The sequence below is a fragment of the Plantactinospora alkalitolerans genome, assembly GCF_015690345.1.
Taxonomy (GTDB): Bacteria; Actinomycetota; Actinomycetes; order Mycobacteriales; family Micromonosporaceae; genus Plantactinospora; species Plantactinospora alkalitolerans.
Genome location: NZ_JADPUN010000345.1, coordinates 1 through 43,232 on the forward strand (window position 1 = coordinate 1; position 43,232 = coordinate 43,232).

Annotated in this window: 37 protein-coding genes and 2 pseudogenes; 14 read left to right on the top strand and 25 right to left on the bottom strand. The window is 71.0% G+C overall.

From position 1 onward, the window contains the following. Positions 1–48: 48 nt before the first annotated feature. Positions 49–744: a YdcF family protein gene (locus tag I0C86_RS36765; RefSeq protein ID WP_407676390.1), complete on the top strand. Its 696-nt coding sequence runs from the start codon at positions 49–51 to the stop codon at positions 742–744. A 164-nt stretch (positions 745–908) separates the two neighbouring features. On the opposite strand, the gene I0C86_RS36770 is transcribed toward I0C86_RS36765, so the two are convergent. The 4 genes from I0C86_RS36770 to I0C86_RS36785 form a co-directional block, all read right to left on the bottom strand. Further along, entirely contained in the window at positions 909–1,064 is a 156-nt protein-coding gene (locus I0C86_RS36770; RefSeq protein ID WP_196205923.1) for a hypothetical protein, read from the bottom strand. Positions 1,065–1,159: 95 nt separating this feature from the next. Continuing rightward, on the bottom strand, positions 1,160–1,480 hold the full coding sequence (locus I0C86_RS36775; protein ID WP_196205924.1) for a hypothetical protein: 321 nt from the start codon (positions 1,478–1,480) through the stop codon (positions 1,160–1,162). 617 nt (positions 1,481–2,097) lie between these two features. Then, positions 2,098–2,394 (bottom strand): antibiotic biosynthesis monooxygenase, encoded by a 297-nt coding sequence (locus I0C86_RS44670; RefSeq protein ID WP_196205925.1) that lies wholly within the window; start codon positions 2,392–2,394, stop codon positions 2,098–2,100. Positions 2,395–2,601: 207 nt separating this feature from the next. Continuing rightward, positions 2,602–3,240, bottom strand: coding sequence for a TetR/AcrR family transcriptional regulator C-terminal domain-containing protein (locus tag I0C86_RS36785; protein WP_196205926.1), 639 nt, complete (start codon positions 3,238–3,240; stop codon positions 2,602–2,604). A 187-nt stretch (positions 3,241–3,427) separates the two neighbouring features. On the opposite strand from I0C86_RS36785, the gene fabG reads away from it, so the two are divergent. Genes fabG through I0C86_RS36800 form a run of 3 tightly spaced genes read left to right on the top strand, consistent with a single transcriptional unit; the run spans position 3,428 to position 5,868 of the window. Beyond that, positions 3,428–4,192: a 3-oxoacyl-ACP reductase FabG gene (gene fabG / locus I0C86_RS36790; RefSeq protein WP_230395410.1), complete on the top strand. Its 765-nt coding sequence runs from the start codon at positions 3,428–3,430 to the stop codon at positions 4,190–4,192. A gap of 15 nt (positions 4,193–4,207) precedes the next feature. Beyond that, entirely contained in the window at positions 4,208–5,380 is a 1,173-nt protein-coding gene (locus tag I0C86_RS36795; protein ID WP_196205928.1) for an acyl-CoA dehydrogenase family protein, read from the top strand. Further along, a complete protein-coding gene (locus tag I0C86_RS36800; RefSeq protein ID WP_196205929.1) occupies positions 5,377–5,868 on the top strand; it encodes a MaoC family dehydratase in 492 nt (163 codons plus the stop codon). The genes I0C86_RS36795 and I0C86_RS36800 overlap by 4 nt, the downstream gene beginning before the upstream one ends. 86 nt (positions 5,869–5,954) lie before the next feature. Here I0C86_RS36800 and I0C86_RS36805 read toward each other — a convergent pair whose 3' ends face one another. After that, on the bottom strand, positions 5,955–7,199 hold the full coding sequence (locus I0C86_RS36805; RefSeq protein ID WP_196205930.1) for an MFS transporter: 1,245 nt from the start codon (positions 7,197–7,199) through the stop codon (positions 5,955–5,957). Between the two features lie 72 nt (positions 7,200–7,271). Here I0C86_RS36805 and I0C86_RS36810 point away from each other — a divergent pair, with 72 nt between their 5' ends. Then, positions 7,272–8,114 carry a LysR family transcriptional regulator gene (locus I0C86_RS36810; RefSeq protein WP_196205931.1) on the top strand — a complete coding sequence of 281 codons (843 nt, stop codon included), beginning with the start codon at positions 7,272–7,274 and terminating at the stop codon, positions 8,112–8,114. A 53-nt stretch (positions 8,115–8,167) separates the two neighbouring features. Here I0C86_RS36810 and I0C86_RS36815 read toward each other — a convergent pair whose 3' ends face one another. The 4 genes from I0C86_RS36815 to I0C86_RS36830 form a co-directional block, all read right to left on the bottom strand. Next, positions 8,168–9,856, bottom strand: a complete 1,689-nt coding sequence (locus tag I0C86_RS36815; protein WP_196205932.1) for an FAD-dependent monooxygenase — start codon at positions 9,854–9,856, stop codon at positions 8,168–8,170. Between the two features lie 86 nt (positions 9,857–9,942). Further along, positions 9,943–11,559, bottom strand: coding sequence for a solute symporter family protein (locus I0C86_RS36820; RefSeq protein WP_196205933.1), 1,617 nt, complete (start codon positions 11,557–11,559; stop codon positions 9,943–9,945). Next, entirely contained in the window at positions 11,556–11,876 is a 321-nt protein-coding gene (locus I0C86_RS36825; RefSeq protein ID WP_196205934.1) for a DUF485 domain-containing protein, read from the bottom strand. Before I0C86_RS36825 ends, I0C86_RS36820 begins: the two co-directional genes overlap by 4 nt. Next, positions 11,842–13,152 carry an aspartate kinase gene (locus I0C86_RS36830; RefSeq protein WP_323374074.1) on the bottom strand — a complete coding sequence of 437 codons (1,311 nt, stop codon included), beginning with the start codon at positions 13,150–13,152 and terminating at the stop codon, positions 11,842–11,844. The genes I0C86_RS36825 and I0C86_RS36830 overlap by 35 nt, the downstream gene beginning before the upstream one ends. A 191-nt stretch (positions 13,153–13,343) precedes the next feature. Between I0C86_RS36830 and I0C86_RS36835 the strand changes: the two are divergent. The 4 genes and pseudogenes from I0C86_RS36835 to I0C86_RS36845 all read left to right on the top strand — a co-directional run. Continuing rightward, positions 13,344–15,344 (top strand): annotated as a pseudogene (locus I0C86_RS36835) (anthranilate synthase family protein); the annotation flags it as partial. A 78-nt stretch (positions 15,345–15,422) separates the two neighbouring features. Beyond that, entirely contained in the window at positions 15,423–15,884 is a 462-nt protein-coding gene (locus tag I0C86_RS45650) for a class I SAM-dependent methyltransferase (RefSeq protein WP_407676391.1), read from the top strand. Then, positions 15,881–16,567, top strand: coding sequence for a DUF6081 family protein (locus tag I0C86_RS36840; protein ID WP_196205936.1), 687 nt, complete (start codon positions 15,881–15,883; stop codon positions 16,565–16,567). The genes I0C86_RS45650 and I0C86_RS36840 overlap by 4 nt, the downstream gene beginning before the upstream one ends. Before the next feature lie 113 nt (positions 16,568–16,680). After that, positions 16,681–18,951: pseudogene (locus I0C86_RS36845) on the top strand (MFS transporter); the annotation flags it as partial. A gap of 385 nt (positions 18,952–19,336) precedes the next feature. Here I0C86_RS36845 and I0C86_RS44110 read toward each other — a convergent pair. Both I0C86_RS44110 and I0C86_RS36850 read right to left on the bottom strand, forming a co-directional pair. Then, the gene (locus I0C86_RS44110) at positions 19,337–20,881 is read right to left on the bottom strand and encodes an MFS transporter (RefSeq protein ID WP_456319978.1); all 1,545 of its coding nucleotides are present in this window, start codon (positions 20,879–20,881) and stop codon (positions 19,337–19,339) included. Positions 20,882–20,910: 29 nt separating this feature from the next. Beyond that, positions 20,911–21,924 carry a methyltransferase gene (locus tag I0C86_RS36850; RefSeq protein WP_196205938.1) on the bottom strand — a complete coding sequence of 338 codons (1,014 nt, stop codon included), beginning with the start codon at positions 21,922–21,924 and terminating at the stop codon, positions 20,911–20,913. A 110-nt stretch (positions 21,925–22,034) separates the two neighbouring features. Between I0C86_RS36850 and I0C86_RS36855 the strand changes: the two genes are divergently transcribed. Further along, positions 22,035–23,312 (top strand): NAD(P)/FAD-dependent oxidoreductase, encoded by a 1,278-nt coding sequence (locus tag I0C86_RS36855; protein ID WP_196205939.1) that lies wholly within the window; start codon positions 22,035–22,037, stop codon positions 23,310–23,312. After that, positions 23,309–24,610: a metallophosphoesterase gene (locus I0C86_RS36860; RefSeq protein WP_196205940.1), complete on the top strand. Its 1,302-nt coding sequence runs from the start codon at positions 23,309–23,311 to the stop codon at positions 24,608–24,610. Before I0C86_RS36855 ends, I0C86_RS36860 begins: the two co-directional genes overlap by 4 nt. A gap of 73 nt (positions 24,611–24,683) precedes the next feature. Here I0C86_RS36860 and I0C86_RS36865 read toward each other — a convergent pair whose 3' ends face one another. The 6 genes from I0C86_RS36865 to I0C86_RS36890 form a co-directional block, all read right to left on the bottom strand. Further along, on the bottom strand, positions 24,684–26,117 hold the full coding sequence (locus tag I0C86_RS36865; RefSeq protein ID WP_196205941.1) for a cation:proton antiporter: 1,434 nt from the start codon (positions 26,115–26,117) through the stop codon (positions 24,684–24,686). Positions 26,118–26,121: 4 nt separating this feature from the next. After that, complete coding sequence (locus I0C86_RS36870) at positions 26,122–26,823, bottom strand: isochorismatase family protein (protein ID WP_196205942.1); 702 nt, start codon at positions 26,821–26,823, stop codon at positions 26,122–26,124. A gap of 36 nt (positions 26,824–26,859) precedes the next feature. Next, entirely contained in the window at positions 26,860–27,636 is a 777-nt protein-coding gene (locus I0C86_RS36875) for a 2,3-dihydro-2,3-dihydroxybenzoate dehydrogenase (RefSeq protein WP_196205943.1), read from the bottom strand. 119 nt (positions 27,637–27,755) lie between these two features. Next, on the bottom strand, positions 27,756–29,069 hold the full coding sequence (locus I0C86_RS36880; RefSeq protein ID WP_196205944.1) for a phenylacetate--CoA ligase family protein: 1,314 nt from the start codon (positions 29,067–29,069) through the stop codon (positions 27,756–27,758). Then, positions 29,066–29,827: an amidohydrolase family protein gene (locus tag I0C86_RS36885; RefSeq protein ID WP_196205945.1), complete on the bottom strand. Its 762-nt coding sequence runs from the start codon at positions 29,825–29,827 to the stop codon at positions 29,066–29,068. The genes I0C86_RS36880 and I0C86_RS36885 overlap by 4 nt, the downstream gene beginning before the upstream one ends. After that, positions 29,824–30,627: a 2-amino-3,7-dideoxy-D-threo-hept-6-ulosonate synthase gene (locus I0C86_RS36890; protein ID WP_323374075.1), complete on the bottom strand. Its 804-nt coding sequence runs from the start codon at positions 30,625–30,627 to the stop codon at positions 29,824–29,826. The genes I0C86_RS36885 and I0C86_RS36890 overlap by 4 nt, the downstream gene beginning before the upstream one ends. Positions 30,628–30,917: 290 nt before the next feature. On the opposite strand from I0C86_RS36890, the gene I0C86_RS36895 reads away from it, so the two are divergent. Both I0C86_RS36895 and I0C86_RS36900 read left to right on the top strand, forming a co-directional pair. Continuing rightward, positions 30,918–31,349: a DoxX family protein gene (locus I0C86_RS36895; protein ID WP_196205946.1), complete on the top strand. Its 432-nt coding sequence runs from the start codon at positions 30,918–30,920 to the stop codon at positions 31,347–31,349. 4 nt (positions 31,350–31,353) lie between these two features. Then, entirely contained in the window at positions 31,354–32,055 is a 702-nt protein-coding gene (locus tag I0C86_RS36900) for an SDR family oxidoreductase (RefSeq protein ID WP_196205947.1), read from the top strand. A gap of 72 nt (positions 32,056–32,127) precedes the next feature. Here the strand turns inward: I0C86_RS36900 and I0C86_RS36905 are convergent, their stop codons facing one another. From I0C86_RS36905 to I0C86_RS44115, 4 genes are all read right to left on the bottom strand, one after another. Further along, complete coding sequence (locus tag I0C86_RS36905) at positions 32,128–33,300, bottom strand: FAD-dependent monooxygenase (RefSeq protein WP_323374076.1); 1,173 nt, start codon at positions 33,298–33,300, stop codon at positions 32,128–32,130. A gap of 3 nt (positions 33,301–33,303) precedes the next feature. After that, positions 33,304–34,407, bottom strand: a complete 1,104-nt coding sequence (locus tag I0C86_RS36910) for a 3-dehydroquinate synthase II (RefSeq protein WP_196205948.1) — start codon at positions 34,405–34,407, stop codon at positions 33,304–33,306. Positions 34,408–34,438: 31 nt separating this feature from the next. Then, positions 34,439–37,174 carry a helix-turn-helix transcriptional regulator gene (locus tag I0C86_RS36915; protein WP_323374077.1) on the bottom strand — a complete coding sequence of 912 codons (2,736 nt, stop codon included), beginning with the start codon at positions 37,172–37,174 and terminating at the stop codon, positions 34,439–34,441. 538 nt (positions 37,175–37,712) lie between these two features. Next, entirely contained in the window at positions 37,713–38,099 is a 387-nt protein-coding gene (locus tag I0C86_RS44115) for a VOC family protein (RefSeq protein ID WP_196205950.1), read from the bottom strand. A 133-nt stretch (positions 38,100–38,232) separates the two neighbouring features. Between I0C86_RS44115 and I0C86_RS36925 the strand changes: the two genes are divergently transcribed. Further along, positions 38,233–38,838: a TetR/AcrR family transcriptional regulator gene (locus I0C86_RS36925; RefSeq protein WP_196205951.1), complete on the top strand. Its 606-nt coding sequence runs from the start codon at positions 38,233–38,235 to the stop codon at positions 38,836–38,838. Between the two features lie 116 nt (positions 38,839–38,954). On the opposite strand, the gene I0C86_RS36930 is transcribed toward I0C86_RS36925, so the two are convergent. The 4 genes from I0C86_RS36930 to I0C86_RS36945 all read right to left on the bottom strand — a co-directional run bounded on the left by I0C86_RS36930 (position 38,955) and on the right by I0C86_RS36945 (position 43,092). Then, positions 38,955–39,314 (bottom strand): MmcQ/YjbR family DNA-binding protein, encoded by a 360-nt coding sequence (locus tag I0C86_RS36930; RefSeq protein WP_196205952.1) that lies wholly within the window; start codon positions 39,312–39,314, stop codon positions 38,955–38,957. Positions 39,315–39,425: 111 nt separating this feature from the next. Next, positions 39,426–41,654 carry a xanthine dehydrogenase family protein molybdopterin-binding subunit gene (locus I0C86_RS36935; protein WP_196205958.1) on the bottom strand — a complete coding sequence of 743 codons (2,229 nt, stop codon included), beginning with the start codon at positions 41,652–41,654 and terminating at the stop codon, positions 39,426–39,428. Between the two features lie 2 nt (positions 41,655–41,656). Further along, on the bottom strand, positions 41,657–42,634 hold the full coding sequence (locus I0C86_RS36940) for an FAD binding domain-containing protein (protein WP_196205953.1): 978 nt from the start codon (positions 42,632–42,634) through the stop codon (positions 41,657–41,659). Further along, complete coding sequence (locus I0C86_RS36945; RefSeq protein ID WP_323374081.1) at positions 42,631–43,092, bottom strand: (2Fe-2S)-binding protein; 462 nt, start codon at positions 43,090–43,092, stop codon at positions 42,631–42,633. Before I0C86_RS36945 ends, I0C86_RS36940 begins: the two co-directional genes overlap by 4 nt. Positions 43,093–43,232: the final 140 nt, after the last annotated feature.

Consider the following 43,232-nt stretch of genomic DNA (forward strand, 5'->3'; position numbering starts at 1 on the left):
CCCCCCGCCCCACCCCCGTCGAACTGGATTACGAGAGTGGAACATTCGGTGAATCCCAACATAACGACCCCTCGGATTGTGAGGGATGAGGACCTGGACGGCTTCGCGGCCGGTCAACTCCTAGACGTGATGAAAGCACTCACAATGATCCTGGCTCTGCCTCAGTCGGCCGCCGCGCACGTCGATGCCATCGCTATTGCGAGCGGCCAGGGAGAAGAGTGGCGTTTCACCCATGGAATTCGGAACTGGGAGTCAAACCTCCACCACCGTTACCTGTTGGTGGCGAACGGGAACCCAGCCGAAAAAACCTACGTCGAGATCACGCTCGACTACCTGCGCAGCCTCGGCCTCCATCGCACCGAAGGAGTTCACCTCCAGCCCGAGCCAGCACCCAACACCGGCCTGCAAGCCGCGTGGATTGTCGAACAGGTTCAGGGTCGCGGCATCACAAGCATCGCGCTCACCGTTTCCCCCTACCACCTGCCCCGTGCCTATCTCACCGTCCTCAAAGAACTAGACAGGAGCGGGATCCGCATACCCGTCATCCCAGTTCCCGTGGCCGTCGCCCCGCATGCATCTATTCCAGAAACCGGAGCTACGGCCTACGACCTGGTTCCCGGCGAAGTGAAGCGCATCCTCGCCTACATGAACAAGGACTGGGTCGCCACACCCCAGGATCTGGAGCGATACCTGCACTGGCTATGGAATAACCATGAGCCTCTTTTGGTCGGGACCCCTGAATGAGCCACGGATTGTCATTTCGTTGGTCCAACGCGCCGTCGCGATTGCGCCACGCCTCACCCTGGACGTCGTGGCGTGCCCTGCCCGCACCCGGCCGCCGAGGGAGCGGAAGGTCGCCCGGTGCCGCACGTCGAGCGATCGATGACGCACAGATGGACGCTGGCGTTTTATCGCCGGACCAGAGGCTCCGGCAGGCGGGGCTGCTCGGGCGCGTCGCTCCTCGCGTCGATGATGTTGATTTGCCATTCGACGACGGTGGGAGCCGCAAGCCGGCCGACATGCCAGCCGAAAATTCCGAAAGCGATGACGAGCGAGATGGCCATCAGACTGAAAGGCCATCTCAGTAAGCATGCCCGACGATCGATGGGATGGGGGCGTGGCAGCGCTTGGGCGCCAAGTGGCAACGGGGGAGGAAGCATCATAGGTGCGACAGCACCTCCTGAGTGACGGTGGTGGCGGACTCGACGATGGATGCGTCGGTGACCCCGACAGCTTCGTACACCACGTAGGTGAGATAGGTGCCAAGGCAGGCGGTGAAGTGGATGACTCGGCCGGTGTCTGGGTCGCCCTCGATGAAATAGACAGCAGCATCGCCGAGCGCAACCCGGTGGTTCGTACGGTTCAGGGCCGTAAGAAGCGCCCCCTCAGCCTCGACGCACTCTGGACCCTCGCCATCGTGCCGTCCGAAGCGAACCAAGGCCATCCACAGCGTTGCGCGCACGCCATGCACACTGGACACGCTCTCGACCTGGCAGGCAGTCGAACGGCGACCAGGCTCCGTTTCCTCCCCCTCATCCTGCACCGGTCCGCGCCGAGGTACGAGAAGGTCCAATACCTCCGGCCGGATAAGTCGACAGACCGAGGGCGCCGCAGGAGGGTCGACTGTCGCACTCCGCCAGCCCGTCCCCACGCCGACCCCCAGGGCGACCAGGACGCAGCCGCCCAGCACTGCCCACCGAATCCAGCGATTCGAACGCATCCTGTCATTGTGCGCGAGGTATACAAGAGGCCGGCGCCGCCTCAGCTGGACCGGCGAATGACCGCGCCAGCGGGCAAGGCCGCCGGATGCCAGGCCTTCCAGCCACCGTCTAATAGCGAACCCGAGCTGCCGTACCGGCTGGGTCCGTACTCAGTCTGCTGAGCTTCGGCGTGCCAGGTTACAGACGGCCGGCTGTAGCCTGACAGCGCGGCGGCTGCCCCTCGACGATCTCCTTGGTCCACACAAGCGAGGTGATCTGCTACCGGGGAGCCACCGTTACCCGTAGTGACACCCGTGTTCTCGGCTACAGTGAACTTCAAGGGTTCTGAATAGCGCTCCTGGCCCCTACACCCCGGACCACGTGGCGGGAGTGCCTTTCAGACCGCCTCCTCGACCGCGGTGCCCTCCTCGGAGCTGACGATCTCGCCGATCAGCTCGAAGAAGGCCCGGATGCCGGGCCGGTTGCCACCCTTGGCCCGGGACGCGGCGAGGTCCGCCGACGACCGCCAGGAGACGATGTCCAGCCACTCGTCGTCGGCCAGCCGGACCAGCCGGGCGTCGAGAAACCCGTCACGATCGGCCCGGAAGTCGCGCAGCATCGCCGAGCGTGCCGCCAGCAGCGCCTCACTCAGGCCGGGCGACACCCGGAAGCGCGTGAGTTCGACAGTGATCACCGGACCACCTCCTCCGCTGGTCGCATCGTGCTGATCGTGGGTTGGGCGGTCGTGGGTTGGGCGGTCGACAGGCGACACAGGCAGACTATCGACACAATGCCAAGTAAATCCGGAAGAACCAGGCGATCGGCATTCGACGGCTACGGCTGACGGCCCACGGCCCACGGCCCACGGCCCACGGTTACGGCTGCGGCCCACGGCTGACGGCTACGGCAGCGAGCCGACGACCCTTTCGTAGGTCTGCTCCAGACCGGCGATGAGTGCGTCCAGACCGAGCGCGAACGCCCCCTCGTCGACGCTCTGCTGGTGCTCCGCGAGCCGGTGCGCCTGGCTCAGGTGGGGATAGTGTGCGGCGTAGAGCTGCGGGTCCTCGACGAAGCCCCGGGCGAACGATCCGAGCGCCGAACCGGCGACGAAATAGCGCATCAGCGCGCCGATGTGGGTGGCCCGGGCCGGCGGCCAACCGGCTTTGACCAGCCCGCCGTAGACCGCGTCCGCCATCGCCAGCGCCGCCGGCCGGCGGCCCGGCCCCTGCGCGAGGTACGGCACGATGTTGGCGTGGGTCACGAGGGCCTGCCGGTACGACCGTCCCCACAGCCGCAGGGCGTCCCGCCAGTCGTGGGTGGCGAAGAACGATACGTCGACCTTCGAGGTGATGGCGTCCGCCACTGCGTCCAGGATCTCGTCCTTGTTCGCGAAGTGGTTGTAGAGCGACGGTCCGCGTACCCCGAGTTCCGTCGCCAGTCGACGGGTGGAGAGTGCGTCCAGCCCTTCGGCGTCGATGAGCGCGGCGGCGGCGTCGATAATGCGCTGCCGGGTCAACAGGGCCTGGCGGGGTCGGGCCATGCGTGCTCGCCTTCCGCTCGGGATCTTGGTGGGCCAGGACTGGCGCCAGAAAACTTCCAGCGCTAGTTTAGCGGGCAGTGACCTGGTTCCACGGCTGGTGGCCCGAGTCCCGTCCGGGGTGTTAGGCGGGGGCCCTTCTTCTACAAAAAGCGATAAGAAGGGGCCCTTCCTTACAAAGAGCGAGGAGATGCACGTGGCTAGATTCATCGACCGGATCGCCGTCGTCACCGGCGCGGCCCAGGGGATCGGTGCGGCCACCGCACGGCGGTTGGCTGCGGAGGGCGCGACTGTGGCGGTGGTCGACCTGGACGCCGGGCGCGCTCGGCAGACGGCCGACGAGATCACGGCGGAGGGGGGCCGGGCGAGCGGGTTCGGCTGCGACGTCACCGACGGTACGGCGGTGTCCGCGATGATCGACCAGGTCGTCGAGGCGTACGGGAAGCTCGACGTGCTGGTGAACAACGCCGGGATCACCCGGGACAACCTGCTGTTCAAGATGCCGGCCGCCGAGTGGGACGCGGTGATCACCACGAACCTGACCAGCATGTTCCACTGCTGCCAGGCGGCGCAGCGGCACATGGTGGCGGCCCGGTACGGCAAGATCGTCAACCTCAGCAGCCGCTCCGCGCTGGGCAACCGGGGTCAGGTCAACTATGCGGCGGCGAAGGCCGGGGTGCAGGGCCTGACCGCCACCCTCGCGATCGAACTCGGCCCCTTCAACGTCAACGTCAACGCCGTCGCGCCCGGCTACATCGCCACCGCGATGACCGCGGCAACCGCCGAGCGGATGGGTGCCAGCCCCGCCGACCACCAGAAGTACGCCGCCGAGCAGACGCCACTGCGCCGGGTCGGCCAGCCCGAGGAGATCGCCTCGGTCGTCGCGTTCCTGGCCAGTGACGACGCGTCGTACGTCAGCGGTCAGACGCTCTATGTCAACGGTGGTGCGCGCTAGCGGGAAGGAAAGACGATGGACTTCTCGATCAGCGAGGAGGAGCGGGCGATCCGGGACACCGCCCGCGCCTTCATCCGCAACGAGGTCATGACGCTGGAGTCGGAGGTGCTGCGCCGGGAGCGGGCCCACGAGCCGGGGCTGCGCCACGACGAGCTGCGGGAGTTGCAGCTCAAGGCGAAGGCGTTCGGCTTCTGGGGCCTGGACACCCCGGAGGAGTACGGCGGAATGGACCTGCCCGCCGTCACGCAGTCGTTGATCTGGACCGAGATCGGCCGCAGCTTCGTGCCGTTCCGGTTCGGCGGCGAGGCGGACAACATCCTGTTCCACGCCGACGAGGCGCAGCGGAAGGAGTTTCTCCTTCCGACCATCGCGGGCGACCGGATCTCCTGCTTCGCCCTCACCGAGCCCGGCGCCGGATCGGACGTGGCCAACATCAGGTTGCGGGCCCGGCGCGACGGGGACGACTGGGTACTCAACGGCGAGAAGACGTTCATCACCAACGGCAACGACGCGGATTTCGCCATCGTCGTCGCGATCACCGACCCGGAGCGGAAGGTGCACGACGGCGGCGCCACCGCGTTCCTGGTCGACCGCTCGATGGGCTGGCGGTCGGAGCCGATCCAGACGATGGGGGAGGGCGGGCCGGCGGCGCTGGTCTTCTCCGACGTACGGGTGCCGAGCCGCAACATCCTCGGCGAACTCGGTCAGGGTTTCACCCTCGGGATGAAGTGGATCGGCAAGGGGCGCTACCTGATCCCGTCGCATGCGCTGGGCATCGCGGAACGGGCCCTGGGGATGGCGATCGAGTACGCGAACACCCGGGAGACGTTCGGCAAGCCGATCGGCACCAACCAGGCGATCCAGTGGATGATCGCCGACTCCGAAACCGAGCTGGAGGCCGCCCGCTGGCTCGTGCTCCGGGCGGCGTGGACGGTCGACGCCGGGCTCGATCCCCGGCACGCCTCCTCGATGGCCAAACTGTACGGCGCGGGAATGATCAACCGGGTCGTCGACCGGGTGCTGCAGATCCACGGAGGCATGGGCTACACCCGGGAACTGCCGATCGAACGCTGGTACCGGCAGGTCCGGCTGCTGCGCATCTTCGAGGGCACCGACGAGATGCAACGACTCATCATCTCGCGGGATCTGCTCCGCGGTTACACGAAGCTCGGAGGGCACCTGGAATGACGCTCGGAGGGGCACCTGGAGGGCGGACGTTCGCCTCCATCGCCGAACTGGCCGGAGCGGTCGGCGAGGTCATCGGGCCCGGCCCGTGGCACCGGGTCGAACAGGACCGGGTCAACGCCTTCGCCGACGCGACCGGTGACCACCAGTGGATCCACACCGACCCCGAGCGCGCGGCCACCGGCCCGTACGGGACCACTGTGGCGCACGGTTACCTGACGCTCTCCCTGCTTCCGGCCCTGATGCGGGATCTCTACCAGGTCGGTGGCGTACGGATGGCCGTCAACTACGGGCTGAACCGGGTCCGGTTTCCCGCGCCGCTGCGTACCGGCGACGCGGTCCGGATCAGCGCGGAACTCGTCGGAGTCGAGCCGGTTGCCGGCGGGGTGCAACTCGTCACCCGGGTCACCGTCGAGCCGGACCGGGGTGGCAAGCCCTGCTGCGTGGCCGAGACCGTCAGCCGGCTCTACGCCGAGGCGGAGTCGGGCTGAGGCGGGCCGGGTGCACCGAACCCCGGCCCTCGGCCGTACGGGGTTCGCCGCCGGAGCAGCCCGGCCGTAGGTGGAGGGCTGGTACCTCATGCGCCAAGCTGGGCGCCGGTCCCGGACGGCTCGGGATCCGGTGCCCCGGCGCGGTCGTGACCGGGCAGCGGTGACCGCGTCCGGGTGGGCGAGCGGCGGGACAGCAGGCGGCCGGTCAGCGCGGCGGCGAGTCCGGCGAGTCCGGCTGCCGCGAAACCGCCCGCCGGCACGGAGACGTCGATCGCCACCCCGACGATCGAGGACCCGAGCGCGAAACCCGCGCTGTGCGCCGAGGATTGCAGACCTGTCGCCTCACCCCGGACGCTGGCCGGCGCCAGCTGGCTCACCGCGTCGGCCACCGTGGTCAGGGTCGGCGCGGTGAGAAGCCCGGCGCCGACGACGGCCACGCACAACCAGGGCCAGTCGCGGGCGAGCCCGGCGGCGATCGTCACGAGCCCGAGCGAGCCGAGCAGCAGCCAGGTGGGCAGCGGTCGGGGCAGCGCGCCGTAGATCAGCCCGCCGGCGACGGAGGCCGCGCCGAACACGGACACGACCACGGCGGCCCAGGACAGCTGACCTGCTTCCTTGAGCGTGGCGACGATGGCGAGGTCGATGCCGCTGAGCAGCGTCGTGGTACCGAACGCCATCGTCAGGACGGCAATCATGCCGGCGCCCAGCCACTGCCGGCGCGGAGGGCGTCCCGCCACGCCGGCATCCGTCTCGTCCCTGGCCCGCAGTGGCGGGTTGAGCAGGGCGATCCCGGCTCCGCCAGCCACGATCGCGGCACCGACTCCCCACGCCACCACGTCGGGCGACATCTTCGCCGCACAGAGGATCACCACTGCCGGGCCTACCACGTACGACAGTTCGCCCTGCACCGATTCCAGCGCGAACGCCGTCCGGCGCTGTCCGGACGTCGTCATCGCGGCGATCGCCTGCCTGGTCACCGCCTGAGCCGGGACCATCAGCAGGCCCGCCGCGAAGGCGGCACCGAGCAGGATCCCGTACGGCAGGATCGGCACGCTCAGCCAGAACGCGACCTGCACCACGACGGTTGCCAGCAGCACGGTACGCGCGCCCCGCGAGTCGATCATGCGGCCTAGCAGCGGCCCGCCCAGCGCCACTCCGGCGGTCAGGGCCGCGGCGACGCCGCCCGCCGCCGCGTAGTTCATCTCCAGGCCCAGCACGACATACATCGTCAGCGCCATCATGTCAGCCGTGATCGCGGTACGGGCGAGGAATGAAACGCCCAGCAGCGGTGCCATCCCGGGCACGGCGAGCACTTGCCGGTAGCTGGTCATCCACCTGACGCTAGATCGCCCGACGGTTCATAGGAAGTGCCTAGTTTTGTGGAGCTGGCATAATGGATACTTATGGCTGCGGATCTTGAGACTGCGTTGCTGCGGTCGTTCGTCACGGCCGTACGGGCGGGCAGCATCAGCCGCGCCGCGACCGCGCTCGGACACACCCAACCCGCGCTCAGCCAGCAGTTGCGCAGGCTCGAGAGGGTCGTCGGCCGTCCGCTGCTCTACCGGTCGCCGTCCGGCGTCTCGCCAACCCGGGCGGGCGAGGAACTCCTGCCGTACGCCGAACGCATCCTCTCGCTCTCCGCGCAGGCGCTCACCGAAACCGGACGCGCGCTCACCGGCCACTGCGGCGTCGGGCTGCTCGAAGACCTCGCCGCGTCCCAGCTTCCGCAGGCCCTCGCCGACCTCGCCCGGCTGCACCCCGGCGCGACGCTGGAGGTGCTCTGCTGTTCCACCGCCGAGATGCGGGAGGCCTACGACGCTGGCCGCGTACAACTCGTGCTCGACGTGGTGTCGGACCTTCCCGGACCGCCGCGCTGGACGGTACGCCGCCCGCTGGCCTGGGCGGTCGGCCAGGGCGTGGACGTGGCTGCCGATCCACTGCCGGTGGTGCTGTTCTCGAACCCGTGCGCCTGGCGTACCTCGGTGCTGGAAACGCTGGAACGCACCGATCGTCCCTGGCGGGTGGCGTTCGAAAGCAACAGCCTGATGGGTGTGCTCGCCGCCGTACGGGCCGGGCTCGGCGTCGCGGCGCTGATGCCGGCGAACCTCGAACCGGCGATGGCCTGCCACGACGCGGACGCCCTGCCCACCCTGCCGGACGTCGAACTCGGTCTCGCACGGTGGCCACGGACCGAGGGTGATCCGCTGGTCGACGCCGTGGAGACCGCCCTACGGCGGATGATCTGAGGTTGCCGTGCTGGCGGCGCGGCCGGATGCCGCCCGGCCGCCCCCGCCGCTGGTCACCGCGGTGGGACCGCCGCCGGCCGGCTCGACCCGGAACCCGAAGGAGCGGGGAGCGCCTCCTCGGCCTGACCCCGGTGACCGCTCACCCGTCGGATGACCGAGTCGGGGTGTCGGGGTGGGTGCGATCCCCGCCATGCCACGTGCTGGTCCGGACGGAGCAGCACGAGATCGCGTTCCCAGAGCCGGCGGGCCCGCCGGTCGCGGACCACCGTGTGCCGCACCGGCATCCCGAGCCGCCCGGCGGCTTCGAGCAGCGGCCCGGCCCGGCCGTCGCCGGCGAAGTCCACAAGCGTGAAGTCGGGGCCGAACCGGTCGTAGATCGCCTCGGCCCCGTCCGCGTCGGCGTCGTCCAACAGCAGGCTTGGCGGCCGTCCACCGGGCCAGGTGGTCGGGATGTACCGCTGCGGCGTCCAGTCGGGTTCCGGGCCGGGCTCGGCACAGATCACCGGTGATCCGGCGTACCGGTAGCCCAACTCGATCCCGGCGTACTCGTTCTCGCCCCGTTCGGCCTGAAGGTACTCGGCGATCTCGGGCAGCGGGCGGCCGTCCCGCAGCATCGAACCCGCCGTGAGGTGCACGCCGAGGTGCCGGTACGACGTGCGCATGTTCCGGAGGCCGACCGGCCGCCGCTCGGCCTCGTAACTGTCCAGCAGCGCCGGGCCACCGTAGCCGTGCACCACGGCCGCCAGCTTCCAACCGATGTCCACGGCGTCGGCGACACCCGTGTTCATCCCGTAGCCGCCGGTCGGGAACATCTGGTGCACGGCGTCCCCGGCGAGCAGGACCCGCCCGTTGCGGTACCGGTCGGCGATCAGGAACTGTGGACGCCACAACGACGTCACCAGCACCCGGTCGACGGAGACCGGCGTACCGAGCATGGACCGCAGTAGGCCGACCGGGTCGGGTGGGGCCGGGTCGAAGTCGTCCGGCCCGGTCGCGTGGGCGTGGAACGTCCAGGTGTCGGCCTCGTCCTGCGCCAGGATGACGTAGCGGAACGCGAAGTAGTGCCAGAACGGGCCGTGCCGGTGCAGGCTGCGCAGGTCGCGGCTCTTGAAGTGCACCTGATAGGCGGCGGGAAGGTCGGGAACCTCGCCGCCGCTGGCCAATCCGATCCCGACGGCCCGGCGTACCGTGCTGGCCGCGCCGTCGCAGCCGACGGCGTACTCGGCGCGGATGAACCGCTGCTCTCCGGTACCGGCCCGGGACAGGTGTGCCGTGACCCCCTCGTCGTCCTGGGTCAGTTCCACACAGCGCCACCCCCACGCGGTGTCGATCAGTTTGTCCGCATCGCATCTGGCCCGGAGCAACGGTTCCAGCACCACCTGCGACAGCCGCTGTGCCGGCTGTGCCGGTTGGCTGCCGTCGTTGCGCTCACGGATCTGCCGCCATGCCTCGTCGACCGACGGCAGCCGCCAGACGGTGACGACCTCGCCGTCCAGACCCGTCGACCAGATGACGTCGGCCGGGTGGCCGGGCCCGACACCCACCGCGCGGATGTCGTCGGCCAGACCCCACCGGTGCAGCAGTTCCATGCTTCGACTGCTGGTCACGTCCATCTTGGGATGGCTGGTCGGCTGGACGTCCTGCTCCACCAGTACACAGGGGACGTCGTGGTGGGCCAGTTCCAACGCCGCGACCATGCCGACGGGACCGCCGCCGACAACGAGGACCGGATAGTGCCGCATGATGCTCCTTCCCGTACACGGGTGTCTGCTCGTGGGCCGCCGGTGGCACCCGGAGGGAGCGGGTCGCTCCCCCCGGGTACCGCGGGTCAACGCACCGCCGCGGTTTCGCGCGGTCGAGCCTCGACCGCCGGCTGGGCGCCAGCTCCGGTCAGGATCCGAGCCTCGAGTACGTCGAAGCGCGCGTCGTCGTGCTCCCGGCTGAACACGGTGCCGAGGTAGCCGAGCAGGAACGCGGCGGGAATGGAGACCAGCCCGACGTACTTCCAGGGGAACCAGGCGAAGTCGGCACCCGGGATCATCGCCATCGGATTGCCGGAAACCGCCGGGGAGAAGGCGACGAGCACGACGGTGAGCGCCAGCCCGCCGTAGAGGCTCCACAGCGCGCCAGAGGTGTTGAACCGACGCCAGAAGATCGCGAACACCAGCACCGGCAGGATCGTCGAGGCGACCACCGTGACATCCAGCGACAGCATGAACGCGATGTTCTGCCGCATGAAGACCAGACCGCCGAGGATCGACAACACCCCCAACGCCAGCACGACCCGCCGGGCGACCCGCAGCTCGCCGGCCGCGTCCACCCGCCCCCGCTTCAGCACGCTGGCGTAGATGTCGTGGCTGAACGAGGCTGCCGCACTGATCGTCAACCCGGCCGTGACGGCGACGACGGTCAGCAGCACCACGGCACCGACGAAGGCCAGCAACGGCGTGCCGCCGAGTTCGCCGGCCACCAGCATCGCGGCCGAGTTGCGCTGGCCCGGCGCGGCCATGATTGCCTTGGCCCCGAACAACGCGGCGGCGCCGAACCCGATCACGATGACCGCGAGGTAGAACGGGGTGACGAGCCAGGTGGCGAAGGCCACCGAGCGGCGTGCCTCCCGGGCGCTGGGCACCGTGTTGTGCCGCAGGAAGAGATACGGCAGTGCGGCGTGCCCGAGAACCACGGTTACCAGTTGGGAGACGAACTCCCACCTGTGTGTTCCGACGCCGAACTTCTGTCCCGGGCTGAGCCACTGCCCGGCATCCGGGCCGGACCGGGCCGCGGCGTCGCCGAGCAGCGCGGACAGGTTGCCGCCCCAGCGCACCAGGACCAGCATGGCGAGGATCGCCACCGCGAGGATCAGAAGCACCGCCTTGAAGATCTGCACGGCGGTCGTCGCGTGCATCCCGCCGACGAAGACGTAGACGGTGGTCAGTACGCCGATCACCACGACCACGGCCGCCTGCGCCGACGGTTGGGACATGCCCAGCAGGGGCGCCGCGAGTCCGGCCGCACCCACCATCTGCACCATCGTGTAGAAGAAGAAGACCACCAGGGTCACCACCGCGGTGGCCAGGCGCACCGGACGCTCCCGCAGCCGTACGCTGAAGAGGTCTCCGATGGTGTACCTGCTGCCGTTGCGGACCGGTTCGGCGACCAGCAGCAGGGCGACCACGAACGACACCACGAACCCGACCGCGAAGAGGACACCGTCGTAGCCACGGATCGCGATCTCGCCGGTCATGGTGAGGAACGACGTGAACATCAGGAAGTTGCCGAACAGGGCGAGCCCGTTCTGCGGAGCCGGGACGGTGCGACCGGCGACGTAGAAGTCCGACAGCGAGTTCGTCCGGGCACGTGCCCGCGCCGTGAGATAGAGGGTCACGCCGGCGAAGAGCAGGAACAGTGCGATGGTCGGCAGCGGCCGGCCGAGTTCGGGGATCATCCGAGGCCACCTTCCGGCTGGACACGGCCGGTGCCGCCGCCGGCCCGGAGCTGTTCGGCGACCGGATCGACCCGGGTACGGGCGAACCGCAGGTAGAGCTGCGTGACGGCGAGCGCCGACACCAGTTGCGCCAGTGCCAGCACGAGACCGACGTTGACGTTGCCGATGAAGGGCTCCGCGAGCAGGTCCGGCGCCCAGCCGGCCAGCGCGATCAGCAGCACCCACCACGCGATCACCGACGTGGTGCCCAGCGCGACGAAGCGCCGTACCCGTCGGCGCAGCTCACCGTAGCGCGGATCGTAGGGATGGTCCGTCATCAGTCTCACCTTCCTGTCCGTGGTATGCGTGTGCGCCGTGGAGGCTCTCCAGGGCGAACGCCCGGTGCAGCACCCGGACGGCCCGTCCCTGCTGGTGCCGGGGTACCAGCACGGACATCCGGGTCTGCGAGGTGGACATCCACCCGACCGTGATGCCGGCTCCGGCCAGCGCCGCGGTCAGCAGCGCCGCGTACTCGGGGCGGTTGAGCAGTCCCATGCCGATCAGGGACACCTTCGCCACGTCGTCCCGGACCCGTAGCTCGCCGTCATGCGTCGCGACCAGAGCGTCCAGGGCTGCCCGTACCTCCGCGAGGTCGGACCGGGACACGGTCAGCCCCACCCGGCAGCCATCCCGGTCGTCGGCCGAGCGCGCCACCTGGTCGACCGGAACCGAGCATCCGGCCAGGGCGGCGAAGATCTCGGCAGCAAGGTCGGATCCGTCGCGGCCGGCGGCACCGGCGCCGCAGCTGGCCTGAAGCCAGGCAACGTCCGGGTCGTGCGCCACGGCGACGACGGCACCCACACTCTCCAGCACCGGGGCATCACTTCTCTCCACGATCACCGTTCCTGGGCCGCACGTCAGCGAGCCGCTGACGCGCAGTTGGATCCGGCGCAGCGCGGCCAGTTCGACCGCGCGGGAGTGCACCACCTTCGCGCCGGCGAACGCCATCTCGGCCATCACCGCCACGTCGACCACGGGGAGGATCCGGGCCGTCTCGACGAGCCGGGGATCGGCGGTGCACACGCCGCGTACATCGGTGTAGATCTCACAGCTGGCGGCACGCAGCGCCGCGCTGACCGCGACCGCGGTGGTGTCCGAGCCGCCGCGGCCGAGAGTGACGGTGTCGCCGCGGACGTTGCTGCCCTGGAACCCGGCTACCACCACCACCTTGCCCTCGTCGAGCCGGCGACGTACGGGATCGGGTTCGATCGACGTGATCATGCCGGCCCCGTGCCGCCCGGTCACCCGGATGCCGGCCTGCGCACCCGTCAACGACACCGCGTCGACGCCGAGGCGGCGCAGAGCCAACGCCAGCAGCGCGGCCGAGGCACACTCCCCGGTGGCCAGGAGCTGGTCGATCTCCCGCCCCGAGCCGGCGTCGCCGACCTGGGCGGCGAGCGCGAGCAGTCTGTCGGTCTCGGCGCCCCGGGCCGAGACGACGACGACCAACGACCTTCCACGGCCGTACGTCAACGCCGTCGACCGGGCGACCTGTTGGATCTGGTCCATCGTCGCCAGGGACGTGCCACCGTACTTGTGCACCAGGATCTCCACGCCTTGCAGCGTGCGGGGCCGGTGCCCGCCAGGCATCGCCCATTCACGGGATTCTCCCGCTGACCCTCGCCCGAGCGCCTGTCCGGTACGACGCCCCGGCCAGATGGCGGGATCGCGCGATGCGTCAGTGGCCGGCGGGGCGCCATCTTCAAATCCGGACGGATAGCCGAGCGGCGGTGGAGGACGAGCAGATGGGCGTTGCCGAGGCGGTATTCGATCGGGTGTTGGCAGGCAGGGCGCCCGGCTTCGCCCTCCTGCACCGCCCCCGGTCCTCGACCGGGCCGCACGCGGTGGAGGTCATCGTCGGGCAGCCGACCACGATGCTCCGGTTGGCCGAGTTGCCGGTGCCGGTCGGTTCCACCGACCCGTGCCCCGGACGGATCGAGGCGGATGGCGGGGGCGGGGCCGCCGTGCTGGCGGCCATCCCCTACCGGCAGATCGTGGAGCGGGGCTATGCCTGCCGGGACGACCACGAACCGATCCGCGCCATCCCCGTCGAGGAACACAGCACGGTCCCGGTGGCGGAGGCGCTTCGCCGGCTGCCCGACACACCCGTCGAGTTCGACCGGGCCGGGTTCGACGTCGACGACCGGGCCTACGCCGAACTGACCCGGCGCGTTCTCGCCGAGGAGATCGGCCAGGGCGAGGGCGCCAACTTCGTCATCAAACGCGCGTTCACCGCGACCATCGCCGACTACTCCACCGACGCCGCGCTGGCGATCTTCCGTCGGCTGCTCACCGCCGAGACCGGCGCCTACTGGACGTTCGTGATGTGCACCGGTGACCGCACCCTCGTCGGTGCCACCCCGGAGCGGCACGCGACCCTCGCGGACGAGACCGTGGTGATGAACCCGATCAGCGGCACCTACCGGTACCCCGCCTCCGGCCCACGCCTCGACGAGGTGATGACCTTCCTCGCCGACCGCAAGGAGGCCGACGAGCTCTTCATGGTCGTCGACGAGGAACTCAAGATGATGGCGCGGGTCTGCCACGACGGGGGCCGCGTCGTCGGTCCGTACCTGCGCGAGATGGCGCGGCTGGCGCACACCGAGTACCTCATCGAGGGGCACAGCGAACTGGACGCGCGGGACATTCTGCGCGCGACCATGTTCGCGCCGACGGTGACCGGAAGCCCGATCGAGAACGCCTGCCGGGTGATCGCCCGCCACGAGCCGGACGGACGCGGCTACTACAGCGGGGTACTGGCCCTGCTGGGCCGGGACGGCGCCGGCCGGCAGGCGATGGACTCGGCCATCCTGATCCGCGCCGCCGACATCACGGCCCGGGGCCGACTCAGCATCGGTGTCGGGGCCACGCTGGTGCGGCTCTCGGATCCCGACTCAGAGGTGGCCGAAACGCGGGCCAAGGCCGCGAGCATGCTGGCGGCGCTGGGCCTGACGGACGGGGTGGCGGTGCCGTCCCGGGAGGTCGAGTCGATCGCCGGTCACCCGGCCGTCCGTACCGCCCTGCGGGAACGCAACCGGAGGCTGTCCCGATTCTGGCTGCAGCCCGCCTCGGCGCGGCAGCGGGCGGTGCCGCACCTGGCCGGGCGCCGGGTACTGGTGCTCGACGCCGAGGACACCTTCACGGCGATGCTGGAGCAGCAACTCGGCACCCTGGGCCTGGAGGTCGTCGTCCGGCCGTACCGGCAGGTGCCCGACCCACGCGACTTCGGCCTCGTCATCCTCGGACCCGGGCCGGGGGATCCCACCGACGGGGGCGATCCCAAGATAGCCGAACTGCGACGTCTCACCCGTGGCCTGCTGCGACAGGGCATCCCCCTGCTCGCCGTCTGTCTCGGTCACCAGGTCCTCGCCGACCAGTTGGGCCTGGAACTGGTCCGTCGGGACATGCCGAACCAGGGCGTGCAACTCGACGTCGACCTCTTCGGCCGGCACGAGCGAGTCGGGTTCTACAACACCTTCGCGGCGCGGTGCGACCACACGGTCTTCGCCGACCCGTACGGATCCGGCACGGTCCGGGTCAGCCGGGAGCCGGCCCATGGTGAGGTCCACGCGCTGCGCGGCGCCCGGTTCGCCTCGGTGCAGTTCCACCCGGAGTCGCTGCTCACCCAGAACGGTCCCGCGATCCTGCGTGAACTGGTCGAGCCGCTGCTCGACCCGGAGCCGGCGCTTCCGCATCCGGGGTTACCGGTGTTCCTGCGGGAATTCCTCCGCCATCCGGCCCGGACCGGTGCGGTGGCGCCGAGTTCGCGATGGCTCGCCCGCCGGGCGGTGTGCACGGTGCCCGAGCGCGGCGACCCGGTGGTGGTGGAGTTGGGCCCGGGTACCGGTTCCTTCACCTCGGCCATCCACCGCCGCTTGTGGGGGCGCGGCCAACACATCGCGATCGAGCTGAACCCGCGCTTCGCCGACCTGCTGCGACATCGGTTCCCGGATCTCGACGTGGTGACCGGGGACGCGGCGGATCTACCCAAGGTTCTCGCCGACCGAGGGTTGGGCCGGGCCGACGTCATCGTGAGCGCGCTGCCGTGGTCGGTCTTTCCGGGCGCGGTGCAACGCCGGCTGATGGACGCGATCCGCGAGAGCCTCGCCGACGGCGGCGCCCTGACCGCCTTCGCCTACCTGCACGCCATCTGGTCCCCACCGGCCCGCCGGTTCCGGGCGTTGCTCCGGGAGGCGTTCGACGAGGTCCTCGTCGGCCGCACCGTGTGGTCCAACCCGCCGCCCGCGCTGGTGTACACGGCACGGCGACCGAGGGAGCGCCGATGATCTACGAGTTCGGCGGGCTGGACGAGCACCGCTGGCGCGTCGTCGAGGTGCCCGACGGCAGGGGCGGCACCCACCGCTACCGCGACCGCAACGCCCGGGTCCGGGTCGCGGATGGCCGGCTGTACGCCACGGTGAATCCGTTCACCCGCTTCCACGACAGCGATCCCCGGCAGAACAACGCGAAGCTGCTCTACCTGTCGACCGAACGCGTGGCGACCCCCGGGCACGGCGTGGTCGTGTGTGAGGCGGAGATGGCGGTGCTGACCCACGGGCAGATCCCGTTCGACCTCGTCGACGCGTACGGCACCCTGAACGTCGTCGACTTCCGTACCGGCATGGTGCTCAACTGCGCCGCCACCAACGACACCGTCTACCTCGTCGTCGAGCGGCTGCCAGTCGGCGGCGGCCAGGGCTTCCGGTACCGGGTCGTGCTCGACGTACCCACCACGCCGGGACAGCCGCACCGGTACGCGGTCGGCTACCGGCGGGACCGGCGGGAGGCCGTGATCCACGTCGACGGCGCGCTCGTGTACCGGACCCGTACCCCGGTGGCCGTGCACGGCTTCCAACTCGGGGTGGGAATCTTCTCCGCCCGTGACCTCGACCGGTATCCACGGCACGAACGCGAGCACGGCCAGGGCGCCTCCGTCCGGTGGGGACCGTGGGAGGTCCGGTCCGGATGACCGGCGCGTTCCTGGTGGCGGTCCGGGCGCTCGCCGTGCTCGGGATGTCCGCCGTCGTGGTGCCGACCGTCCTCGTGGCCCACGACTACTACCGGGGTGGCGCCGGCGCTTCGATGGCCGGGCTGCTCTGGCTGGTCCCCGCCGGGCAAATCGGGGTGGCGGTCTTCCTCCGGGCCCGGGTGGCGCTCACCGAACGGCGCGGCCCCGTGCCGCCCCGCCGCCGGCCGACCGGGCTCCTGCTCGCGGCCCTGCTCGTTCTGTTGATCATCGACGTGTCGAAGGCGTGGAGTCTCGGCTTCGCGCTGCCCGGAATGCGGGAGGAGTTCGCCCTCACCGAGGGCCAGGCGCTGCTGCTGCCGCTCGCCTGTCTGCTCGGGTCGGTCCTGTCGTCGTTCTACTTCGGCGCGCTCGCCGACCGGTTCGGCACCCGTACGATGGCATTCTTCAGCGGGCTGGGCTGCACCGGGACCGCGCTGTGCGGCGTGACCGGCAGCTTTCCGGCCGCAGCGGCGTGCTGTTTCGCGCTCGGCCTCGCCGTCGGCGGGCTCGTGCCGATCGTCTTCGCGCTGCTGCCGTACCTGTTGCCGAGACGTCGGGTGACCACCGCCGGCCTGCTGCTGGCCGGAGCCGCCACGACCGGCGGGTACCTCCTGGCGTACCTGCTCGCGCAGCGGTTGCTGCCGGAGTACGGCTGGCGCGGCCTGTGGCTTTCCGGAGCCGTCACCGGCCCGCTGCTGCTCGCCGGCACCCTGGTGTTGCCGGACTGGGTTCCGGGCTACTCCGGACCACCCCGTCATCTGCCGACGCTCGGCCGGCGTCGACCGGCGCTCGTCCTCTACGGCCTGATGGCCGGGGCGCTCTGCGTCGGCTACGTCAACCAGGGGCCGTCCCTGGCCGGATACGCCGGTCTGGTCGGCGGTGACGATGTCGTGCAGGCGTTCCAGGCCGCCCTGGTGCTGCCCGCCGCGCTGGGGATGGCGTTCGCGCTGCGCCGGCTCCCGGCCGCCCGGTGCCTGCACGCCGTCGGCGCCTGGGCTGGCTGGCTCGTGATCGTGTGTGCCGCCGCGCTGGCCGGGGGCGTGACCGGCGCCCCGATCGCGGTACTGGTCGTCGCGGTCGGCGTGGCCACCAACCTCATGGTGGTCGCGGTGCTCGGCGTCGCCTGGCAGTGGTACGGGCGCCCGGCCGGAGTGGCCGGGATCGGGGTGGTGCTCGGGGTGACGAAGTTCGGCGCCCTGGTCGGGCCGGCGATGATCGTCGATTCGGTCTCGGTGGCGATCCCGCTCGGTGCCGGAACGATCGCCGCGGCCGCCTTCGTCCAGCAGACCTTCGGCACACCGTTGCCCGGGCCGGGCGGCACCGTCCCGCCGCCCGCCCCGTCGAGCCGGCACGTGCACGTCGTGATCGTCGGCGCCGGGTTCGCCGGACTGGGCATGGCGATCCGGCTGGCCCAACAGGGCATCCGGGACTTCGTGGTGCTCGACCGCGCCACGGACGTCGGCGGCACCTGGCGGGACAACACCTATCCGGGCTGCGCCTGCGACGTGCCGTCGAACCTCTACTCCTACTCGTTCGTGCCGAACCCGGACTGGAGCCGCTGCTTCTCGCCGCAGCCGGAGATCCACCGCTATCTGCGCCGGTGCGTGGCCCGGTACCGGCTGGCCGCACATCTGCGGCTGGGCCAGGAGTTGCGTACCGCACGCTGGGACGACGGTGCCGGGCACTGGGTGATCCGCACTGGTCGGGTCGAGTTGACGGCCGGAGTGCTGATCTGTGCCACCGGACCGCTCAGCGAGCCGGTGACCCCCAGGCTGACGGGCGTGGAGTGGTTCACCGGGACCACGTTCCACTCGGCGGCCTGGGACCACCGCCACGACCTGCGCGGTGAGCGGGTCGCCGTGATCGGCACCGGCGCCTCGGCGGTGCAGTTCGTTCCGGAGATCGTCGACGCGGTCGCTCAGCTGTACGTGTTCCAGCGCACGCCGCCGTGGGTGGTTCCCCGCTGGGACCGACCGCGCTCGCCGCTCACCCGGCGCGCGTTCCGGGCACTGCCGGCGTTGCAACGCCTGGCCCGCTCCGTCGTCTACTGGGGGCGGGAGGCGTTGATGCTGGGCCTCGGTGTCGATCATCGGCTGCTGAAGGTGGCCGAGTGGCTGGCCCGCTGGCACCTTCGTCGACAGGTCCGGGATCCGGCCCTGCGAGCGGCCCTGACCCCGAGGTACGCCGTCGGCTGCAAGCGCCTGGTGGTGTCCAGCGACTACTACCCGGCGCTGACCCGCCCCGACGTCGAACTCGTCACCTCGGCGGTACGGGAGGTGGGGGAGCGGTGGATCGTGACCGCCGACGGGACCCGCCGAGCGGTCGACACGATCATCTACGGCACCGGCTTCGCCCTCGCGAACACTCCCGTGGCGGGGCGACTGTACGGGCGGAACGGCCGCAACCTCGCCGAGGAGTGGGCCGGTGGCGCCGCCGCGTACCTCGGCACCGCGGTCGCCGGCTTCCCCAACCTCTTCCTGCTGGCCGGTCCGAACAGCGTGCTGGGGCACAACTCGGTGATCCTGGGTGTCGAGGCGCAGATCAGCTACGTGCTGTCCGCCCTGCGTACGATGCGCCGACGCGGACTCGCGGCGGTCGAGGTGCGTCCGGAGGTGCAGGACTCGTACAACGACGGCCTGCGGACGCGGATGTGGGACACGGTCTGGCTGTCCGGCTGCCGCAGTTGGTACCTCGACGCGGCTGGCCGCAACACCACGCTGTGGCCCGGTTTCACGGCGTCGTTGCGCCGCCGGACCCGCCGCTTCGACCTGTCCGACTACCACCTGCTGCGCGGGACCGGGGAGTCGGCGGGGGGCCGGTCGGTGCACCGGCGCCGGGCGGACCGGCATCGGCTGGAGCGTCGTCGGGCGGGCCGGCGTCGGCTGCGCCGGTCGGTGGCCCGCCGTCGGGTGCGGTGGGTGCGGCGACCCGCGCCGCGTCCCGGGACGCGGCGGCGAGCACGACGATCGCGACCACGCTGACCACCGAACCGATGCCGACCGCCAGTCGCAGTCCGCCGGCGCGGTAGTCCGACAGCGCCCATACGGTGGTGGCCAACGCCGGACCGAGGGCGAAACCAGACTGCCGGGCGAGGCTGGTCGAGGCGCCGGCGGTGGCCAGCAGCGGTTTCGGCGCGCTGGACATCGCCATGGTCATGTTCGGCGCGTTGAACAGCCCGTTGCCGATCCCGGCGGCCGCGAGCCGCCAGGCGAGGTCGAGCGGGGTCCAGTCGTCGCCGAGGGGAACCAGAAGCCCGAGCGCCACGGTGAACAGCGCGGCACCGACCAGTGCGGTACGCCGGGCGCCCCACCAGTCGGCGAGTACGCCGCCGAGCGGCCCGGTGACCGCCATCGCCAGCGGGAACGCCAACACGGTGAGCCCGGCCGTCGCCTGCTCGACGTGCCGGATCTCGACCAGGTGGAAGGGGATGACGAAGAAGACCAGCCCGATGGCGGTCGACGCGGCCGCGAGCGCGACGTGCGGCGCGGGGACCCCCGGGGTGGCCAGCAGGTCCCGTACGGCGGCACTTGTCGAAAGCCGCCGCCACAGCAGGACCAGCGGTATCGCGAGCAGGGCGAGTGCCAGCCAGCCGAGGTCGCCGTCGGCGGCCAGGGAGAGGCCGAGCATCAGTGCGACGACGGCCGTGCCGAGGAACGTCGCCTCGACGTACCAGGCGCGGTCCGGCAACCTGAGCCGGCCACCGGCCGGAAGCTGACGCCAGCCGATCGCGATCACGGCCAGGCTGACCGGAACGTTGACGTAGAAGATCCACGGCCAGCCGAGGCCCTGCACCAGCAGCCCGCCGAGGGCGGGCCCGCTGACCAGCCCGAGTGGTCCGACCGTGGTGACGACCCCCATGGCCCGGCCCCGGGCCTGTGGGCGGACCGCCGTGGTCGCCAGCGCCGGGATCAGCGCCAGCAGGACCGCGCCGAAGGCGCCCTGGAGGACGCGGGCGGCGATCAGGGCCTCGATGCCGGGGGCGAGTCCGCAGGCCACGCTGGCGACGGCGAAGCCGGCGACCGAGAAGACCAGGGCGGGACGCCGGCCGACGCCGTCGAGCCAGCGTCCGCTGGGCAGGGCGAGTGCGATGAGGGGCAGCAGGTACCCCAGGACCACCCATTCGGTGACACTGGCTCGGGTACCGAGATCCTGCTGGATGGCCGGCAGCGCGATGTTGACGATGCTCATGTCGAGTGAGGCCATGAACACCGCCAGGCCGGCGGCACCGACCAGCACCCACCGGTCCCGACCGGGCGGACTGGTTTGTTCGGTCATGTCGCCTCAGTGCCCCCGGTTGACGCGGATCATGCGGAAACGGCCACCAACACGCCGGTCGGGGTGTCCGGAAGGAGTCGGACCTCGACGAGCGTGAGCCCGGCCCGGGTCAGCAAGGCGCGGAACTCCGCCTCGGTGCGTTCCCGCCCAGTGTGCTGAGCGAGCATCACGATGTCGAGCAGTTTGCCCGGATGAGGTTCGTCGCCGGAGGGGATGATCGTGTCGAAGACGATCAGTTCACTCCCGGCCGGCATCGCCCGCCGCACGGTCAGCAGGATCTCGACCGCCCGCTCGTCGTCCCAGTCGTGCAGAATCCACGACAGCAGGTACGCGTCGCCGTCGGCGGGTACCCGGCCGCCGAAGAAATCCCCGGCGACCAGCTCCGCCCGGTGGTCGACGCCCGCCTCGGCCAGCACCGGCCCGGCCCCCGTGACCACCTCGGGACGGTCGAAGACCACACCGGAGAGTTCCGGATAGCGCTGGAGCAGGGCGGCGACCAGATACCCGTGGCCCCCGCCGACGTCGACGAGGCGCCTGCGGTCGGACAGGTCGTACGCCTCGACCGCCGCGGCCCGCGCCTGGCGGGCGGCCCCGCCCATGGCGGCGTGGAACGTCTCCGACAACTCGGGGTGGGCGTCCAGGTACGACCACCAGTCGGCCCCGTGCACCCGGTCGAACGCGGGCCGCCCGGTACGGACACTGTGCGACAGCTCGGCCAGCGTCCGATGGGTCTCGGTGGTGCCGACCAGCCGGGCGAGGTCCCGTAACGAACCCCGGTCGTCGGTACGCAACGTCTCGGCGAGCGGCGTCGAACCGAACGTACCGGGTGTCACCTCGGTGAACACGCCGGCCGCGGCGAGAGCTCGCAGCACGCGGTGCAGGGACGGCCCGTCCGATCCCGTCCGGACGGCCAACTCGTCGACCGGTACCGGCCCGTCGGTGACGAGGTCGGCCAGCCGCAGTTCGGCGGCGACTGCCAGGAGCTGGGACAGCAGTCCTCCGTACAGCATCTGGACCATCCGGATGGGCGGTTGCGTCGTCATGACTGCCGACGCTAGCCCCGGCGGACAGGTCGGCCAATGGCGTGTATGCGGGATGACGCCCCTGCTCAGAGCGGGCAGCGTCGGAGGAAAACGACCTGAGGAGCGCTCTGATGGCAGCACAGTCCGTCGACACTGTCGATGTCGCAGTGATCGGTGCCGGACCGGCCGGCTCCACGGCCGCCGCCACCCTCGCCCAGGCCGGCCGTTCGGTGCTGGTGCTGGAGCGACGGCGATTTCCCCGCTTCCACATCGGCGAGTCGATGTTGCCGTACACGATGGGTCTGCTGGACCGGATCAAGTTGCTCGACCGGGTCCGTGAGCAGGGCTACCCGGTCAAGCGCGGGGCGGAGTTCATCTTTCCCGACGGCGACTTCCGGCGGGTGGACTTCGCCGACCAGGGGGCCGGGCGACAGTCAACCACCTTCCAGGTGGAACGGGCACACTTCGACAACCTGCTGGCCGGTCACGCCCGGGACTGTGGGGCCGACCTCCGCGAGGGTGCCAATGTCACCGGGTTGGTGTTCGGCGACGACCGGGTGACCGGGGTGCGGTACGAGCAGGGTGGCCAGACCCGCGAGGTGCGGGCACGTTACGTGCTCGACACCGCCGGCCGGGCGAGCCGGATCTCCCAGCATTTCAAGCTGCGCCGGACCATTGACCGGCTCCGCAACATCGCGGTCTTCAAACACTTCGCCGGCCTCGACGAGCGGCACAATCCGGGCCATGAGGGCGACATCCAGATCGGTGGGCACCCCGACGGCTGGGTGTGGGCGATTCCGATCTGGCCCGACACCATCAGCGTCGGAGCGGTCATGCCGAAGTCCGTGCTGCGGGGTCGGGAACCCGCCGAGGTCCTCGCCGAGCACATCGCCCGTTCGACCCGGATCACGCAGCGACTCACCGGTACCGAGCCCTGCTCGGACCTGCGCATCGAGACCGACTACTGCTACTACTCGGACACCGTCACCGGACCCGGCTGGTTGATGGCCGGCGACGCCGCGTGCTTCCTCGACCCCATCTTCTCCGGCGGGGTGTGTCTGGCCACCGTCACCGGGACCGAGGCGGGCCGCACCATCGACCGGGCGCTCGGCCAGCCCCACCGCGAGGCCGAGCTGATGCGGCATTACGGCGACCTGCTCAAGACGGGCTACGACACGTACGCCCGGATCATCTTCGCCTACTACGAGTCGAAGTACAGCCTCGGCCGGTATCTCAGGGGCCTTGGTGTGGACATCGAGGGCGCCTGGTTCTCGCGGTTGATCAGCGGTGACTTCTGGGACGAGCGGAACCCGATCGCGGGCCTGCTCCGCGAGAAGGCGGACTGGGACTTCTTCGCGCCGTTCGACCGGGTGACCGAGTGCCCCGTCTACCCTGGGGCGCCGCGATGAGACTGGGGCCGGTCGCCTTCTTCGGCATCGTCACACTTCTGTTCACGGCGGTGCACACCTACCTCTGGTGGCGGCTGGTGCGCGACACCACCCGCCCGGGACGCTGGCGCCGGGTCGGAACCGCCGCGGTCGTGGCGGCCGCGCTGCTCGCGCCGGTCACCTTCGTCGTGACCCGCTCGGTCGGGGTGGACGCCGGGTGGCTGGCCTGGCCCGGCTATGTCTGGATCGCGGTGCTCCTCTACCTCACGCTCGCCCTGCTCGTACTGGAGGTGCCGCGCGCGGTGCTGCGGATCCGGGCGGGACGCCGGGCGGCGGTGCCGTCGACGGAGCCGCCGGTACCGGTCGGATCGCCGACCCGTTCCGCCGGGGCGGGTTCGCCGGTGTCGGCGCCGCCGGACGGACCGGTGTCGGCGCGGTCGGCACGGCACTCCGGCGGGGCAGGTCCGTCAGTCCCGGATCCGGGACGGCGGTTGTTCCTCGCCCGCGCCCTCGCGGCGGGCGCCGGGGTGGTGGCGGTGGGCACCGTGGGCGCGGGCATGGCGTCGGCGTTCGGCGGCCTCCGGGTCGACCGTGCGGCGGTACGGCTACCCCGGCTCGACCCGCGGCTCGACGGCTTCCGGATCGCGGTGGTCGGGGATGTCCACCTCGGCCCGTTCATGCGGCAGGGTTTCGCCGAGCGGGTGGTGGAGACGGTCAACCGCGAACGGCCCGACGTGGTCGCGATCGTCGGAGACCTCGTCGACGGCACGGTGGACGAGCTGCGGCACGCGGTCGAGCCGATCCGGCGGCTGCGGGCTGACGGTGGCGTCTACTTCGTGACCGGCAACCACGAGTACTCCTCCGGCGCGGCAGCGTGGCTCGACGAAATCGGCGGCCTGGGGATCAGGACCCTGCGCAACAGCCGCGTCGAGATCACGGCCAACGGTGCCGCCTTCGACCTCGCCGGGGTCAACGACCCCTCCGCCGCGCTCTACGAACCGGCCGAGGTGCCCGACTACGCCGCCGCCCTCGGCGGCCGTGACGAGAGCCGGCCGGTCGTCCTGCTGGCCCACCAGCCGGTCCAGGCGAACGAGGCCAGTAGGTTCGGCGTGGATCTACAGCTCTCCGGCCACACCCACGGTGGCCAGACCGTTCCGGTCGACCGGGTGACGGGGATTCTGCAGCCGGTCGTCGCCGGTCTCGGCGCGGTCAACAGCACCCAGGTGTACGTGACGCGTGGCGCCGGCTTCTTCGGTCCGCCGGTCCGGGCCGGGGTGTCACCGGAGGTCTCGCTGGTCGAGTTGCGCTCCGCGCGCTGACCGGCCCTGGTCGAGGGGTGCGGCGGTCCAGGGCTCCGGCGTCTGGTGTATCGAGGTGCCGGCCGTCTCGCGCTCAGGGTGCCGGGGTCCGATCCGGGGCCGGTCGGGGCCGGGCGGCGATCCGGTTGACGACGGGAGCGGCCATCGCCGTGGACGCCAGTGCCATCACCACCAGCATGGTGAACAGTTCGGGGCTCAGCACTCCGAGATCGAGGCCGATGTTGAGGACGATCAGCTCGGTGAGGCCACGACAGTTCAACAGTGCGCCGATCTGGAGCGCCTCCGGCCACGACGTACCGGCGACCCGGGCGGCGACCGCCGAACCGGCGAACTTGCCGACGACCGCGACGAGTAGGACGAGAGCACACCAGAGCCATCCCGCCGGATCGGTCCCCAGCAGGCCCAACTCCGTACGTAACCCATTGGAGGCGAAGAAGAGCGGCAGCAGCAGGGTAAGGGTCAGGCCACCGACGGCGTCGTCGAGGCGCCTACCCCACCGTGACTCGGCGGGAAAGACCAGGCCGAAGAGGAAGGCGCCGAAGACGGCGTGCACCCCGATCCACTCGGTGGCGAGCGCGCACAAGAGCAGCCCGACCAGCCCGAGCGGCACGGGACCGCCGTGGCGGCCCGCCTCGATCCGCCACAGCAGCGGCCGGACCCCGAACCAGAGCACCGCGACGAATGCCGCGGTCAACGCGACGGTCGTCAGCACCCCGGCCGCCGATCCGGCGACCACCAGCGCCACCACCAGGGCGAGCAGCAGCCAGGCGGTCACGTCGTCGACCACCGCGCAGGTGAGCGCGAGGGTGCCGACCCAGGAGCCGAACAGACCGGTGTCCATCAGGATCCTGGCCAGCACCGGCAGCGCGGTGATGCTCATCGAGATGCCGAGGAAGAGGGCGAAGGGCATGAAACCGAGTCCGCCGGGGGCGAACCGGTGGTAGGCGACGCCGGCGAGTCCGACCCCGAGCAGGAATGGCAGGGCGATGCTCACGTGGCTGACCGTGATCGCTATCGAGTGCTGCCCACGCAGGAGCCGGGTGTTGAGCTTCAGCCCGGCGAGGAAGACGAAGAGGACCACCCCGAGTTGGCCGAGCGCGGCCAACTGCGGCATCACGGAGGGGGACAGCAGCCAGGCTGTGGCCGCGGGCCACACCGCGCCCAGCGCCGACGGGCCGAGCGCGATGCCGGCGGCTATCTCGCCGATCACCGGCGGCTGCCCCAGCCGCCGTACCGCGGCGCCGAGGAGCTTGGCGGTCGCGACGACGATCACCACCGCCAGGAGCAGCCGCCCCAGGCCGTCGCCCGCCGACGGTACGTGGATCGGCGTCCCGCCAGGGCTGCCGCCGGGGTCGCCGTCGCGGTCCAGCTGGACGAACCCGACAGCGGCGATGACCGGTACGACGACCAGGCCGGCATAGACCGCGACCAGGCGACGCCGCGGTGGCTTCGGCCGGCGACCCGCGGTCGTCGGCTCGGCGGCGGACGCCCGGTCGGTGGTTGTCATCCGGTCAGCGAGCGCCGTTGGGGCACAGCGACCCCGGGCGGACGGTCGCCGGGCGAGGATGGCGCATCGAGTGGGCGAGCGCGTCGACGAGCTGGCGGGTGCTGAGCGCGACCGCGCAGCGCTGTGCGGCGTACCGCAGGGCCATCCGGTGCTCCTGGCGGGAGAAGTCTGCCACCGCGTCCGCCACGAGGAAGGGCTCGATGTCGTGCATGAAGGCGTCGCAGGCCGTCACCAGGCAGCCCACGTGTGCGTACACACCGCACAGGATCAGCTGGTCCCGGCCCCGATCCTCCATCAACTCGGCGAGTCCGGTGTGGAAGAACGCGCTGTACCGCCACTTGTCGAGCACGGTGTCCCGAGCGGTGGGCGCCAGTTCGGCGACGATCTGGGTCGACGTCGGGTCGGAGCCCATTCCGGGACCCCAGATCTCGTGCAGCAGCCCGCGTTGCACCCGGTTCATTCCGCCTGCCTGTGCGGTGTACACGATCGGGATGTCCAACGCGGCGGCCGTCACCCGCAGCAGGCGGATGTTGGCGATCAGCGCGCCGACCGGCTCCGCGTCCGGGCGGAAGAAGCTGAGAAAGTACCGCTGCATGTCGTGGATCACCAGCACCGCGCGTCGCGGGTCCGGGCGCCACGACGGCACGTTCTCCGGAAGTTCCGCCTCGCTCGGCATGGCGTACGGTGCGATGGCGGGAATAGTCATCGTCGCCCACTCCTTTCGAGAATGCCCGGCACACGCTCACACCCGTAGCGTGGCGCCGCCGTCCACGTACAGTTCCTGCATGGTGATGTGCCTGGAACGCTCCGAGGCGAGGAAGACCACGGCCTCGGCGACGTCCTCGGGATCGGCCAGCCGCCCGAGCGGCACGCCGGTGCGGTACATCGCCGGTGTTCCGTCGACCACCTGACGTGCGCCGGCTCCGCCGGTCCACATGGCCCGCTGCATCGGCGTGTCCGTCGAGCCGGGGGAGACGACGTTGCAGCGGATGCCGGCCTCGGACAGTTCCAGGCCGAGGCACTTGGTGAGCATCGCGGCGGCGGCCTTCGACGCCGCGTAGGCGGCCATGTGCATCCGGGCCACGCCGGAGACGTTCGAGCCGACCGTGACGATCGTGCCCCGGTGCCGGGGCACCATGTACCGGGCGACCGCCCGGGTAACCCGCAACACGCCACCCGCGTTCACGTCGAGCACGGCCGACCATGCCTCGTCGGTCATCTCCAGCACGGGCCCGGTACGAAGGATGCCGGCGACGTTGACCAGGATGTCGATCGGGCCCAGCTCGTCCTCGATCCGCCGCACCACGGTGTCGACGGCGGTTCGGTCGGAGACGTCCGCCGGGCAGGCGTCCGCCCGGCACCGGGCCGACCGCAGGCGCGCGACGGTCGCCTCGACGCCGGGCTCGTTCCGGTCCAGCGCCGCCACCCGGGCGCCCCGGGTCGCGAGCGCCTGCGCCACGGCGGCGCCGATGCCCTGAGCCGCACCGGTCACCAGTGCGACGCGCCCGTCGAACTCCACCTCGACTCCCCTCGGCGGTCCGGCCGATGCCGCTCGGCGGCCCGGTAGCTCCGAATCGGACCTCCTGGTCCGGGCCGGACCGCCTCCTCGCCGGACTCTCCGTCCATGTCCATCACTGTTCACTGGTACAGCAGTGCCTTGCTCCAGTCCTCGTCGGCGCCGAAGAGGCTCCGTGGCTTGACCACGTCGTGCACCGCCGTCAGTGCCCGTGCGGGCACGAGGGTGCCGGGCGGCACCGCGGTAACGGTGCAGGGCACCGCATACTCCCGGCGGATCGCCGCCGTCAGCTCCGCGCACGCCCCGGCGGCCCACCTGGGCGGAACCTCGATCTCCACCCGCAGGTCGGCGACATCCGCCCGGGCCCGCCAGAACAGCACCTCGTACTCGGCGGGCAGGCCGAAGACGAGTTCTTCGAGGCGGTGCTGGGTCACGGTGCTGCCGGCCACCGGATAGCCGAACGCGGAGCGGCCGAGCACCCGGACCGTCGGCAGATGCCATCCACACGGGCACGGCGCGTGGGAGACCTCGACGTCGTCCTCAAGGTTGTACCGCACCAGCGGCATCGCCTCGCGGTACAGCGGGCTGACCACCAGTTGCCCGGCACCGTCGGGCCGGACCGTTCCGGTTCCCGGGTCGTACACCTCGAAGATGGCCCGGTCGGCCCAGAGGTGGAGCCGCCCGGCGGAGCACTCCCCGGCCAGGCTCCCGGTCTCCGTCGAGCCGTACTCCTCGACCACCGGCACGTTCCAGATCTCGCTGATCCTGCGACGCTTGGCGGCGCTGAGCGGATCCCCGCCGACGAAGAGCGCCCGCAGTGCGGGGAAGTCCCGACCCGGATCATGGCCGGCGGCCTTCGCCGCCGCGGCCCAGAGCAGCGTCTCGGTCGCCATCGACCAGGTCAGGGTGACGCCCAGGTCGTGCAGCACCCGGATCACCCGGGAGAACGGCATGGCCAGCGAACGGTTGTCACCGGGTACGACGGTCGCACCTCGGTACCGTGCCGCCGCCTGGGCGAGGTGACCGGTGATCATCAGCGCGTACGGGGTACGGACCAGGAACAGGTCGTCGGCACCGATCGGTACCCGTTTCCGGGCGTACCGCTCGACCAGGTCGACCCAGTCCTCCTCGGTGTAGTACGACGGCGTCGGCCGGCCGGCCGTACCGCTGCTCTCGTGGTAGGTCGCGAGCCGGTCGCGTTCCACCGCCAACATCCCGAACGGGTAGCTGTCGCGCAGGTCCGCCTTGCTGGTCAACGGCAGGGCCTCGAAGTCCGTGCGGGAGGCGGGTACCCGGCCGGAGAACCGGGCGGCGTAGAACGGGGCCCGAGCCGCCCAGTTGAGCATCTCGGGCAACTGCTCGTCCTGCATGGCGATGAGTTCGGCCCTGCTGGTCCAATCACCGGTCTGGGGGAGTCGGGACATGGTCCGCGTCATGGGGCGTCCTCTCTGAGCAGTCGAACGGCGCTGGCCCAGGTGACCCGGTGCAGCTCGTCGTCGGTCAACGCCAGCGCCCGGCACTTGGCCAGTTCGACCCCGAAGTCCTGTGCCGGGTACTCCGAGCCGAACACCACCCGGTCGGCGCCGAGCCGCTGCACCGCGACCCGGGCCACCGAGGTGTAACAGCCGGACGTCTCGGCGAAGATGTTGCCGGTCTCGGCGATCGTCGCCACGGCGTGGAAGTCGATGCCGATGAAGCCACAGTGGCCGAGGACGAACCGCGCCTCGGGAAACTTGCCCGCGAGGGTCACCAGGTCGCCGACGGTCGCACCGGGTCGTCCCAGACACACGACGTAGACGGGGTGCCCGGCCTGGGCCGCGACCTCGACCAGGGCGACCGTGCGCGGGTCGTCGAGTCCGACTCCGTGCACCGCCGGGGAGATCTCCAGCCCTCGGTACGACGGCGCGGCGTCGAGATAACGGCGGGGCTGGCGGTGCGGGTTGGCGAAGTAGAACGGTGTCAACCGGCCGCCGGAGCGAGCAGAGACGGCGAGTACACGCTCGTTGTCGGCGTCGGTCTCCAGGTGGCCGCCGAAGACGATCTGCCGGGCGAGCCGGACCGGGTCTATCAGCCCGCCCGCGCAGGCCACCCCACGGGTGATGCCGTGCCGGTCCATCTCGCCCAACAGCCGATCCGCCGCCACGGAGGGGTCCTCGGGTACCGGACCGATCCGCAGGTGGAAGTCGTAGATCATCGGCTGGCCGCCGTCAACGGGGTGACCAGACGTACATCCTGGTGGATCCGGGCCGCGAGTCGTCGGGCCATCACACCTGGATCGGGAGCCTGGAAGACGTTGCGTCCCATCGCGACGCCGCTGGCTCCGGCCGAGAGCACGTCGTCCAGATACGACAGGACGGCGGCGGTGTCGGTACGCTTCGCGCCGCCGGCGACCACGACCGGGATCGGGCAGGACCGGATGATGTCGCGCATCTCGTCGGCCGAACCGGCGTACACGGTCTTGACGATGTCGGCGCCCAGATCGGCGGCGACCGTGACGGCGTGCGCGACCAGATCCGGGTCGGATGGATCGGTGATCGCCGGGCCGCGGGGGTACACCATGGCGAGTAGCGGGACGTTCCACCGATCGCACGCGTCGGCCACCGTGGCGAGATCGGCGATCTGCCGTGCCTCCTCCGACGATCCCAGGTTGACGTGCACGCTGACCGCGTCCGCGTTCAGCCTGAGGCACTCCTCGACCGTGCCGACGAGGTACTTCGCGTCCGGGTCCGGCGCCCGCGCCGTGCTCGCCGACAGGTGGACGATCAGCGATGTCCGGGTGAACCGGTGGTGGTCGACGAAGCGGAGGCTGCCTTTGTGCAGCACCACCGCGTCGACCCCGTTGCCGGCCAGTTGGCCGACCAGATGGTCGAGACCCCTGCCGTCGGTGAGCGGACCGTTGGTGACCGAGTGGTCCAGCGGCACGATGAAGATCCGCCTGCCTCCACCGAACAGCCGTCCGAGCCGGGCCTGCCGGCCGAAAGCCGCGTTGAGCACCACCAGATTCCCCTCTCCGCACGCTGTCGTTCGCGTTGCCGCGAACCGACGGTTCCGGTTCCGGCTACATGGCTGGTACCACCTGGCCGGCGAACCCTCCGCTGCCCCAAGGTTCGCCGCGATGCCCGTTCCGGTCATCACCTATTCACGGGATCCGCGGCCCGGATCGGGGATGAGGTGGTGAATCCCGCAGACGCGTGGTGCCTCCGCCACCGCGCCGGGCCTACGTTGCCGGTGATCGTCCTATCGCCGTTGCGCCCTGGACGCCGCTAGCTGGGAGGTAGACAGTCATGACCGGTAGCACCGCGATCGGTTCGAAGATGCGGGCGGAGACCGCCGAGCACGCCGGGACGGGGAAGAAGACCAATGTCGCGCTGTGGGTCCTCCAGGTGCTGGTGGCCAGCGTCTTCTTTCTCGCCGGCCTCAGCAAGATGATCTTCCCGCTGGAGATCTTCCACCAGATCGGCTGGGGGATGTGGTTCCAGTACCTGACCGGCGTGCTGGAGATGGTCGGGGCGGTCGCGCTGCTGATCCGGCGCACCTCCGGCGTGGCCGCGCTGGCCTTCGTCGGCCTGGCGATCTGCGCCGTGAACTTCCACGTCTTCGTCCTGGACTCCTCGCTGATTCCCATCGCCCTGCTCGGAATCTGCGCCGCGATCATCGCGTACGGCCGTCGACACACCATCTCCGCGTTGCTCGGCGACGTGTTCGGACGGAGGTGACCAGATGTCCACGGGCAAGCAGGTGCTTGTCATCGGTGGCACGTCCGGCATCGGGCGGGCCACCGCCGAGTTCTACGCCCGCGCCGGACACCGGGTGATCCTCTCCGGCCGTGACGCCGACCGGGCCAAGGCGGTCGCCGTCGACATCGGCGGGCACAGCCGGGGCATCGGCGTCGACCTGGCCCTCCCGGCGGAGATAGCCGGCTCGCTGCGGGACACCGGACACGTCGACCACCTGGTGCTCGCCGCGGTGGAACGCGACCAGAACTCCGTCCGGGCCTACGATCTCGACCGGGCGATCCGACTGACGACCCTGAAGTTGGTCGGCTACACGGAGGTCGTGCACGCGGTGGCCGGACGCATGACCGGCGGTGGCGCGGCGGTGCTCGTCGGCGGGCTCGCCATGACCCGGCCGTACCCGGGCTCGACGACCGTGACCACGGTGAACGGTGGCGTCGCGTCGCTCGTCCGCACGCTCGCGTTCGAACTGGCACCGCTGCGGTTCAACGCCGTACATCCGGCGCTGGTCGCCGACACGCCGTACTGGCAGGACAAGCCGCAGGCGGTCGAGGGCGCGCTCAAACGGACGCCGACCGGACGGCTCGCCACCATGGACGACATCGTCGACGCCATCGCGTTCCTGCTGGGCAACCGGGCGATGAACGGCGCCAACCTCACCATCGACTGCGGCGCCACCCTCGGCTGAGGCCAACGGTCCGAGTTCACCCGAACGGCCTACCGGTCGAGTTGCCGCCCGATCAGGCGGCAACTCGACCGGTCAGTCTTGCCGAGGAGCCGGAGGGACGGTGCAGCGCTCCGCCGCCGCCAGCTCCGCGTCGTAGCCGAACAGCCACCGCTTGTTGCGGATGTCCTGGGCGTTCCCGACTCCGGCGGCTGGACGGTGCAGGACCCGGGCGTTGGCCCGGGACAGCGCCTGCACCTCGGCCGTACGGGGCCGGCGCAGCTCCTCGTAGCGACGCAGTGCCTGGGTCGACACCTCGGGGCGCAGACACGCGGCCAGCGTCGCGGCGTCCTCGATCGCCTGGTTGGCTCCCTGCGCCATGAACGGCAGCATCGGGTGCGCGGCGTCGCCGAGCAGCGTGAGCGGGCCGGCACCCCAGCGGTCGGTGGCGTCCCGGTCGTGCAGCGCCCACCGGTGCACCCGGTCCGCGGCGGTGAACAACTGGCCGACCTCGTCGGTCCAGCCCCGGTAGGCTTCAGCCAGATTCTCGATCCGCCCCTCCGCCCGCCAGGATTCGCCCAACGGATCATCGCTCGGCACCGTCGCGGCGAAGCTGACCAGCTCCCCCCGGCGCACGGGATAGCAGACGCAGTGCCGACCCGGCCCAACCCAGATCAGCACCCGCGGGTCGGCACGCTGGAACGGCACCATCCGGGCCGGTACCAGCCCTCGGTAGACGAGCTGTCCGGAGTAGCGTGGCCGGTCGGCGACGAGCGTCGCCCGGATCACGGAGCGGATTCCGTCGGCCCCGACCACCACATCGGCGGTCACGTCGTCCCGATCCTCGAAGCGCAGCACTGCCCGATCCTGGCCGGCGGTGAGTCCGGTACAGCGGAACCCGAGCCGCAGCAGGTCCGGATCGAGCGTCCGCCGGAGCCCGTCATGCAGGTCGGCACGGTGGACCGTGTAGTACCGCGCCCCGTAGAGCTGCTCGCACCGGGCGCCGAGTTCGGTACGGTCCAGCAACGCCCCGTCATCCCAGCGACGCAACTCGACGGCCGACGGTTGGACCGCCACCTCGGCGAGGTACCGGCCGAGACCGAGGCGGTCCAGCAGCCGGGTGGCGTTCGGGGCGAGTTGGAGCCCCGCGCCGACCTCGGTCAGCCGCGACGTCTGCTCGTACACCCGAGGCCGCAGGCCCGCGCGGGCCAGCGCCGCCGCGGCGGCGAGGCCGCCGATCCCGCCGCCGACGATGGCGATGTGCCGCACCGGTCACTTCTCCAGGCAGAACTCGTTGATGGCGTACCCGACGTGTCGGGCCTCGACCGGCAGGAAGCCGAGCACCCTGTCACCGGGGCGGAGCTCGGTGGTGTTGAGTACCTGTCCACCCGGTCCGAGGACCCGGACGTGCCAGTCGTGCTGGACGATCAGGTTCACCGGCTGACCGGACGGGGCGACCGCGTCGATGCTCAGCAGCGGCCGTGTTTCGATCTTCACCCGCCCCACGGTGACCAGGCGGGTACGGCCGGCGGAGTCGACCGCGAGCACCCGACCGCCGGAGGTGAGTTCGCTGAGGTAGCTGGTTCGTTCCGCATGCGCCAGGGTGTAGGAGTGCAGTGCACCGGCGTTCACCCGGAACGGCCGGGTCGGCATGTACGGCAGGGGATGGGTCTCGCTGCAGCAGAGCACCATGCCCCGGGCGTGCGAGCCGATGAGCAGTCCCTCGTCCTCCCGGAAATGAGAGCACGTGTCGACACAGACCCGGTCGCCCATTCCGACGTCGGAGACGGCGGTGACGGTCAGCTCGACCAGTTCGACATCGGCGACGTGGGACTGGGCGGCCGTTCGCAGCCGGGTGGTGTCGCCCACGTCGGTGGCGGCCATCATGACGCCGTCGGACCCGCGTTCCAGCACACCGAACACGATCTCCGCCTCGGCCGGGTCGGCCACCATGGTCACGATGCTGCCGTCGGTGCGGTCGGCGGCGGCCAGGACGATCTCCAACGGAATCTTCGTCGGGTCGTGGAAGTGCAACACGCTCCAGGTGTCGGTCCGGGCGATGTCGCAGGCCCGTTCGAGCGTGGCCGAGTCGGTGATCTCGACGTACCGGCCGACCTCCAGATCCGGATGCTCGCGGAGCACGTCGGCGGGCCGGACTCCGGACCGGACGTCGAGGATCAGCACGTCGATGCCGTCGAAGTCGGGCGGCAGTGGCTGGTCCAGCGAGAAGTACACCCTGGTCAGCGTCGGAGGCAGTCCGGACAGGTCGTCGGGCACGTCGGACACCACGGCGTCCATCCGTTGATGGACCGCCTCCTCCAGGATCGCCTTCCGGTTCTCCTCCGCACGACGTACGTCGAGCCAGCACAGTCTCATGATCGGACTCCCTTCGGGATTGTCGGCACCCTCAGGCGGCGCTGAGGGTGTTGGCGAGGTACTGCCGGGTCAGCTCGACCCGGCTGTTGATACCGAGCTTGGCGAAGACGTGCCGGAGGTGGCTGTCCACCGTGTGCGGCGACAGGAACAACCTGTTCGCGGCCTCCCGGTTGGTCATCCCTTCGGCGATCACCTCGACGACGCGTAGCTCGGACTGGGTCAGGCTGAGCCATCCCTCGACCGGCCGGGGCGGCGCGGCGAGGTTCACTCCGCACAACAGCCGCCGGGCGCGAACGACGTCGTAGGTGGCGCCGCTGCGGCCGTACGTCTCGACCGCCTCCCCAAGCAACGCCGCCGCCTCGGTGAGGTTGCCGGCACCCTGCTCGGCCCGGGCGGCGTCCTCGAGCGCCGAGGCCCGCGCGAGGGGTCGGGTACTGGTCCGGAAGTGATCCACGGCGCGGCGCAGGGCCGGCAGGTCGCCGCGTAGCACCCCGTCTGCGTGCGCGGCCGCTCCGGCCAGCGATGCCACGCTCGGGTTGTGGTCGGCCAGGCAGCGTGCCGTTGCGGCAACCGCCTCGGCCATGCTCTGCTCGCCGGCCCGGCGGGCGATGCGGACCAGGGCCGGTGCGGCCTGTGGCTGCTCGGTGAGCAGCAGTGCGCGGGAGGCTGTCCCGGCGTACACCCAGGCGAGTTTGTCCAGCGCTGCCGCTGGTTCGCCGCCGGCCTCATCGAGGGCGGCACTGGCCCAGGCCAGGTTCACCGCCGGGACGCCGACGCTGCCATCGGTCGCGGGGGCATGTCGTAGATGGGTTCGCGCCACCGCCAGGTCGTCCCGGCGGATCGCGATCTGTGCCAACAGTGCCCGCAGCACGACCAGTAGCTGGGGTGGGGCATCGTTGTCGACGAGGTCGAGCGCCGCGCCGGCCTCGTCACCGGCCTCGGCCAGCCGACCGGCCGCCGCGCAGAGCTCCGCCCGGTGATAGTGCCAGAGCGCCTGTGACCAGTCCGGGCCGAACCGGGCGGCGCCCCGCCGCGCCGCCGTGTAGACGACGTCGGCCTCGGCCAGCCGGTCCGCGCCGGTCAGACCCCGAGCGAGCCAGAGCCAGGGCTGCGGTGGACAGGTCGGGTCGACCGGATCGGACGCGGGTAGGTAGGGCCGATCATGGTGCACCATCTCAACCGGCTGCCGCACACCCGATTCGACCGGGTCGGCGCCGACGAGCTGTGCGTGTGCCTGCACGGTCAGCAGCTCCGCGCGGATCGCGGTGGGCAGGCCGGGCCGGTCGAGGGCACGCCGCGAGTAGTGCACGGCGGCCACGTTGTCGCCAACACACTGGACGGCCTCGGCGAGGCCGAGCAGGAGTCGGGCCTCCGCCTGCGGGGCGAGACCCGCGCCGAGTGCCAGCTCACCCAGCTGCCGGGCTTCCGGCAGCCGACCGGCGGAGGCCAGGATGCGCACGGCCTCCGCGATCAGTTGGGGGCGGTCGGCTCCCTGCTCGCCGAGCTGGTCGAGTACGTGCACCACCACGTCGGCAGCGGCGGCCGGGTCGGGTCCGGCCGGAGGTGGCCCCGTCGGCTCACCGGCAGGTCCGGGTCGGACGGGTGTCCTCGGCCGCGGCACCGGCCGGTTGGGTGCCTTCGGTCCGGCGGCCGGCCGGGCGCGGGTCGCCGGCTCGGGCTCCACCGGCCTGCCACCCCGCGACAGGTGGACGGCGACCTCGTCCGGCGGACGACCCTCCTGTTGCGCCATCCGGGCCGCCTCGCGGTGCAGCGCCAGCCGCACGGGCCGGCAGGTACGGCGGTAGACGGCCTCGCGGACGAGGTCCTGGTGGAAGTCCAGCTCCCCGCCGCGGTCGGTCAGCATGCCGGCGTCGACCAGTTCCGTCGTCGCCGGGACGACGTCGACGGCGCCGCGGCCGACCAGTCCCGCCGCCTCGTGCACGGTGAAGGGCCGGTCGAGGACCGCGCAGGCCTGTAGTAGGCGACGTGCCTCGTCGGTGAGGTCGTGCAGCCGTCGGTCGACCTCGTCGAGAAACGTCGTGGGCATCTCGTCCCACCGACCGTGCCGGGCGACGGTGCCGAGTAGTTCGTTGAGCAGGAACGGGTTGCCGCCCGCGCGATTGGCGAGGGCGAGCAGTTGGGGTCCGGGTGGGTTGCGCAGCACGGTCAGGCAGAGTTCGGCCACGGATTGCTCGTCGAGGGGGCCGAGCGGTAACCGGCAGGCGCCCTCGTCCACCAGGCGGTCGATCACCACCCGGCCGGGTGCGTCGGGCCTCGGTGCACGGCTGGCCACCAGCCAGAGGATGCGGGAGTGGGCGAGTGCCGGCACCAGCGCGGCCAACACGACGGCGCTGAGGTGGTCGATCCATTGTGCGTCGTCGAGCAGCAGGACGACGGGCTGGTTCGTCGCGGATCGTCCGAGCTGTTCGCTGAGGGCTCGGACCAGTTCCACCGGGTTGGGTTCGTGTCCGTTCAGGTCCGACGACAGGGTTGCGTGGTCGGCTCTGGTCGGTACCCCGGAGGTGAACGGGACCAGCGTGCTGAGCGGCGCGGCCCGGTCCAGTGCGCTGGCCCGTCCGGGAATTACCGCCATTCCGTGGGCGACGGCCAGCGCCGTCCCCTCCTCGAGCAGTCGGCTCTTGCCGATGCCGATCGGCCCCTGGATGAGCACACAGCGTCCCGCCCCCCGCGTTACGGTCGCCATTTCTCGGCTCAGTACGTCGAGTGTGGCTTTCCGGCCCACGATTGGAGATCCGTCCCCATTCACTGTCCCTCCCCCGGATGATTGCGCCAGACGGTGTCCCAAGCCGTATACAATGTCCTATAAGGTGTGTAGGAGTGCCGATCGGTCGCACACCAGTTGACCGGAGCCCGTTGTTACGCAGGGCAAAAGCTGCCGCCGCAAGCTTTTGCGGGTGGCATATGGTGCTACGTAAATCCCCTGGGGGTGACGTAACCACGGGTACCTATCATCGTCAAGTTGAGCGATGAACATGGCGTATCCGCGCCATTTGGCCGGTTAAATCGAATGATCGAATAGCCGACATGGGAGTCTCGGTGGGACGAAATGGCGTGGGGGCGACGTCCAGCAAATGGGCATGGTTCGCCGTCAATATCGCCGCAAGATGATCGGTGACGACGCCTGCCGAGCCGGCCGCCGACGTCACGCCGTCAGCGGTCGGCCGCTCCGAACGTGGATGTCGCGTCGTGGCGACCTTACTGTGGCGGAGCCGGTGGGTGGGGCCGGCGCGGACCGGCCGTAGGCCGGGGCGCGGCCGGTGATCCCGGCCGTTGCCCCGGACCGGCTATCGGCCGCTGGCGGGCTCGAAGAGTTCCACCGCATTGCCCGACGGGTCGTCCACCAGGATCTGCTTGCCACCTCGGCCCTCGACGATCTCGTTGCGGAACGGGATGCCGGCGGCCTTGAGCTTGTCGACCATCTCCGCCAGATCTGGAACCTCGATCTGAAAGCGGTTCCAGCCGCCCGGCTCGGGCCGGCGGCCGTCCGGCATCGCCTGCGCCGCACCACCCGGGCCACCGGGCGAGTTGAGCAGCAGGCGGAGTTCTCCCCGGGTCAGCATCGCGAAGCCGGGTGCCGGTTCCATTGCCTCCGCAAAGCCCAGGTGTTCGGTGTAGAAGGCTGACGCCGTTGCGACGTCGTCGACGATGTAGCGCACGCTCACGGCCACCACGGGCTCGCCTCCTTGGTTGATGTGGCAACGAACTGGGCACCGATGGGCGTACCTGGCTGCCGCCAACAACTTCACATCATGTGCATATCCTAGACCGGGGAGCCGGGCGGCGCAGCGGATGGAGGCATCACGGGTGACGATCAGGGAGCCACGCAACGAACGGAGCCGGCGCACCCGTGCCGCGATCCTCGGCGCCACCCGTGCGCTGCTGGAGGACGGCGGGCTGTCCAGCCTCACCATGGCCGCCGTCGCCGACCGGGCCGAGATCTCCCGACGCGCCGTCTACCTGCACTTTGATTCCCGGTCACGCCTGCTCGCGGCGCTGTTCGACCACGTGAACGAGACGGAGGGCCTGGCCGAGTCCAGCCGGCCGGTACTGGAGGCGCCCGACGCGGTCAGCGCGCTGATGGAGTGGGCCGATCACCTGGCCCGCTATCACCCTCGGCTCGTCCCGATCACCCGGGCGATCGAGCGGGCCCGGGACACCGACCCGGACGCGGCGGCGCTGTGGGACATGATCATGGCGGACTGGCTCGCCGCCTGTGAACACCTCGCGGATCGCCTCAAGCGGGAGGGCCGGCTGGCCGCTCCCTGGACGGCGCGGCACGCCGCCGATCTGCTGTGGGCGCTGATGTCGGTCGACGTCTGCGAGCGGCTTGTCGGAGATCGACGCTGGACGTCGCGGCGTTACGGCGACCGCCTCGGCATGCTGCTGCGCGCCACCCTGGTCTCCGAGTGACCGCACGGCTCTCCGAGTGACCGCACGGCCGGACCGGTCACCGCGTGGCATTCCGGTCTGGTCCGGGGACGGTCCGTCGTCGGGTAGGCCCCGAGCCTTCGCCGCCCCGCCGCTGGTCACCGGGGCGGGGCCACCGGCCGGTCCCGTTTCGGCAGCTTGCCGACCACCGTGTCGTAGGAGGCGTCGACGGCCTCCAGCAGTTCGTCGTCGGGGATCGCGCCGCCGATCCGCAGGGTGTTCCAGCCGGAGCGGCCGATGTAGGCGGTCACCGAGGCGTCCTCCGGATAGCGCAGCAGCCACTCGTCGGCCGCCTCCCGGTTCGGGCCGCACTTGAGGCCGACGCTGGAACCGGACTGCTCGCCGAGGAAGGCGAAGATCTTGGGGCCGACCTTCACCACGACGTCACCCTCCCAGGGCTCGTCCTGCCACGCGCCGGGCTTGGCCAGACAGTAGGCGCGGATCTCCTCCCACGTCACGCCGGCTCCTCCCGATCGCTGGATGCCTGTCGACGAACAGCCTGTCAGACCGTCCGCCTGCGGCGGACGTCGGAGTCCTTCGACTCGACGGGCCGGCGGACGTACCCGCGGTCAGTCCAGGAGCTTGTCCAGGGTGATCGGCAGGTCGCGGATCCGCCGCCCGGTGGCGTGGTGGATCGCGTTGCCGATCGCGGCGGCGACGCCGACCGTGCCGACCTCGCCGATCCCGCGCGCACCGAGCGGATTGAACAGGGTGTCCGGATGGTTCAGGAAGTGAACGTCGATCGGTGGTACGTCCGCGTTCACCGGCAGCAGGTACTCGGCGAGGTTGGCGTTGGCGATCCGGCCGGTCGCCGGTTCCACCTGGGCACCCTCCAGCAGCGCCTGCCCGATGCCGAAGATCACGCCGCCGATGATCTGGCTGCGCGCGGTCTTGGCGTTGACGATGGCGCCGCCGTCGATGACGGTGGTGATCCGGGCGAGTCGGGGCTCACCGGTCCACCGGTTGACCCGGACCTCGCAGAAGTGTGCCCCGAACGAGGTGAAGGCGTGCTGCCCGTGCTCGGGGCCCGGTGCCGTCGAACCGGTCGCCTCGACGCCGGCCACGTCGACCGCCTGGAGCAGGGCGGCGAACCCGATCCGCCGGCCCGGGGCGACGAGGTCGCCACGGTCGTACCGGACGTCGGCGGCGGGCACGCCGTGCAGCGGCGAGCGTTCGTGCGTGACGGCGAGCTTGATCAGTTCGGTGCTGGCGGCCTCGGCGGCGACGGCGACGGCCGGCCCGGTGCTGGCGGTGGCGCCCGAGCCGAACGCCCCGATGTTGGCGGCCAGGGTGGAGTCGCCGAGGTCGGTACGGATCCGGTCGACCGGCAGGCCGAGCGCCTCGGAGCCGAGTACGGCCAGCACCGTCCACATCCCCGTTCCGAGGTCGGCGGTGGCGCTGGAGACCGCCACGTCCCCGTCGGCCTGGAACCGCACCTTCACCGACGCCGGAAAGCGCTCCGCCGGATACACGGCGCTGGCCGTCCCCGTCCCGACCAGCCACTCGCCGCGTACGTCGGATCGGGGTGCCGGATCGCGCCGGTCCCAGCCGAACCGCCGCGCGCCGACCCGGTAGCACTCGTCGAGGTGCTTGCTGGACCACGGCACGTTCCGCCCGGGGTACACCGTCGCGTCGTTCCGCAACCGCAGGGCGACGGGATCCATCCCCAGCTCGACCGCGAGTTCGTCCAGGGCGGTTTCCAGGGCGAACGAGCCGGACTCCTGCCCCGGCGCCCGCATCCAGGTCGGTGGCGGTACGTCCAGCGTCACGATCTTCTGGTCGAGGTGGATGTTCTCGGCCCGGTAGAGGTAGCGGGAGGTGGTGTGCGGCGAGGTCTCGAAGATTCCGCCCGAGGTGGACTGGCTGGAGTACGCCTGGTGCTTGACGGCGACGAGGGTGCCGTCGCGGCGGGCGCCCAGCGTGACCGTCTGCCGCACCGCCGAGCGGTTTCCGGTGACCGTGAAGGTCTGTTCCCGGGTCAGCACGACCTTGACCGGCCGACCGAGCGTACGGGCGGCGGCCGCCGCGAGCAGCGGATGCGCCCAGGTCGCGATCTTGTTGCCGAAGCCACCGCCGACGTGTGGACTGATCACCCGCACCCGGGCCGGTTCGACGCCGAGGGCGGCGGCGATGGTGCCGAGGGTCAGCGACGCGCTCTGGGTGCCGTTGTAGAGCGTGAGCTGGTCGTCCTGCCAGACCGCCACCGTGGCGTGCGGCTCCATCGCGCTGTGGTGCTTCATCGGCTGGCTGTAGGTGCCGGAGACGGTCACCTCGCTGGATGCCAGCGCCTCGTCGATGGTGCCTACCCCGTCGGCGAGCAGGTTCAGCACCGCCGGCTCGCCGTTGACCCGCCCCGGGTCGGTGGCGCGCGGGATCCCGTCCGGCAGGGACGCCGCCGGTGGGCGTACGTCGTAGTCCGCGCTGACCAGCGCCGCGGCGTCCCGGGCCTGTTCGAAGGTCTCCGCCACGACGAGACCGATGGCCTGCCCGTGGTAGCGCACCTCGGCGTCCTGCAACGGCAGCCAACTGTGGCCCACGCTGAACGGGTTGCCGCCGCCGTTCAGTTTCAGCGGATGGAACGGGGTGAACACCGCGAGTACCCCGGGCGCGCGCTGCGCGGCGGCGACGTCCATCGACCGGATCGTGCCGAGGGCCACCGTGCTGAGCAGCAGGTAGCCGTGCGCGGCGCGTTCGGCGAGGTGGTCGGCACTGTACCGGGCTCCGCCGGTGACCTTGAGGCGACCGTCGACCCGGTTCACCGACACCGTCCGGGCCGCGCCCTGTGCTGCGCTCTGCATGGTCAACCCGCCAGGTTCGTCAGGGCGCGCACGATGGTGCGCCGGACCAGCGTCACCTTGAATCGGTTGTGTGCCAGCGGCCGGGCGTCCGCGACGGCCCGCGCGGCGGCGGCCTCGACGGCGTCCGGACGCGGGGACATCCCGCGCAGGGCCTCCTCCACCTCCGGCAGCCGCCAGGGCCGGGTACCGACGCCGCCGACCGCCAGCCGTACGTCCCGGATGACGCCGTCGCGCAGGTCCAGGGCCACGGCGGCGGAGGCGAGGGCGAACTCGTACGACTGCCGGTCACGGATCTTCAGGTACGCCGACCGGCGGGCCCAGGCCAGTTCCGGCACCGTCACCCGGGTGACCAGTTCCCCGGGACGTAGGTCGTGCTCGAGCTGCGGAGTGTCCCCGGGCAGCCGGTAGAAGTCGGCGAGCCGGACGTCCCGGGTTCCGTCCCGGCCGACCAGCCGGACCGAGGCGTCCAGTGCGACCAGCGCCACCGCCAGATCGCTGGGATGGGTGGCGACACAGGAGTCGCTGGTGCCGAGGATCGCGTGTCCCCGGTTCTCGCCCCCGATCGCGGGGCAGCCGGAACCGGGCTCCCGTTTGTTGCACGGTGTACTGGTGTCCCGGAAGTAGCCGCAGCGGACCCGTTGCAGCAGGTTGCCGCCGATGCTCGCCATGTTGCGCAGTTGGGGCGACGCGCTGCGGGACAACGCCTGTGCGATCACCGGGTAGCGCGCGGTCACCAGCGGATGGACGGCCACGTCGCTCATCCGCTCGAGCGCTCCGATGTGCAGGCCACTCCGGTCGGTGGTGACACCGCGCAGCGGAAGGCGGTTGATGTCCACCACCTGGCGCGGGGTCATCACGTCGAGCTTCATCAGGTCGACCAGCGTGGTCCCGCCGGCCAGGTAGGCGGAACCGGCGCCACTTCCGGCCCTGGTCAGTGCCTGGCCGAGAGTTTCGGCGACCGCGAAGTCGAAGGCTCTCATCGGTCCGCCCCGTCCCGCCGGGCCGTCCGGACCGCGGCCACGATGTTGTCGTACGCCCCGCAGCGGCAGATGTTGCCCGACATGTGCTCGCGGATCTCGTCGTCGGAGTGGGTGTGGCCCTCGTCCACCAGCGCCACCGCCGACATGATCTGGCCGGAGGTGCAGAATCCACACTGGAACGCGTCACAGTCGATGAACGCCTGCTGCATCGGGTGCAGCCGGTCGCCGTCGGCCAGCCCCTCCACCGTGGTGACCCGGCGGCCGGCGGTGGCCACCGCCAGGGTCAGGCAGGACAGCACCCGGCGACCGTCGACGTGCACGGTGCAGGCCCCGCACTGGCCACGGTCGCAGCCCTTCTTGGAACCGGTAAGTGCCAGGCGCTCCCGGAGCGCGTCTAGCAGGGTGACCCGGGAATCGACCTGGAGCCGCTCGGCACGACCGTTGACCACCAGCCGGATCTCGACCGGAGAGTTCCCCGCCGCCTCGGGCGCGGGTGCCGCGATGGCCGGTTCGGCCAGTTCGGCACCGGCCACGGGTCCGGCCGCCGCACCGACGGCGAGGCCGGCCGACGCGGCGGCGGTCCCGCGCAGCACACCAC

Coding starts and splice junctions, on each gene's coding strand:
- I0C86_RS36815 (WP_196205932.1), bottom strand. CDS start 9,856: ATGCGGCACTATCCGGTCCTCGTTGTCGGCGGCGGTCCCGTCGGCATG.
- I0C86_RS36825 (WP_196205934.1), bottom strand. CDS start 11,876: ATGACGGACCATCCCTACGATCCGCGCTACGGTGAGCTGCGCCGACGG.
- I0C86_RS36870 (WP_196205942.1), bottom strand. CDS start 26,823: ATGACTATTCCCGCCATCGCACCGTACGCCATGCCGAGCGAGGCGGAA.
- I0C86_RS36860 (WP_196205940.1), top strand. CDS start 23,309: ATGAGACTGGGGCCGGTCGCCTTCTTCGGCATCGTCACACTTCTGTTC.
- I0C86_RS36935 (WP_196205958.1), bottom strand. CDS start 41,654: ATGCAGAGCGCAGCACAGGGCGCGGCCCGGACGGTGTCGGTGAACCGG.
- I0C86_RS36880 (WP_196205944.1), bottom strand. CDS start 29,069: ATGACGCGGACCATGTCCCGACTCCCCCAGACCGGTGATTGGACCAGC.
- I0C86_RS36820 (WP_196205933.1), bottom strand. CDS start 11,559: ATGATCCCCGAACTCGGCCGGCCGCTGCCGACCATCGCACTGTTCCTG.
- I0C86_RS36810 (WP_196205931.1), top strand. CDS start 7,272: ATGGCTGCGGATCTTGAGACTGCGTTGCTGCGGTCGTTCGTCACGGCC.
- I0C86_RS36885 (WP_196205945.1), bottom strand. CDS start 29,827: ATGATCTACGACTTCCACCTGCGGATCGGTCCGGTACCCGAGGACCCC.
- I0C86_RS36850 (WP_196205938.1), bottom strand. CDS start 21,924: ATGACGACGCAACCGCCCATCCGGATGGTCCAGATGCTGTACGGAGGA.
- I0C86_RS36800 (WP_196205929.1), top strand. CDS start 5,377: ATGACGCTCGGAGGGGCACCTGGAGGGCGGACGTTCGCCTCCATCGCC.
- I0C86_RS36805 (WP_196205930.1), bottom strand. CDS start 7,199: ATGACCAGCTACCGGCAAGTGCTCGCCGTGCCCGGGATGGCACCGCTG.
- I0C86_RS44110 (WP_456319978.1), bottom strand. CDS start 20,881: ATGACCGAACAAACCAGTCCGCCCGGTCGGGACCGGTGGGTGCTGGTC.
- I0C86_RS36900 (WP_196205947.1), top strand. CDS start 31,354: ATGTCCACGGGCAAGCAGGTGCTTGTCATCGGTGGCACGTCCGGCATC.
- I0C86_RS36855 (WP_196205939.1), top strand. CDS start 22,035: ATGGCAGCACAGTCCGTCGACACTGTCGATGTCGCAGTGATCGGTGCC.
- I0C86_RS36840 (WP_196205936.1), top strand. CDS start 15,881: ATGATCTACGAGTTCGGCGGGCTGGACGAGCACCGCTGGCGCGTCGTC.
- fabG (WP_230395410.1), top strand. CDS start 3,428: ATGCACGTGGCTAGATTCATCGACCGGATCGCCGTCGTCACCGGCGCG.
- I0C86_RS36795 (WP_196205928.1), top strand. CDS start 4,208: ATGGACTTCTCGATCAGCGAGGAGGAGCGGGCGATCCGGGACACCGCC.
- I0C86_RS36895 (WP_196205946.1), top strand. CDS start 30,918: ATGACCGGTAGCACCGCGATCGGTTCGAAGATGCGGGCGGAGACCGCC.
- I0C86_RS36865 (WP_196205941.1), bottom strand. CDS start 26,117: ATGACAACCACCGACCGGGCGTCCGCCGCCGAGCCGACGACCGCGGGT.
- I0C86_RS36770 (WP_196205923.1), bottom strand. CDS start 1,064: ATGGCCATCTCGCTCGTCATCGCTTTCGGAATTTTCGGCTGGCATGTC.
- I0C86_RS36940 (WP_196205953.1), bottom strand. CDS start 42,634: ATGAGAGCCTTCGACTTCGCGGTCGCCGAAACTCTCGGCCAGGCACTG.
- I0C86_RS36910 (WP_196205948.1), bottom strand. CDS start 34,407: ATGAGACTGTGCTGGCTCGACGTACGTCGTGCGGAGGAGAACCGGAAG.
- I0C86_RS36785 (WP_196205926.1), bottom strand. CDS start 3,240: ATGGCCCGACCCCGCCAGGCCCTGTTGACCCGGCAGCGCATTATCGAC.